General features: G+C 29.5%; 55 protein-coding genes (1 of these 55 only partly in view). 27 read left to right on the top strand and 28 right to left on the bottom strand.

The window, feature by feature from the left end; all coding sequences use genetic code 11:
* Positions 1-102 precede the first annotated feature (102 nt).
* The 6 genes from GFV01_RS08010 to rnr all read left to right on the top strand — a co-directional run bounded on the left by GFV01_RS08010 (position 103) and on the right by rnr (position 7,254).
* Entirely contained in the window at positions 103-1,770 is a 1,668-nt protein-coding gene (locus GFV01_RS08010; protein ID WP_160566271.1) for a hypothetical protein, read from the top strand.
* A 14-nt stretch (positions 1,771-1,784) separates the two neighbouring features.
* Entirely contained in the window at positions 1,785-2,813 is a 1,029-nt protein-coding gene (locus tag GFV01_RS08005) for a hypothetical protein (protein WP_160557728.1), read from the top strand.
* Positions 2,794-3,765, top strand: a complete 972-nt coding sequence (locus tag GFV01_RS08000; RefSeq protein WP_160566268.1) for a Gfo/Idh/MocA family protein — start codon at positions 2,794-2,796, stop codon at positions 3,763-3,765. Before GFV01_RS08005 ends, GFV01_RS08000 begins: the two co-directional genes overlap by 20 nt.
* Positions 3,766-3,939: 174 nt before the next feature.
* A complete protein-coding gene (locus tag GFV01_RS07995) occupies positions 3,940-4,278 on the top strand; it encodes a CidA/LrgA family protein (RefSeq protein WP_160557730.1) in 339 nt (112 codons plus the stop codon).
* On the top strand, positions 4,275-4,988 hold the full coding sequence (locus GFV01_RS07990; protein WP_160566265.1) for an LrgB family protein: 714 nt from the start codon (positions 4,275-4,277) through the stop codon (positions 4,986-4,988). The genes GFV01_RS07995 and GFV01_RS07990 overlap by 4 nt, the downstream gene beginning before the upstream one ends.
* A 112-nt stretch (positions 4,989-5,100) precedes the next feature.
* Positions 5,101-7,254: a ribonuclease R gene (rnr, locus tag GFV01_RS07985; protein ID WP_160566262.1), complete on the top strand. Its 2,154-nt coding sequence runs from the start codon at positions 5,101-5,103 to the stop codon at positions 7,252-7,254.
* A 52-nt stretch (positions 7,255-7,306) separates the two neighbouring features.
* On the opposite strand, the gene GFV01_RS10295 is transcribed toward rnr, so the two are convergent.
* The 11 genes from GFV01_RS10295 to GFV01_RS07930 all read right to left on the bottom strand — a co-directional run bounded on the left by GFV01_RS10295 (position 7,307) and on the right by GFV01_RS07930 (position 17,834).
* Complete coding sequence (locus GFV01_RS10295) at positions 7,307-8,362, bottom strand: bifunctional transcriptional activator/DNA repair protein Ada (protein ID WP_160566259.1); 1,056 nt, start codon at positions 8,360-8,362, stop codon at positions 7,307-7,309.
* A 216-nt stretch (positions 8,363-8,578) separates the two neighbouring features.
* Positions 8,579-9,352 (bottom strand): tryptophan synthase subunit alpha, encoded by a 774-nt coding sequence (gene trpA, locus GFV01_RS07975; protein WP_160566256.1) that lies wholly within the window; start codon positions 9,350-9,352, stop codon positions 8,579-8,581.
* Positions 9,345-9,974 carry a phosphoribosylanthranilate isomerase gene (locus GFV01_RS07970; protein ID WP_160566253.1) on the bottom strand — a complete coding sequence of 210 codons (630 nt, stop codon included), beginning with the start codon at positions 9,972-9,974 and terminating at the stop codon, positions 9,345-9,347. Before GFV01_RS07970 ends, trpA begins: the two co-directional genes overlap by 8 nt.
* A gap of 16 nt (positions 9,975-9,990) precedes the next feature.
* Positions 9,991-10,773, bottom strand: a complete 783-nt coding sequence (gene trpC, locus GFV01_RS07965) for an indole-3-glycerol phosphate synthase TrpC (protein ID WP_160566250.1) — start codon at positions 10,771-10,773, stop codon at positions 9,991-9,993.
* A gap of 9 nt (positions 10,774-10,782) precedes the next feature.
* A complete protein-coding gene (locus GFV01_RS07960) occupies positions 10,783-11,214 on the bottom strand; it encodes a hypothetical protein (protein WP_160566248.1) in 432 nt (143 codons plus the stop codon).
* A gap of 20 nt (positions 11,215-11,234) precedes the next feature.
* Complete coding sequence (trpD, locus tag GFV01_RS07955) at positions 11,235-12,233, bottom strand: anthranilate phosphoribosyltransferase (protein ID WP_160566245.1); 999 nt, start codon at positions 12,231-12,233, stop codon at positions 11,235-11,237.
* 6 nt (positions 12,234-12,239) lie between these two features.
* Positions 12,240-12,806, bottom strand: a complete 567-nt coding sequence (locus tag GFV01_RS07950; RefSeq protein WP_160566242.1) for an aminodeoxychorismate/anthranilate synthase component II — start codon at positions 12,804-12,806, stop codon at positions 12,240-12,242.
* Between the two features lie 7 nt (positions 12,807-12,813).
* Positions 12,814-13,365, bottom strand: coding sequence for a cysteine hydrolase family protein (locus tag GFV01_RS07945; protein WP_160566239.1), 552 nt, complete (start codon positions 13,363-13,365; stop codon positions 12,814-12,816).
* Between the two features lie 6 nt (positions 13,366-13,371).
* Positions 13,372-14,763, bottom strand: coding sequence for an anthranilate synthase component I family protein (locus GFV01_RS07940; protein ID WP_160566236.1), 1,392 nt, complete (start codon positions 14,761-14,763; stop codon positions 13,372-13,374).
* Between the two features lie 3 nt (positions 14,764-14,766).
* The gene (gene trpB / locus GFV01_RS07935; RefSeq protein WP_160566233.1) at positions 14,767-15,963 is read right to left on the bottom strand and encodes a tryptophan synthase subunit beta; all 1,197 of its coding nucleotides are present in this window, start codon (positions 15,961-15,963) and stop codon (positions 14,767-14,769) included.
* A 554-nt stretch (positions 15,964-16,517) separates the two neighbouring features.
* Positions 16,518-17,834, bottom strand: a complete 1,317-nt coding sequence (locus tag GFV01_RS07930; protein ID WP_160566230.1) for an OmpA family protein — start codon at positions 17,832-17,834, stop codon at positions 16,518-16,520.
* A 208-nt stretch (positions 17,835-18,042) separates the two neighbouring features.
* Between GFV01_RS07930 and GFV01_RS07925 the strand changes: the two genes are divergently transcribed.
* Positions 18,043-18,462, top strand: a complete 420-nt coding sequence (locus tag GFV01_RS07925) for a dCMP deaminase family protein (RefSeq protein ID WP_105296502.1) — start codon at positions 18,043-18,045, stop codon at positions 18,460-18,462.
* Here GFV01_RS07925 and hisE read toward each other — a convergent pair.
* Positions 18,459-19,028 (bottom strand): phosphoribosyl-ATP diphosphatase, encoded by a 570-nt coding sequence (hisE, locus tag GFV01_RS07920; RefSeq protein WP_160566227.1) that lies wholly within the window; start codon positions 19,026-19,028, stop codon positions 18,459-18,461. The genes GFV01_RS07925 and hisE overlap by 4 nt on opposite strands.
* Positions 19,029-19,162: 134 nt before the next feature.
* On the opposite strand from hisE, the gene GFV01_RS07915 reads away from it, so the two are divergent.
* Genes GFV01_RS07915 through GFV01_RS07905 form a run of 3 tightly spaced genes read left to right on the top strand, consistent with a single transcriptional unit; the run spans position 19,163 to position 21,178 of the window.
* On the top strand, positions 19,163-19,858 hold the full coding sequence (locus tag GFV01_RS07915) for a MotA/TolQ/ExbB proton channel family protein (protein ID WP_160542919.1): 696 nt from the start codon (positions 19,163-19,165) through the stop codon (positions 19,856-19,858).
* Between the two features lie 3 nt (positions 19,859-19,861).
* Positions 19,862-20,266 (top strand): biopolymer transporter ExbD, encoded by a 405-nt coding sequence (locus tag GFV01_RS07910; RefSeq protein ID WP_160566225.1) that lies wholly within the window; start codon positions 19,862-19,864, stop codon positions 20,264-20,266.
* A gap of 3 nt (positions 20,267-20,269) precedes the next feature.
* On the top strand, positions 20,270-21,178 hold the full coding sequence (locus GFV01_RS07905) for a ferric siderophore ABC transporter substrate-binding protein (protein ID WP_160566222.1): 909 nt from the start codon (positions 20,270-20,272) through the stop codon (positions 21,176-21,178).
* Positions 21,179-21,263: 85 nt separating this feature from the next.
* Here GFV01_RS07905 and sufB read toward each other — a convergent pair whose 3' ends face one another.
* The gene (sufB, locus tag GFV01_RS07900) at positions 21,264-22,718 is read right to left on the bottom strand and encodes a Fe-S cluster assembly protein SufB (RefSeq protein ID WP_160566219.1); all 1,455 of its coding nucleotides are present in this window, start codon (positions 22,716-22,718) and stop codon (positions 21,264-21,266) included.
* 385 nt (positions 22,719-23,103) lie between these two features.
* Between sufB and GFV01_RS07895 the strand changes: the two genes are divergently transcribed.
* Positions 23,104-23,532: a hypothetical protein gene (locus tag GFV01_RS07895; protein ID WP_160557746.1), complete on the top strand. Its 429-nt coding sequence runs from the start codon at positions 23,104-23,106 to the stop codon at positions 23,530-23,532.
* A gap of 76 nt (positions 23,533-23,608) precedes the next feature.
* Here the strand turns inward: GFV01_RS07895 and GFV01_RS07890 are convergent, their stop codons facing one another.
* Both GFV01_RS07890 and GFV01_RS07885 read right to left on the bottom strand, forming a co-directional pair.
* The gene (locus GFV01_RS07890) at positions 23,609-23,938 is read right to left on the bottom strand and encodes an iron-sulfur cluster assembly accessory protein (protein ID WP_105296495.1); all 330 of its coding nucleotides are present in this window, start codon (positions 23,936-23,938) and stop codon (positions 23,609-23,611) included.
* Between the two features lie 96 nt (positions 23,939-24,034).
* Positions 24,035-24,802 carry an alpha/beta fold hydrolase gene (locus tag GFV01_RS07885; protein ID WP_160557747.1) on the bottom strand — a complete coding sequence of 256 codons (768 nt, stop codon included), beginning with the start codon at positions 24,800-24,802 and terminating at the stop codon, positions 24,035-24,037.
* A 211-nt stretch (positions 24,803-25,013) separates the two neighbouring features.
* Here GFV01_RS07885 and GFV01_RS07880 point away from each other — a divergent pair, with 211 nt between their 5' ends.
* From GFV01_RS07880 to ribH, 5 genes are all read left to right on the top strand, one after another.
* Complete coding sequence (locus GFV01_RS07880) at positions 25,014-25,850, top strand: flagellar motor protein MotB (RefSeq protein ID WP_160566216.1); 837 nt, start codon at positions 25,014-25,016, stop codon at positions 25,848-25,850.
* 134 nt (positions 25,851-25,984) lie between these two features.
* The gene (locus tag GFV01_RS07875) at positions 25,985-26,374 is read left to right on the top strand and encodes a DUF3127 domain-containing protein (protein ID WP_105296492.1); all 390 of its coding nucleotides are present in this window, start codon (positions 25,985-25,987) and stop codon (positions 26,372-26,374) included.
* A 64-nt stretch (positions 26,375-26,438) separates the two neighbouring features.
* Positions 26,439-27,101 (top strand): leucyl/phenylalanyl-tRNA--protein transferase, encoded by a 663-nt coding sequence (gene aat / locus GFV01_RS07870; protein WP_160566213.1) that lies wholly within the window; start codon positions 26,439-26,441, stop codon positions 27,099-27,101.
* Positions 27,102-27,138: 37 nt separating this feature from the next.
* Complete coding sequence (locus GFV01_RS07865) at positions 27,139-27,846, top strand: tetratricopeptide repeat protein (protein ID WP_105296490.1); 708 nt, start codon at positions 27,139-27,141, stop codon at positions 27,844-27,846.
* Entirely contained in the window at positions 27,846-28,325 is a 480-nt protein-coding gene (gene ribH, locus GFV01_RS07860; RefSeq protein ID WP_160566210.1) for a 6,7-dimethyl-8-ribityllumazine synthase, read from the top strand. Before GFV01_RS07865 ends, ribH begins: the two co-directional genes overlap by 1 nt.
* Positions 28,326-28,333: 8 nt before the next feature.
* Here ribH and hemC read toward each other — a convergent pair whose 3' ends face one another.
* Both hemC and hemA read right to left on the bottom strand, forming a co-directional pair.
* On the bottom strand, positions 28,334-29,251 hold the full coding sequence (gene hemC / locus GFV01_RS07855) for a hydroxymethylbilane synthase (RefSeq protein WP_160566208.1): 918 nt from the start codon (positions 29,249-29,251) through the stop codon (positions 28,334-28,336).
* Between the two features lie 7 nt (positions 29,252-29,258).
* Positions 29,259-30,512 (bottom strand): glutamyl-tRNA reductase, encoded by a 1,254-nt coding sequence (gene hemA, locus GFV01_RS07850; RefSeq protein WP_160566205.1) that lies wholly within the window; start codon positions 30,510-30,512, stop codon positions 29,259-29,261.
* A gap of 171 nt (positions 30,513-30,683) precedes the next feature.
* On the opposite strand from hemA, the gene GFV01_RS07845 reads away from it, so the two are divergent.
* A complete protein-coding gene (locus GFV01_RS07845; RefSeq protein ID WP_160566202.1) occupies positions 30,684-31,553 on the top strand; it encodes an AraC family transcriptional regulator in 870 nt (289 codons plus the stop codon).
* A gap of 32 nt (positions 31,554-31,585) precedes the next feature.
* Here GFV01_RS07845 and GFV01_RS07840 read toward each other — a convergent pair whose 3' ends face one another.
* Positions 31,586-32,071 (bottom strand): GyrI-like domain-containing protein, encoded by a 486-nt coding sequence (locus GFV01_RS07840; RefSeq protein ID WP_160566199.1) that lies wholly within the window; start codon positions 32,069-32,071, stop codon positions 31,586-31,588.
* A gap of 201 nt (positions 32,072-32,272) precedes the next feature.
* Between GFV01_RS07840 and nth the strand changes: the two genes are divergently transcribed.
* Both nth and GFV01_RS07830 read left to right on the top strand, forming a co-directional pair.
* Entirely contained in the window at positions 32,273-32,896 is a 624-nt protein-coding gene (nth, locus tag GFV01_RS07835; protein WP_160566196.1) for an endonuclease III, read from the top strand.
* Between the two features lie 12 nt (positions 32,897-32,908).
* Positions 32,909-33,292, top strand: a complete 384-nt coding sequence (locus tag GFV01_RS07830) for a DUF423 domain-containing protein (protein WP_160542932.1) — start codon at positions 32,909-32,911, stop codon at positions 33,290-33,292.
* Here the strand turns inward: GFV01_RS07830 and GFV01_RS07825 are convergent.
* The 4 genes from GFV01_RS07825 to truA all read right to left on the bottom strand — a co-directional run bounded on the left by GFV01_RS07825 (position 33,266) and on the right by truA (position 37,884).
* Positions 33,266-34,348 carry a glycosyltransferase family 9 protein gene (locus GFV01_RS07825; RefSeq protein ID WP_160566193.1) on the bottom strand — a complete coding sequence of 361 codons (1,083 nt, stop codon included), beginning with the start codon at positions 34,346-34,348 and terminating at the stop codon, positions 33,266-33,268. The two genes, GFV01_RS07830 and GFV01_RS07825, sit on opposite strands and share 27 nt — an antisense overlap.
* 14 nt (positions 34,349-34,362) lie before the next feature.
* Entirely contained in the window at positions 34,363-35,181 is an 819-nt protein-coding gene (locus GFV01_RS07820) for a 2,3,4,5-tetrahydropyridine-2,6-dicarboxylate N-succinyltransferase (protein WP_160542934.1), read from the bottom strand.
* Positions 35,182-35,381: 200 nt separating this feature from the next.
* Positions 35,382-37,145, bottom strand: a complete 1,764-nt coding sequence (locus tag GFV01_RS07815; RefSeq protein WP_185150340.1) for an ABC transporter ATP-binding protein — start codon at positions 37,143-37,145, stop codon at positions 35,382-35,384.
* Positions 37,135-37,884: a tRNA pseudouridine(38-40) synthase TruA gene (gene truA / locus GFV01_RS07810; RefSeq protein ID WP_160566191.1), complete on the bottom strand. Its 750-nt coding sequence runs from the start codon at positions 37,882-37,884 to the stop codon at positions 37,135-37,137. The genes GFV01_RS07815 and truA overlap by 11 nt, the downstream gene beginning before the upstream one ends.
* Positions 37,885-37,911: 27 nt before the next feature.
* Here truA and GFV01_RS07805 point away from each other — a divergent pair, with 27 nt between their 5' ends.
* Complete coding sequence (locus tag GFV01_RS07805; RefSeq protein WP_160566188.1) at positions 37,912-38,406, top strand: metallophosphoesterase family protein; 495 nt, start codon at positions 37,912-37,914, stop codon at positions 38,404-38,406.
* 366 nt (positions 38,407-38,772) lie between these two features.
* Positions 38,773-41,316: a TonB-dependent receptor domain-containing protein gene (locus GFV01_RS07800; protein WP_160566185.1), complete on the top strand. Its 2,544-nt coding sequence runs from the start codon at positions 38,773-38,775 to the stop codon at positions 41,314-41,316.
* A gap of 82 nt (positions 41,317-41,398) precedes the next feature.
* Here GFV01_RS07800 and GFV01_RS07795 read toward each other — a convergent pair whose 3' ends face one another.
* On the bottom strand, positions 41,399-41,869 hold the full coding sequence (locus GFV01_RS07795) for a GNAT family N-acetyltransferase (protein WP_160566182.1): 471 nt from the start codon (positions 41,867-41,869) through the stop codon (positions 41,399-41,401).
* Positions 41,856-42,866, bottom strand: coding sequence for a class 1 fructose-bisphosphatase (gene fbp, locus GFV01_RS07790; protein ID WP_105296477.1), 1,011 nt, complete (start codon positions 42,864-42,866; stop codon positions 41,856-41,858). The genes GFV01_RS07795 and fbp overlap by 14 nt, the downstream gene beginning before the upstream one ends.
* Before the next feature lie 255 nt (positions 42,867-43,121).
* On the opposite strand from fbp, the gene GFV01_RS07785 reads away from it, so the two are divergent.
* The 3 genes from GFV01_RS07785 (at position 43,122) to pgk (ending at position 48,605) form a co-directional block, all read left to right on the top strand.
* Positions 43,122-44,369 carry an aspartate kinase gene (locus GFV01_RS07785; RefSeq protein ID WP_160566179.1) on the top strand — a complete coding sequence of 416 codons (1,248 nt, stop codon included), beginning with the start codon at positions 43,122-43,124 and terminating at the stop codon, positions 44,367-44,369.
* A 4-nt stretch (positions 44,370-44,373) separates the two neighbouring features.
* Entirely contained in the window at positions 44,374-46,200 is a 1,827-nt protein-coding gene (locus tag GFV01_RS07780) for a lysophospholipid acyltransferase family protein (protein ID WP_160542940.1), read from the top strand.
* A 1,211-nt stretch (positions 46,201-47,411) separates the two neighbouring features.
* Positions 47,412-48,605, top strand: coding sequence for a phosphoglycerate kinase (gene pgk, locus GFV01_RS07775; protein WP_160566176.1), 1,194 nt, complete (start codon positions 47,412-47,414; stop codon positions 48,603-48,605).
* 331 nt (positions 48,606-48,936) lie between these two features.
* On the opposite strand, the gene GFV01_RS07770 is transcribed toward pgk, so the two are convergent.
* From GFV01_RS07770 to GFV01_RS07755, 4 genes are all read right to left on the bottom strand, one after another.
* Entirely contained in the window at positions 48,937-49,749 is an 813-nt protein-coding gene (locus GFV01_RS07770) for a class I SAM-dependent methyltransferase (RefSeq protein ID WP_160566174.1), read from the bottom strand.
* Between the two features lie 91 nt (positions 49,750-49,840).
* Complete coding sequence (gene mnmG, locus GFV01_RS07765; protein WP_160566172.1) at positions 49,841-51,709, bottom strand: tRNA uridine-5-carboxymethylaminomethyl(34) synthesis enzyme MnmG; 1,869 nt, start codon at positions 51,707-51,709, stop codon at positions 49,841-49,843.
* A 47-nt stretch (positions 51,710-51,756) separates the two neighbouring features.
* Positions 51,757-52,173, bottom strand: coding sequence for an rRNA maturation RNase YbeY (gene ybeY / locus GFV01_RS07760; RefSeq protein WP_160566169.1), 417 nt, complete (start codon positions 52,171-52,173; stop codon positions 51,757-51,759).
* A 230-nt stretch (positions 52,174-52,403) separates the two neighbouring features.
* Positions 52,404-54,641, bottom strand: a complete 2,238-nt coding sequence (locus tag GFV01_RS07755; protein ID WP_160566166.1) for a patatin-like phospholipase family protein — start codon at positions 54,639-54,641, stop codon at positions 52,404-52,406.
* 257 nt (positions 54,642-54,898) lie between these two features.
* Between GFV01_RS07755 and GFV01_RS07750 the strand changes: the two genes are divergently transcribed.
* The 3 genes in view from GFV01_RS07750 to GFV01_RS07740 are tightly spaced (at most 12 nt apart) and all read left to right on the top strand, a layout consistent with a single transcriptional unit that may run on beyond the window.
* Positions 54,899-56,065, top strand: coding sequence for a glycosyltransferase (locus GFV01_RS07750; RefSeq protein WP_160566163.1), 1,167 nt, complete (start codon positions 54,899-54,901; stop codon positions 56,063-56,065).
* A gap of 12 nt (positions 56,066-56,077) precedes the next feature.
* The gene (locus GFV01_RS07745) at positions 56,078-57,013 is read left to right on the top strand and encodes a glycosyltransferase family A protein (RefSeq protein WP_160566160.1); all 936 of its coding nucleotides are present in this window, start codon (positions 56,078-56,080) and stop codon (positions 57,011-57,013) included.
* Positions 57,014-57,015: 2 nt separating this feature from the next.
* Positions 57,016-57,671, top strand: partial view of a glycosyltransferase gene (locus tag GFV01_RS07740; RefSeq protein ID WP_160566158.1) — the 5' portion only. 478 nt of this gene lie beyond the right edge of the window; only the first 656 of its 1,134 coding nucleotides appear in the window; the start codon lies at positions 57,016-57,018; the stop codon falls past the right edge of the window.

The raw sequence follows: 57,671 nt of genomic DNA, 5'->3' as shown, positions 1-57,671 counted from the left end.
TTATATTAAAAATATATTGATTGTCTTATAATTCAAGGCTAATAAATGTATAATTCTTTATTTTGAATAGAAGAAAATATTATCTTTGCTAAAATTTTAAGGATGACAATATATAAAGCCAGAGAATCGACAGATGTAATTGAAAGATTATATATTACCATGCGTCATCTTTTTAACCGAGGCGGTTTTAAACCAACTGGAACGTCTGGTCTTGAGCTCAGAAACTATCTTTTAAAATTAAATCCAGAAATATACGGATCAATAGCCGATCCGGATAAAGTGGAACTTAATGGGCTCAACTATGTATTAGATAGGCTTCCCCAAGGGATTGAAGAATGTTCATTTATATTTTTAACCTCCAATGAAGGATTAGACAAATCATCTTTTACTCCGATTTATCCTAAAAAAAGAAGGAGAACTTGTTATCGGGTGGATGAGCACCAAATGAATATTGAAGTATTATTAGGAAGATCTGAAATTTATGACATCCTTACTCACCTTACTTTTTTATACAACGAAGCTGATAAAATTAGAAAAAGAACCCATGATTTTAACGGAAAAGTAGGAAGAATTTGGATATCCGTTGAAAATGCAGCCTTGAGTTCAGAACCTTTAAAAAGAAAAGAAAGAGAGGTAATTTTAGCTCATATAGCCACCATGTTGGGCAGAAGCTTTGATGAAGTAATTACTGCTTATAAAAACTTTCAAGAACCAAATGATCCTGACCGTTTTATAAAGATTATTTACAATTTAGGAAGGGTAAGTAAAGAAGACGAATTAGGAATTCGAAGAAGAGAAATATTCTTCAGCTCCATTTTGAAGGAAAGAGTGGGTCATCATTTATTTGGTGAAAAATGGGCTGAAAACGTAAAAAAAACATTAGTTAAAAATAAATTAATTAATAAAAAACTTCATATAATTAGTTCAAACATGCACAGTGTTAAAAACATGTTGTATGCTTTTGATTCTTTAAATAAAAGTTTTCATGAGAATGAAGAACTAAAAGTATATGAAGATTTAAGTAAAAATCTAGATTTAGTTGAATCTGTAAAAAACTATGCCAAAAAAAATGGCATGATATATATAAAAGATACCAGCGGATCTAATATAGATGTTCAAATCTTTGATTTATCTAAGATAAGCTTTAAAAATACTCCTTTTAAAGATATAAAAAATTTAAATAAAGAGGATATCTTAATAGTATTTGATTATGCATTTGGAGAACAGGCTTTCGAAATAATGGATGAATTATTAAGGCCAATAAATAATGCTAAAGAAAACTTAAATCTAAATGTTGACTCAATATCCATTTTAGGTAAAGCAGGAATTTTGGTTGGAAATAAAGGAGATATCATGATACCGAATGCTCATATATTTGAGGGGACAGCAGATAACTATCCTTTTCATAACCAACTTTCTTTAAAAGATTTTGAAGGATATAATATTAATGCTTATAAAGGAGCTATGATTACTGTATTAGGCACTTCCTTGCAAAATAAAAATGTTTTAACTTATTTTATGCAAACATCTTGGAAGGCCATCGGATTAGAAATGGAAGGAGCTCACTATCAAAAAGCTATTCAAGTGGCATCTAAAATACGAAAACATATTGGCGAAAATGTAAAATTAAGATATGCCTATTATGCCTCAGATAATCCTTTAGAAACCGGAAGCACTTTAGCATCAGGAGGGTTAGGCCTAACCGGTGTAAAACCAACTTATTTAATTACAAAAAAAATACTTGAACAAATTTTAAACAATAAAAATTAATTCACACTTAATATATGGATAAACAAAATCAAAATTTAAATCAAGAGACCACCGTTTTAGATTTTTTAAATTATATAAAAAATATAATTAAAAAAATAATATCCTTTACGGGTGAAATATTTAAATATATTTTTAATACTATTTTAAGTTTTTTTGTCCTATTAAAAAGAAACATTATATTCATCGTCGTAACAGTTATTATTTTTGGAACAGTAGGATATTTTGATAAAGAAATATTACCAGCTTCTTATGATTATGAAATGATTGTAGAACCTAATTATAATAGTACGAATTCATTATATCAATTAATTAACTCATATAATGAACAAGCAGAAAGTAATGATGCTACTTTTTTTAAAGGTATTAAAAAAATTAATATATATCCTATAAAAACGTTTACTAATGATTTAGCTGTTTTTTATAGTACAGTAAAAAAATTAAGCAATAATTCTGAAAATGTTAATATAATTGATACTATTTTTACTAAAGAGTTAATTGAAAATTTTAGGAAGAATATTAATAATACAGATTATCCTTATCAAAAAATATATATAAATTCTTCAGTTGAACTTTCATCTAAGGAACTTAAAGATAAAATTTTGGTTCCAATTGAGAATGATCCATATTTCAAACAATGTAGAAATGCTAAAATCACATCTATAGATTATAAAATTGAACAATCTAAGAAAGAATTAAAACTAATTGATACCCTATTATTATCTATAGCTAAAAGAAATATTTCAAATATTCCTACCTCTTCTTCATTATCTTTTAGTGCGGAAAATAAAAATAATGTTGAAACAGATCTCTTAAATAAATCAACGGATTTTATAAAAAAATTAGCCGATTTAGAACTAGAACGAGTGAAGTTATCTCAAGTAATTACATTAATTTCTGAGCCACAAAAAGTAATAAATAAAACATTAATTACAGAAGGAAGAATCTCTTCTTATTCTTTATATGGATTATTATTTGCTATATCAATACTATTATTTATTCAGTTTGTAAAATATTTAAACAAATTTGAAAAAAGAAATTCTTAATACTGTAATAATTGGTCTTGGTAATATAGGAAAAATACACTTTGAAAATATATCACATAATGAAAATTTAAATATAGTTGCTTTGATAGATACGGATAATTTTGTTTTGGAAAATAAAAATATCCCTATTTTTCAAAGTATATCAGAATGCCATAGTATTTTCCCTGATATTGATTTGTATATAATTGCAACACCCAACGGTTATCATTATAAACAAACGAAAGAAATCCTGGCATTATCTAAAAATGTGTTGGTGGAAAAGCCCATTACATTTCATAAATTCCAAATTGAAGAATTAATTACTATTGCAAAGAATAATAATGTTCGATTATTTACCTCTTTGCAACTACGTTTTTCACCTATAATAAATCATGTCAAAAATTTAATTGAAAATGATTATTTAGGTGAAATTTTTCTTCTAAATATTGAATGTTTTTGGAACAGAAATGATCGCTATTATAAAAAAGATTCATGGCGCGGAACAAAACAGTTAGATGGAGGAATACTGTTTACGCAATTTTCCCATTTCATAGATATAATACATTATTTATTGGGAAAAATTGAATTAATAAACAATTTAACTTCCAATTATACGCATCAAAATGTAATTGAATTCCCTGATAGTGGAATTTTACAATTTAAATCGGGAAAGACCCTGGGAAGTATGTGTTACACCATCTCTACCTACGAAAAAAACTTTGAATCATCAATTACTATTATTGCAGAAAAAGGAACAATAAAAATTGGTGGCCAATATTTGGATCAACTAATACATTATAATGTAAAAGAGAGCTTGCTTGAAGGTATTAATTTGCCTCTGGAACCACTTCATAAATTGTTATATAAAGAAATAGTACACTCGCTAAAAAATTCAACCTCATCTCGTTTAGATGCTGAAAATTCAATTGAAACCATTGATTTTATAGATAAAGCGTCTAACTATTTAGCCTAAACAAATAGGCTTATTTATAAAATAATGATGGAATAATTATTTCCAATATATAAAATATTTAATTTTTATCAAAATACAAATCAAATAATAAATTTTTACTTAAAAATTATTTTTTCATTAAATATCCTATGAAAAATAATATTTGATTTGTATTTAATATAGTAATTTTGCTATATGAAATTAATTTCACAATTAGGAATTATATTACTGTTGTATTTTATTGGTGAATTACTAGTTTTCATCCTGCAAATTAAGATACCGGGAAGCATAATAGGCATGCTGTTATTACTTGTGTCTTTACAATTGAATATCATAAAAGTGGAAGATATAAAAGAAGTAGCTACTTTCTTTTTAAATAATATGCTGATTTTATTTATACCTTTAGGGGTTGGATTAGCTTCCCAATGGGACTTAATCTCTAAGGAATGGTTAGCAATTTTAATATCCATTATACTTAGTACCTTTATCGTGTTATTAACTGTAAGTTTACTTATTAGAAAGAAAAAAGAATGAAGGAATTTTTAGATACTCCTCTTTTTCATATAACGTTAACCTTACTGGTTTTTTGGTTATGTAATTTGTTGTTTACTAAATTTAAATATAAAATACTTCATCCGGGTATAACCTCTATAGTCTTATTGATTGTCTATTTAAAAGTGACACATACTTCGTATGAAGATTATAACAATAATACCTCTTTAATTTCTTTTTGGCTGGGACCATCCGTGGTAACTTTGGGTCTACCGCTTTATTTGTATATAAAACATTTAAAAGGCAGTTATATACGAGTTTTTATCGCTATGATAGCGGGAAGTCTTTCGGGAATCATTTCCGTGGTTGTTATAGCAAAAATTCTAGGTGCTTCAGACATTATAGCTTATTCATTATCTCCAAAATCCGTAACAACGCCTATTGCAATGGAGGTATCAAAAGGACTGGGAGGCATTCCGTCTCTTACTATTGCAATTGTTTTCATTACCGGATTTGTCGGTGCCCTTTTCGGATGGGGATTCCTAACTAAATTAGGAATTAAAGATCACAAAGCAATCGGAATAGCTGTGGGTTCTGCTTCTCATGCTATAGGTACAGCGGAAATTGTTAAAAACGGAGAAAAATTTGGCGCTTACGGAGCACTTGGAATGGCTTTAAATGGTGTATTAACTGCTATATTTGCTCCTATACTAACTCCGTATTTAATCCAACTATTAAATTCGATTGGATAAATATTCGTTGTGGTTAACTTTTTGTAACAATAAATAATTACTTATTAATATAAATTTATCTGATAAGTTTTTATGAAATAGGCGAATATTTAAATAAATTTTAAAATATATTATGACTAAGAAAAAGAGAATAATTTCTACTAAACATAAAGAGAAACTACGAAATTTAAAAAGAAATATACTTAACATCTTTATAAAAAACCCGAATAAACAATATAATTATAAACAAATATCCACAATATTGGATTACAAAAATCCCAGACAAAGGGAATTTGTAATACAAGGACTTTTAAGTTTGGTTTCTGAGAAACAACTAACAGAAATAAAAACCGGAAAATATCAAATCAATTCCATAAAAGAATCCGTTACCGGAAAAATTGATTTCAGTCAGAATGGAAATGCCTATTTAATTGTTGAAGGTCTTGAAAAAGATATTTTTATACCGAAAGGAAAAACAGGAAAAGCTTTACAAAATGACATGGTAAAAGTTATTGTCCATCAATTTAAAAACAGAAAACCGGAAGGAGAAGTTATTGAAATCCTGGAACGTTACAAAACAAAATTTGTTGCAAAATTTGAATATTCTCCGAACAAAAACTTTGGATTTGCAGTAGTTAATAAACCTTCTGTTCACACTGATTTTTTTATACCAAAAGATAAATTTAACGGTGCAAAAAACGGTCAACTGGTAGTGGTTCAACTCCTCGATTGGCAAGATAAAGAAGACAGTCCTACGGGATCTATTGTTGAAGTATTAGGAGATCCGGGAGAAAATGAAACCGAAATTCATGCTATTTTAAGTGAATATGGGTTACCTTATACATTTCCTTATGAAGTTGAAAAAGAAGCGGAAAAACTTGATATACGCATATCAGAGGATGAAATATCTAAAAGAAGAGATATGCGTACTGTCACTACATTTACCATTGACCCTGTTGATGCTAAGGATTTTGATGATGCACTTTCTATCGAAAAGTTAGACAACGGCAACTGGGAAATCGGAATTCATATTGCAGATGTTTCCCATTATGTAAAGCCGGGAACCCTATTAGATAAAGAAGCCTATTTAAGAGGAACTTCCGTGTATTTAGTCGATAGAGTCGTTCCAATGCTTCCTGAAGTTTTAAGCAATAATGTTTGTTCCTTACGTCCTAAAGAAGATAAATATACTTTTTCCGCCGTATTTGAATTGGATGAGAAAGCACAAGTAAAAAAACAGTGGTTTGGACGAACGGTTATCCATTCAGACAGAAGATTCACTTATGAAGAAGCCCAAGAGATTATCGAGGGAAAAAAGGGCGATTTTGAAGAAGAAATACATACCCTTAATAATTTGGCAAAACTACTTAGAGAGGATCGAATGAATAAAGGAGCAATCTCTTTTGACAAAATAGAGGTAAAATTTAATTTAGATGAAAATAAAAATCCCGTAGGAGTTTATTTTAAAATTGGAAAAGACAGCAATCATTTAATTGAAGAATTTATGCTTCTGGCCAATAAAAAAGTTTCCGAATATGTTAGTACCAATAAAAAAGGAAATCCAACCGATCGAACTTTTATTTATAGAATTCATGACGACCCGGATCCGATAAAATTACTCTCTCTTAAACAATTTGTAAATACTTTGGGATATGATATAAATATAACCAATAAAAATAAAACCTATCAATCCATCAATAAATTACTTGCCGACGTAAAAGGTAAAGGCGAAGAAAATATGATTGAAACGCTAACCATCCGTACTATGTCAAAAGCAAAATATTCAACCGAAAATGTCGGTCACTATGGTTTAGCTTTCGATTATTACAGTCATTTTACCTCTCCCATACGTCGATATCCTGATGTAATTGCGCATCGTCTCTTACAAGATTTTCTAGACAAAAAACCGTCTGCAAACAAAGAAATCATCGAGAATATGGCAAAACATTGCAGCAATATGGAAAAATTAGCCGCCGATGCTGAAAGAGACAGTATTAAATACATGCAGGTTAAATTTATGGAAAAACACTTAGGTGAATCTTTTGAGGGAGTAATCACCGGAGTAACCGAATATGGTATTTATGTAGAAATTAAAGAATTCGGAACCGAAGGAATGATCAAAACAAGAGATATACGGGATGATGAATATCGCTATGATGAAAAGACCTATTCTATTATTGGACAAAGAACCGGCAATCAATATCAGTTGGGAGATACTGTATTTATTAAAGTTATAAAAGCTAATCTTGAAAAGAAACAATTAGATTTTGAGCTTATTGAGAATTGATAAAAATAAATTAGTAACCAATTATGTTATATAGTCTGTTATATTGCTAATATCAAAACAATTTTAATTGTAACGAACCTTTTGCTTCTAACTCTAATAATTTTTTCTTTCTCCACAGTCCTCCTCCATAACCTGTTAAAGATCCATCCGAACCAATGACCCTATGACAAGGAACCAATATAGAAATCATATTCATACCATTAGCATTTGCAACCGCTCGAACAGAAGAGGGCTTACCGATACGTTTTGCTTGAATGGCATAAGTTGAAGTCTTTCCGTAAGGTATTTGAAGAAGGACCTTCCATACCTCTTTTTGAAAATCAGAACCAACCCAGTCTAAAGGAACTGTAAATTCTTTTAAAGTACCTTCAAAGTATGAGTCTAATTGTTGCTTTAATTGTTTAAATAAACTATTTTCACTTGGCACAATAGAAGTATTAAAACGCTTTGATATTAATTGTAGCTCTCTTTCTAACATTTTACGATCCGAAAATTCCAATAAACATATGCCTTTCTCTGAGGCACAAGCAATCATAGTACCTAAAGGAGTTGCCAAGCGGGTAAGATTAATTAATTGTTTTTCTTTACTCATTTTAGGTGTAATTCCTGTTATTTTTTTAAAAGTTTCATTAAATCCGCTCAACGATTCAAATCCTGAGTCATAGGCAATTTGTGTGATATTATTACCTTCTTTACATTTTTTAAATGCCTCATTTATTCTATACATTCTTTGATACATATGAAAAGTAATTCCATGATTTTTAAGAAACCACCTTCTAACTTTTATTGGCTCAATTCCAAAATTCCTTAAATCAAAGTCTTTTAATTTAATATTGGGGTTGTCTTCCAAATGTTGTAATAATTTATGAATATATTCCGGCGTTTCACCATTCCTTTCCATAGGATGACATATTTTACATGCTCTATATCCTTTACTTAAAGCTTCTTTAGTCGAAGAAAAAAATTCAACATTCTCAAATTTAGGTTTTCGTGCTGAACAGGTAGGACGACAAAATATACCGGTAGTTTTAACACCAACAATAAAAGTTCCTTCAAATGAACTATCCCTTTCTAATAAGGCTTTGTAAAATATTTTTTTTTGATCCATGGAAAAAGTATTTTTTAATCTACCCTCTTCCTCTGCAAATCCCTTTATTATAAGGATAAACAGAAATACACTTACTATTTAAAAAATTATTTTAAAATAATTTTTTTGTTAAAATTAGTTCAGGCGAAGATTGTACTGCAACCGAAAAATGAACATATATTTTTTCCATGAAAAGATAAAGGGTATTAACCAAAAACTTAAAAACTAAAAAACCCATCAAGTTTTTAAAGTGTTTTTTAATTCTTGAACCGCTTTTTCTATTGAATTATTATCTTTTAACAAGGTAATGAACTTACTTCCAATGATAGCGCCGTTAGCATAAGATTGTGCGACTTTTAAAGTAGCTTTATTAGAAATACCAAACCCTATTAAACGAGGATTACGCAATTTCATCGAATTAATTTTTTGAAAATATTCTACTTTTTTATCATCAAAACTTTTTTGCGCTCCCGTTGTTGAGGCAGATGAAACCATATATATAAATCCATCCGTATTTTCATCAATCAAGCGAATTCTTTCTTCTGATGTTTCGGGAGTTATAAGCATTATAACTTTTATATCATAAGTTTCAAAAATCGATTTATATTTTGTACTATAATCATTAAAAGGCAAATCAGGTATAATTGCTCCATCTACACCGACTTCTTTACATTTTTTACAAAAATTTTCAATTCCGTATTGCATAATAGGATTTAGATATCCCATTAATAGTAACGGCAATTCAACTTCTTTTCTCACTTCTTTAATTTGTTCGAAAAGCAATTTTAAATTCATCCCATTCTTCAAGGCCAACGTGCCGCTTTCCTGAATAGTCGGCCCATCTGCCATAGGGTCTGAAAAGGGTATACCCACTTCTATTAAATCTATGCCGTTTTTTTCAAGCTCTTTTATGATCTTACCAGTATCGGCAAGATTCGGATATCCGGCCGTAAAATAAATGGAAAGAATGTCTTTCTGTTTTTTATTAAATAATTGCTTTATTCTATTCATAGTTTATTTCTTCTATAAATTTTTTTATTAATTCAATATTTTTTCTTCCCGGTTCAAGTTCAAACTTACTGTTTAAGTCCAAACCATATAATTTCGGATGCTTTATTTCTTTAATTTTACCTACATCTTCCATTGAAATACCTCCACTTAAAAAAAAAGGAAGTTCACCTGTATAAAAATCCATCAACGACCAATCGAACTTTTTCCCTGAGCCACCATATTGCGTGCTTTTAGTATCAAACAGAAAGAAGTCACAAACTGAATTATATTCTTTTGTACTGTGCAAATCATTAGGGGATGATACATTAAAAGCCTTAATTATTTTTATATTAGGAAAACTTTTTATGAGATCTGAACAATATTTTGGATGTTCCAATCCATGAAGTTGGATAACATCCAACTTATATTTTTCAATCCTACTGAATAGCGATTCTATTTTTTCATTAACAAAGACCCCAACCTTCAAAATATCTTTAGTTTGTGAAAGAATGGTTTCGGGGAGTATCTTATCTATATAACGTAAGGATTTCGGGTAAAATATAAATCCCATATAATCTATAGGTATTAGAGAAAGATGCTCAATATTATCAGGATATTTCATCCCACAAACTTTAATTTTCATCTATTAATTGGTATGATTATGTAAGTTCTTCAATAAAATCTTGTAAAGCTTTACCGGGATTATTCGTTTTCATAAAATTTTCACCCATTAAAAATCCTTTATATCCGGCTAGCATTAAGTCTTTTACAGTTTGAGAAGAAGATATTCCACTTTCAGAAATTTTCAAAAACTCAGGGGGTATTTTATTAACCATGTCAAATGAAACTTGTACATCCGTAACGAAGGTTTTTAAATTACGGTTATTAATTCCTACTACATCTACCCATTCATTAATATAATCTAATTCCTTTTCATGATGCAATTCCAACAACACATCCAATCCAAGATTTTTAGCTTGTTTTGCCAATTCTTTAGTTTTTTCAACAGTTAAAGCAGCGGCTATCAACAATATTGCACTTGCACCGTAAGCCTTAGCTTCAAAAAGTTGATATTCATCAATCATAAAATCTTTACGAAGAAGGGGAGTTTGTGTAATGGCTTCTGCATTAATCAAATCCTGCAAATTACCTCCAAAAAAATCAGTATCGGTGAGAATGGATATAGCACTTGCTCCGTTTTCAGAATAAAGAGGTATAATTTGTTCTATTTTTGCATTTTTAAATATCCAATCTTTCGAGGGAGATCGACGTTTAAATTCTGCAATTATACCGGTTGAAGATCTTTGTATGGATTCTTTAAACGATTGTCTTTTCTTTACATTTTGTATTTTATTTTCCAGATCTTTAATTGAAATTTTCCTTTTTGATTTTTCAATTTCAATCCTTTTACAATCAATAATTTTATCTAAAATAGTAGGCATATTTTTCTTTTATGGTTCAATGAATGAGTTACTATCCTCATCAACTACTTTTTTTTCTACAAATTCATCATCTAAATCAACAGAATCTCCGTTTATTTGTCCTCTTCTAAACTGAACTTGTTGTTGATCAGGAAAATAATAAAAATAGGTATCAATTGTTTTACTAGTAAAATGAAGTTCATAATAATTACCTTTTTCCGTCCACCATTCCCCTTTATCTACAATCGCTCTTTCTTCAGTTCCTCCCAACAATTGAATTTTCAACAAAAGAAAAGTTCCGTCAATATTCCGTTGCTTAATCCAATAGTTACGTATTCCTCCTTCTCGAGTTCCTTTTTCTGTACCTTGCCAAAATCCAATTAAGTTTTGATCTCTTTCTTTTATTTGAGAATAGGATACTAGATTCCACAAGATAAATGTTATAAGTATTAATTTTTTCATCTTTTTTATTCTTATTAAACCTAATTATTCAGGCTTAAAAATTTTTGAAAAGTTTGTTTCGCTTTTCCGCTTTCCAAAGATTCTCTCGCTTGATTGATGCATTCTTCAATAGTTAATTTGGGATTTATATTGTGTATGGCAAATGCCGAATTAGCTATCACAGCATTTTTTTGGGCTTTGGTTGCTTGATTATTTAAAACGTTATCAAAAATTTTTGAAGCTTCTTCAGGTGTTTTTCCTCCATCCAACTCCGTTTGCGTACATCTTTCCAAACCGATATCTTCGGGAGAATAGATATGTTCCCCTAAATGGGTAACCACTTTAAAATTATCGGTTAAGGATATTTCATCATATCCGTCTAAACTATGTACGACCGTATAATTACAATCGGTATTTTGATAGATATAATAATATAAACGAGACATTTTAAGATTAAAGACTCCTAATACATTCCTTTTAGGCTTTATTGGATTTACTACAGGTCCCAGCATATTAAAGAATGTTCGAACTCCTAATGCTTTTCTTATGGGTGTTACCACCTTCATGGCATCATTGAATAAAGGAGCATGTAAAAAGGCCAGGTTGGATTGATCTAATGATCGTTCAAGTTTACTGATATCTGCAGTAAATTTAACTCCGTGTTGTTCCATCACATTGGAAGCTCCGCTAACAGAAGTTGCACCATAATTTCCATGCTTTGCAACTTTATATCCGGCACCGGCTACCACAAAACATGAAAGAGTAGAAATATTAAAGGTATTTTTATTATCCCCTCCCGTACCAACGATATCTATAGGATCATATGCGGCTAAAAATGAAACATCCGTACATAAATCCATAAGGGCATCCCTAAAACCGAAAAATTCATCGATGCTAATATTTCTCATAAGAAAAACGCTTATAAAAGCGGCAATCTGAGATTCATTATATTCTTTCGCGGCCATTTTAGTCAATACTTCTTTCGCTTCTTCTCGGTTTAAATATTGATGCTCAAAGAGTCTGTTTAATAGTTGTTTCATATCAACTTAATTTTCTAAAAAATTTTTTAAAATGTTTTTGCCCTTCGGGGTAAGTATGGATTCAGGATGAAACTGAACTCCGTGGACATCATAATGCTTATGTTTTATAGCCATAATTTGATTATCATGATCGACGGCCGTAATTTGAAGTTCATCCGGAAAATTTTGATTATCTACAATCCACGAATGGTATCTCCCAACTTCCATTTCTTCAGAAATACCTTTGAATATATAGTCTTCATCTATTATTCTTATTTTCGTTGCTACTCCATGATACACATCTTCCAAATTGGTCAATTTAGCACCAAAAGCTTCTCCTATAGCTTGTTCTCCTAGGCACACCCCTAGAATGGAATGAGTTGGAGCATATTGTTTGATTAATGAGAGCAATATTCCTGATTCGGAAGGTATTCCCGGGCCCGGTGATAATATTATTTTATCATAGTCTGCTACTTCCGATACCGTGATTTGATCGTTTCTAAATACATTTACTTCCGTATAATTCAATTCTTTGATTAAGTGAACCAAATTATAGGTAAATGAATCATAATTATCTAAAACCAATAGTTTCATTGTATATTTACTTAGAACATGAATTTAAGAATTGGTTAGCCGTTTGTACATCGGCATAGTAATAACTTAAGGCTGCTAAAAATGAATTTTGAACTTCTTTAGCTTGTATTTTTTCTCCCTTAATTTCAAGATCTCGGGTTGCACAAGCATCGCCTATTAAAGTACATGTATAGCCTAAGTCTTTTGCTGCTCTAGTAGTTGCATCCACACACATATGGGTCATCATTCCGCAAATTACAAGTTCATCAACTTTAAGTTTCTTTAAAGTATCTTGAAGATCTGTATTTATAAAGCTATTTGGAAAATTCTTGATGATGACTTTTTCTTCGTCTTTCGGCTTAACATGGGAATGTATTTCTACCCCTTGAGTATGAGGAAGGAAAAAAGTAGCATCCGACCGTGAAGATACATGTTGTATATGGACTACCGGCCATTGTTCTTTTCTGAACTTTTCTAAAATGTTTTTTGCTTGTTCACAAGCTTGTATAGAATTATTTAGAGGATTTTTTCCTCCTTCAAAATAGTCATTTTGAATATCGATAATTAGTAAAGCTTTCATATATAATTAATTTTTTAAAATTTCTGCCAGATCAATTGCTTTTTTAAGCGCTCCTAACTTGTTATTTACTTCTTTCAACTCTTCTTCGGGATTTGACTTGGATACAACGCCCGCCCCTGCTTGATAATACAATACATTATTTTTGCTTAAAAATGACCGGATGGTAATTGCTTGATTTAAATTTCCGTCTAAACCAATATAACCGATACATCCTCCATATATTCCCCGCATATGCTTTTCTATATCGTGCAGCAATTGCATGGCTCTAACTTTGGGTGCTCCGGATAAGGTTCCTGCAGGAAATGTATCTGCAAATACAGAAATACTGTTTTTATTTTCATCCACAATTCCACTCACACGGGAAACTAAATGTATCACATGTGAAAAATACTGTACTCGTTTAAAAAACTCTAATTGGACCTCATGGCAATTTCGGCTCAGATCATTTCTTGCTAAATCTACCAACATAACATGTTCAGCATTTTCTTTTTCATCTTGTAAGAGTTTTTCTGAAAGTTTTCTGTCTTTTTCATCATCTCCGGTTCTTTTATAAGTTCCGGCTATAGGATCAATATAAGCTCGTCCTTTATTTATTTTACAATGCGTTTCGGGGGATGATCCGAATATTCGAAAAGAACCAAAATCGAAATAAAAAAGATAGGGAGACGGATTAATGGATCGTAACGCTCGATATACTTTAAAATCATCGCCGGTAAATGCTTGTGAATAACACCGTGAAGGAACAATCTGAAAGACATCTCCTCTTTTACAGTGTGCAATCCCTTTTTTTACAGACTCTATATATTCTTCATCGGAGATAAAACTTTTTTCATCTCCTTTGATCTTAAAATTATAGGAAGCAAAATTATTATTTTGCAATAAGGCTTCTAGTTGATGAATATCTGATTTTTCCCCTTCGGGAATATTTTCAACTATGGTTAATTCATTCTTTAAATGATTAATAACTAATATAAATCGGTAAAAAATGTAAAATAATTCAGGAATATCCGCATTTTCATATTTTTTATTTTTAGGATCAACCGATTCAAAATATTGAATACTATCATAGGAAGTATATCCAAAAAAACCATTAATTTTAGCAGGATTCTCTCCTTCTAATTGAAAGCTTTTAATAAAATCATTCAATTCGTTGACTAAAGGTTTTTCTAAATTTTTGATTTTTGTTTGCCCGTTTATTTCCGTTGTAATTTCATAGTCTTTAACTTTAAATTTAGCTAAAGGATCCATCACAATAAAAGACGAGCTGTCTTCTCCACCATGAAAATCAGAACTTTCGAGTAAGGCAGATTCAGGAAAAGCATCCCTTATTTTTAAATATATTCCCACCGGAGTTTGTAAGTCTGCTAATAATTTCTTAGTTTTTACCTGTATTTTCATATCCTATTCGTTTCTTTTTTCCTGAACTTTTATGTATGTTTCCATATCTTTATCTCCTCTTCCCGATAGACAGATCACAATAATATCTTCCTTTTTAAATTTCTTTTTCTTCAATACTCCTAAGGCATGTGCCGACTCAATGGCGGGAATTATACCTTCTAATCTTGTTAATTCAAAGGCTGCATCTAGAGCTTCCTCATCTGTGATTGCCAGAACTTCCGAACGTTTGGTTTTAGACAAATGGGCATGAAGGGGACCTACTCCTGGATAATCCAATCCGGCCGATATAGAATACGGTTCTTCTATTTGTCCATCTTCTGATTGCATGAGTAATGTTTTGCTTCCGTGAATGATTCCTAATCTTCCTAAATGGATCGTCGCAGCAGATTCTCCGGAGTTTAATCCTTTTCCGGCTGCTTCAGCTAAGACAATTTTTACCGAAGGTTCATTTAAAAAATGATAGATGGTTCCGGCAGCATTGCTTCCTCCTCCTACACATGCTATCAAATAGTCGGGGGTTTCTCTTTGTTCTTTTTCTAACAGTTGTTTGCGAATTTCTTCACTGATGACTGATTGTAAACGAGCTACCATATCCGGATAAGGATGAGGCCCTACGGTGGAACCTATAATATAATACGTGTCTTTCGGATTTGAACACCAATCGCGAATTGCTTCATTAGTAGCATCTTTTAAGGTCATATTTCCACTCGTTACGGGTAGTACTTCTGCTCCTAACATTTGCATTTTTTCAACATTCAACTTTTGTCTTTCCACATCCACTTTTCCCATGTAAATTACGCATTTCATATTCATTAGTGCACAAACTGTAGCCGTGGCAACTCCATGTTGACCCGCTCCGGTTTCAGCTATGATTCGGGTCTTACCCATTCTTTGCGCCAATAATATTTGACCTATTGTATTGTTGATTTTGTGCGCTCCGGTATGATTTAAATCTTCTCTTTTTAAGTAGATTTTACATCCGTATTTGTGAGACAGTCTTTTTGCCAAATATAAAGGTGAGGGCCTTCCAACATAATCTCTTAGTAAATCGTGGAAATCTTTTTGAAATTTTGGGTCATTTAATACTTTTAAATAATTGTTTTTTAGAATTTCCACATTTTCATAAAGGATTTCAGGAATATAAGCTCCTCCAAATTCTCCATAGTAACCTTCTTGGTCTACACTATATGTATGCTTCATTTTTTTCATTTTACGTAATTAATCATTTTAAAAAACAAAAAAACCTACCGTGAACACGGTAGGTTTTCTTATTCTTTTACTATTTTATTTAAAATAATATACCTTACTGCCCACGGCTATTGAAGCTGAGAGCACCACCACCAAGATATATTATTTAAAAATATTGTTTTCACTTTACTTAATTATTTTAACAAAAATACTAATTATCTTTTAATAATACAAAATATTTCAACCGATTTTATGTTTTTCTTTAATTTATATTTAGATTATTATTTAATTATGAGCGTGATTAAATAGTGTGCTTTACTTTATATATTCTGTTTTTTGCTCTGCATTTAAATTGACTATTTAACTATGTGCTGAGCTTACAGATACTAGATATTATTCTTAAATTACAAGAACTAAATAAAAAGAAAAAACCCATTCATATATATAAAATAAAGAATGGGTTACGAATAGAATTCTTAAGGTTTTACTTTTATTTCTTAGATTTTTACTTATTTATCCTATTGCCACAGTTATATAATAGTTTTTTTAAATTAATTGTCTAAATTTTATTTTTCAAAACGTAAAGAAATTCTTCTGTCTTTAGCTCTTTCTTCATCGGAAGCGTTTGCATCAACTGTAGCAAATTTGGAACCATATCCTTCAGCACCATCAACTCGGTCTCCAAATCCATTTTTAATAAAAATTTCCTTTACAGTATTTGCTCTTTCTTGTGACAATTTTAAATTATCTTGGTCATTTCCTTTTTTATCGGTATAAGCTCCAATTTTAACTTTTGCATCAGGAAATTCTTTAAGTATAATTCCAATATTTTTTGCTTGTGTTTCCGATTCAGGCGTTAATTTTGTTCCGCTTCCAAATTCAAAATTGATGGCATCAAAATCAAACCATTTATTTTTTAAATCGTCGTTGGTGGCATTTTTATATTCATCGGATTGCAAAAAATTGACCATCTTGTCTTCAATTCCTCCGGGAAAAGCATTGATAACTGTTCCGCTTGGCAACGTAATCGGAAGTAATTCTTTTATTTTATGATCTGTTGGATTAGTACTATTAGCTGAAACTGTGTCTCTGTTATTTGCATTAGGCTCTACTTTTTGGATGGAATCATTTACCGGAGCTGTTGTACCTTTCCCTTTAGAACATCCATTTTTAGAAAATAACCAAATGATTAGAATACCCACAATTAACAACATTATTAACCATTTTAACCATCCTAAATTTGAATGATTATCCATTTTATCTTTATATTCATGATAAGTGTCTTCAACCTTATCTTTTATATTTTCCGCAGTTTCTTTAGTTTGAGATGAAACTTTATTGAAAAAAGAATCTCCTAATCCTGAAATTGAAGAAACTCCTAAAATACCGGCTAAACCAGAAGGTATTGATGATAAAAATCCATTTTTTTCTGAATTTATCTGTCCTAATAAGCCTTTGAAATTTCCTCCTGCTAATAATTTTTGCCCTAAAAATCCTGCTACTAATGGAGATATAACTCCCATTAGTTTGGTGGTACTTTCACTTTTTAAGCCGGATGAAGAAGATATCAGAGAAGAAAAGTTCCCTAATTTATCCCCAAAAAGATTATTTAAAAAGCCTGAACTTAATTTTTGTGTTTCAGCATCTGCTTGTCCGGAAAACAATCCTTTTACATTAGAAATGGAAGGAATATTTCCCGCTTGTTTCAATATATTTTCTAACTTATTATCATTACCTTTTTCTAGAACTGCACCGAATAAACTGGAAACGGCTGTTTTTATTGCTGATGTAACTTTTCCTGTATCTTCTCCCAATTCTGAAGATATATTAGAAACAGCTTCGGGTGTAATAATTTTCTTTAATGAATCTAATAGATTTTCCATAACAAAATTTTTCCGTGTTAAATGTATTATTATTTAATTATAACATATTTTATCTTTTGTTTATGACAATAATTATTCCAAATAATTTAAATTATTCATAAATACTTTTTTTATATATCTGTATTTCCCTTTTTAATAACTGTTAAAAAAATAAAAAAGTATCAATAAATTAGTTAAGCCTTTTAGTAAAAAAATGTATTTTTAGCTTATGAAAACAAAATATGATATTGCTTATTTACGCATGGCTCAAGAATGGGGTAAATTATCTTATTGTGAAAGAAAGAAGGTGGGTGCTTTAATTGTCAAAAACCGTATGATTATTTCTGACGGATATAATGGTACTCCTACAGGTTTTGAAAATATATGCGAAGACGAAACGGGAACTACTAAATGGTATGTTTTGCATGCTGAAGCTAATGCCATCCTTAAAGTGGCTGCATCTACACAATCCTGCATAGGAGCTACTCTTTATGTTACACTTTCTCCTTGTCGCGAATGCAGCAAATTGATTCATCAGGCAGGTATCAAGCGTTTGGTATATATCAATGAGTATTCTGATACGAGTGGCATTGATTTTTTAAGGGAGGCAGGAATCGAAATTGAACAGATTAAGGAGGAAGAACTTTAAATTTTTCTTCGTTGTAGCTTTAATTGCTTTAAAATATCGTCTAGTAAAAATCCTCTTTCCTGCAGCAATATCAGATAATAATAAAAAACATCTGCGGCTTCATCTTTAAATAATTTATCGTTTTCCTTAGCTGCTTCAATTACCAACTCTACTGCTTCTTCTCCAAATTTTTGCGCAATTTTGGATTTGCCTTTCTTTAAAACAGTAGTAATATGTGTATTTTGCTTTTCTCCTTTAATGCTTTTTCCTATTTTTTTTTCTAAAATACTTAAATAGGAATAGGAATTTCTATTTTCTTCCAAGAAATCCGTTGTTGGTAAATATTTATCTGAATCTTTGTTGGTTTTAACTTTGATTAATATCACAGTCTTATCTTTGTTCCATAAAAATTCTTCTGCTGTGTATAAATCATCAAAAAAATCACCAACAAAATAAATTTTTTTTTCTGCCTGAGTTTTTTTTAGCAACGCATAGGTGCATTGACCGGATGTTAAAACCTTACCTGTTTTATTATCCTGAATGACAGCTATAAATTCTTTTCCTTTACTAGTGTTAGTATCTCTCATTCATTTTAAGAATTAACAACGCGAAGATACCATTTTACTTCTAATCTTATATGATTATATTTAAGAAAAGACTAACAATAATTCCTACCTTTGCACAAATAATTTAAAAAACTTTTATACAAAAAAGGATTTATATGAATGATTCTTTAAAGACCGCAGAAAAAATACTTGCACAAAGTGGAGAAATTAATGAAAAACAATTTTCCCTTTTAGAAATGTTTACACATGGGGGGCCTATAGGTATATTTGTAATGATCTGCCTTTTCTTGCTTTTCATGCTTTCTCTTTATATTTTCTTTGAACGTTTTCTAACCTTAAAAAAGTTTTCCAATAAAAATTCTTCCATTCTTAATGATATTAAAGATCTTATTCATCAGGGTAATATCAACGCAGCCTTAGATTTATGCAAAAGAACTCATACCCCTGAAGGAAGAATGCTTTATAAAGGATTAATGAGAATTGGTAAACCTACTCGGGATATTAGTGATGCTATAGAGAACACAGCTCAGTTGGAAATCTTTGAATTGGAAAAAAATGTAGGTGTTTTAGGTACTATTTCAGGAGCCGCTCCCATGCTAGGTTTTTTGGGTACGGTAATCGGAATGATCATTGCTTTCTTTGCTACCAGCGCACAAGATCAAGCCAGCGCTCAAATGTTAGCCGGTGGTATTTATTCTGCCATGGCAAATACTGCTGCGGGATTAATTGTTGGTTTATTGGCATATTTATTCTATAACATTTTGGTTATTCGTATTGATAGAAGTGTACATGCATTACAGCTTACCGCTATTGATTTTCTGGATATATTAAACAAACCTGTTACTCATTAATTTATGAAATTACGAAGTAGAAATAGAGTTACTCCGGAATTCAGCATGGCATCCATAACAGATGTAATATTTTTATTGCTTACATTTTTTATGCTTACTGCATCTGCAAATCAGTCTGCTTTAAATATAAAATTGCCAACTGCCAAAGGTCAGGAAATGCCCGCTGAAAGAGTTTATATAGGGGTTTCTATGGATGGAAAATATTTTTTAAATAAAAAATTAATAGCTAAAAACGAAATCGAGCCCACCTTAAAAACGATATTTAACGCCAATCCATCTCCTACTTTTGTTATTGCAGCAGATGAGGAGGCTTTACACAAAGATGTTGTTTTTTTAATGGATATTGCCAATAGAAATAAATACAAAGTTTTAATTGCGACGAATCCGCATACTCAAGAGGAAAAATAAGCTATGAGTGATAGTTATAAAATTAAGTATTATGATAATAAAAAGGAGAAGTTAATTAGCGGTATTATTACTCTAATAATTTCAGCCGCCATATTATCATTTATTTTAACTTATAAAACCGTTTTTTTAACTATGACTCCCCCTGCTTATATTGATATAAACTTTGATATGGATGATATGGGTGCTAATTTTGGTACTGATGAAGTGGGTTTAGGGGATGAAGAGCCTATTGATCAAGATGTTTTATCGGGTGAAGGTGGAGAAGTACAATCAGTAACAAATCTTGAAGATAAATCTTCCCAAGATTCAAAACAAGAAGAAGAAAATAAACCTATTTTAGCCAATCAGAACGAAACCAAAGATATTGTTCCCGAACCTGTTAAAAAAACGGTAACTAAGAAAAAGGATAAAACCAAACCTGTAACCAAAATTAACTCAAAAACTATCCCAAATAAAACTAAATCCAAAACAGTAGCAGGTGTAGGAAATAAGAGTTCTACAGGAGGTAATCCCAAAGGAAATGCCGCTCTAGGAAATTTAATAAAAGGTAAAGGAACAGGGACATTTTCCACCGGTGAAGGGACCGGAGGAAGACCGGGTCAAAACCAAGGAGTAGAAACAGGAGGCAACGGAAGCGGTGGCGAGGGTATTGGAAACGGAAGAAAATTAGTCAGCTTCATTCCGGGTACTATGGGAAGAGGCGGAAAAGTTCCCGAACATAGTTGCAATGGTTCCGGAACTATTATTTTTTCCTATACACTTGATAAAAATGGAAACGTTATTTCAGTTAGTCGAAAATCAGGGATAAATAATACTTGTTTATTGAATACAGGCATTAAATGGATTAAACAATACGTAAAAGGTAATGCAGGTACTCGATCGGTAACCGGCACGTATAAAATCAATTTTTAAAAATAGTTGAAAAAATAACCAAATAAAAAAAACTTTCTATGGTATAGAAAGTTTTTTTACTGAACAATATATTTATCCAACGCTTTTATCCAACACTACCTTCTAACGAAATTTCCAGTAATTTTTTTGCTTCTACTGCAAATTCCATAGGAAGCTTATCAAGTACTTCTCTACTAAATCCATTAACAATTAATGCTATTGCAGTTTCAGTATCAATACCTCGCTGGTTGCAATAAAAAATCTGATCTTCACCTATTTTGGAGGTTGTGGCTTCATGTTCCATTTGGGCAGATTTATTTTTTATTTCAATATAGGGAAAGGTATGAGCTCCACAATTATTACCCATCAGCAAAGAATCACATTGAGAGAAATTTCTTGCATTATCTGCTTGAGGTAAAACTTTAACTAATCCTCGATAGCTGTTTTGTGATTTACCTGCAGAAATTCCTTTTGATATGATTGTTGATCGTGTATTTTTTCCAATATGGATCATTTTTGTTCCTGTATCTGCCTGTTGAAAATTATTAGTTACTGCTATTGAATAAAATTCTCCAATTGAATTATCTCCTTTTAAAATACAGGATGGATATTTCCATGTAACAGCAGAACCCGTTTCAACTTGTGTCCAAGAAATTTTAGCATTTTTTTCGCAAAGAGCTCTTTTGGTTACGAAGTTATAAATACCTCCTTTACCTTCCTTATCTCCCGGATACCAATTTTGTACGGTTGAATATTTTATTTCTGCTCCGTCTAAAGCGATTAATTCAACCACGGCTGCATGTAATTGATTTTCGTCTCTTTGAGGTGCTGTACATCCTTCCAAATAGGAAACATAGCTTCCTTCATCGGCTATTAGAAGTGTTCTTTCAAATTGACCGGTTCCGGATTGATTAATTCTAAAATAGGTAGAAAGTTCCATCGGACATTTCACTCCTTTTGGTATATAGCAAAACGAACCATCTGAAAAAACTGCCGAATTTAAAGCAGAATAAAAATTATCGCTTTTAGGCACGACTTTTCCTAAATATTTTCTAACTAAATCCGGATGATTTTGAATGGCTTCGCTTATAGAACAAAAAATAATTCCTTTTTCAGCCAATGTTTCTGTGAAGGTTGTTTTAACTGAAACACTATCTATTACCGCATCTACTGCTACTCCTGTTAATCTTTTTTGTTCTTCTAACGGAATGCCTAGTTTGTCAAAAGTATTCAATAATTCCGGGTCTACTTCTTCTAAACTCGTTAATTCTTTTTTCTGTTTAGGTGCCGCATAATATTTTATATTATTAAAATCAGGCTCTTTAAAAGTAACATTAGCCCAATGAGGAGCTTTCATTTCTTTCCATAATTTAAAAGAGTCTAATCTCCATTCCAACATCCATTCCGGTTCATTCTTTCTTTTGGAAATTTCATGAACTATATCTTCATTTAATCCGGTAGGGAAATCTTCATATTCCAAATCCGTGGTCCAACCATACTCATAATCTTTTTGTTCAAGGTCTAACCGTAATTCTTCTTCTGTATATTTTGCTCTGCTCATTTTATCAATTGATTTGATTAGAAGACAGCTCAGCTATCTTTATTAAACTTAGATTGGTTCTATGTGCAAAAATACTGAGTTTATCAAACATTATAAATACACATTGATAGATTTTTTAAATAATGGAATTTCAATTTTTGTTTTAGTAAATATTATTAATTGAATAAAGTTTAGTGTTATCTTTCTTTCATGAATTAAAATAATTAATATATATAGTTATAAATTTATTTTAAAATTATAAATTAGCTAAATTCTATATTAAATTAGATATTACAATATAAATATTTTTAATAAATACAACTACAAAACATAAAAAACTTATAAAATATCTTCATATAATTTTTAAATCATTTTTTTTATACATTAGCTTAAAATAAATTTTTATATGAAGAAAATAGTTTTACCCTTTATTATTTTTAATTTAATTACTTTACAATCTTGTAAAAACAATCAAAAAACCTCAATTACTCAAGAAGTTACTCAGCCAAACACTCCAGCATTGAATGAAGATTTAGAAATAAAAGTCCCAGAAGATAAAGCTAGGGAAATTTTAAATCAAGATATTCCAAAGTTTTCTGATGCTATTATTCAAAATTTTTTAATTGAATATAAATCTTATATAGATCAATATATTAATGCTGCTGATGTGAAAGATTTGAACAAACTCACAGAACTTACCAAGAAAAATCAAAAATTAATTATTACTAGAAAAATTATAACTGAAGAATTGTCTTCAAACCCTAAAGAATTAAATAAATTTAATGATTATGTAAGAAAGCTTGATAGTATGGCTGCTGAAGTAATGAATAAATAAGTGTAAGTAATTAATAGTTTTATAAAAAAACCCTTCTTTAAAAAAGAAGGGTTTTTTTATATACTATTTTATTCTTTTAAACAGCAAAACTTTCTCCGCACCCACAGGTTCTTTGAGCATTGGGATTGTTAAAAACAAAACCTTTTCCATTTAAACCTCCGGAATATTCTAAGGTGGTTCCTACTAAATAAAGAAAGGATTTTTTATCAACCAATATTTTAATTCCTTTATCTTCAAAGACTTTATCTTCAGGGTTTTGATTGTGATCGAAATTCAGCTTATATGACAATCCCGAACACCCCCCGCTTGCTACTCCTACTCTTACGAAATCTTTAGTACTGTCAAAACCACTTTCTTTCATTAATTCAATGATTTTCTTTTCTGCTTCTTGCGATACCTTTATCATACTATTAAACAAATATATAGGATTACACTAATACAAAATTACAAATAATAATTCTTACTCATTTTACACTACATATAAGTTATTGTAATAATGATATCAATTAAAATTTTGATTTAACCAGAATTCCATAATTTCTAAGCATTCTTCAGGCGCTTCTAATGCTCCCATATGTCCGGTAGAAATCTCAAATATAGAAAGATGTTCTGTACCTTCTAATTTATTTATTAGTTCGGAATTTTTAATTGCAGTATCATATTTACCTAAAATGAGTAAGATGGGTTTGTCTAAATTCCTTAAAACATCCGTCCTATCTTTACGTAACCTCATGCCTTTTAAAGCTGCTGATATCCCTGTTAAAGAAGCATGTTTAGCCCAAGAAATTGCTGTTTTTATTTCTGATTGCATAAGGGGCACATTTTCAGGAGCAAATAAATTAGGAATTGATAAACGGAAAAATTCTTTAGGATTTTTAACCACTACTTCGGCAGCTTTTAATCTTTGTTCCTTTTTTATTTCATCATCCGGTAATGTGGTAGAATAAAATAATCCCAATCCAGAAACTTTATACTTATATAAATCTGCAAAGGCTAATGCTACATATCCTCCCATCGAATGACCTATAATTATAACATCATCTATTTTCAAATGCTCCAAAACATTGTTTACTTTTTTGGCCATATCTTCCATTCTGTTGACTTCATTTGTTTTTTTAGAAGATCTTCCATGGCCCGGTAAATCAATGGTTATAACTCTGTATTTCTTGGATAAATTATTTTGAAAAAACCTCCACATTCTTGAATTTTCTAAGAAACCGTGTAAAAAAACTATAACTTTACCTTTTCCTTTATCTCTGTAGTATAGCATACTGTTATAAGCAATTAATTAATACAAAAGTACAATTTTTTACAAAGCGACTTAAGAATCCTTTGTTTTCAATTTTTATATCAGTTTTTATACCATTTTTAATTTTAATTTACTATTTTTACCATTAAAATTTATCTGAGTAGGATACTGACTTACTTTTAACTGATGGTTTAAACTGATTTTTAAATAAAATATATATAATATAAAAAATATGAAAATTATTAAATTAGCATTGCTATCTTCAGTTGGCTTTTTAGCAATGTCTTGTGTAAGTAGAAAAGAATTTGAACAGGCAAAAGCTAATTATGAATCTTGTCTTGAAAGAAATGTTGAAAAAGATCGTTCGATCACTTCTTTAAAAGAGAGAAACAAATCACTGGAAGAACAAATGAATTTGATACGTAAACAAAATGATGTATTACAACAAAATTTAGCCGACTGTATGGCTACCGGAAAAGCCGGAACTGTTAATATAGACAAATTAATTAGTCAAATTAATGAATCTAATGCGTATATTAAACGTTTGACAGAAGCTCGTGCAAAAAATGATTCTTTAAATCTTGCTTTATCTAATAAATTAAAACGTTCTTTAGATAATTTAAACGACAGCGATGTAGACGTTCAAGTTCAGAAAGGAGTGGTATTCATCTCATTATCAGATAAAATGCTTTATAAATCCGGTAGTTATGATGTGCTTCCAACTGCAGAAAATGTTTTGGAAAAGGTAGCTAAAATTATCAATGATTACAAAGATTATGATGTTCAAGTTCAGGGATATACTGACAATGATCAATTTAAAAATTCTGTTGCAGGTTGTATAAGAGATAACTGGGATTTGAGTGCCATGAGAGCAACGTCAGTTGTTAAAATGTTACAAACTAAATTCGGAGTGGATCCTGCCAGATTACTTGCCGGAGGTCACGGAGAATATCAACCAAAAGTTCCTAATACAAATCCTGAAAATAAAGCAGTTAACAGAAGAACTGAAATTGTAATTCTTCCTAAACTAGATCAATTTATGCAATTAATGGATCAAAAAGTAAAATAAATACTTTTCTTTGATTTACAATATACGAGGATCCCTTTTGGGATCCTTTTCTTTTTATTAAAAACTCGGTAATATCTTTTTTTTTCGCTGAAAATTATTTTTTAATTTTGTATTCTAAACTAAAAACAGTAGATATGGAAATAGCAGGAAGAATAAAATTAATATCTGATATTCAAACATTTGATAGCGGATTCAGAAAAAGAGAAGTAGTGTTAACTACGGAAGAACAATATCCTCAGCATATATTAATAGAGCTTTTAGGAGATCGGGTAGATATCATTAATTCTTTTAATGTAGGAGATGATGTGAGAGTATCAATTAATATTAGAGGCCGTGAATGGGTTAATCCACAAGGTGAAACTAAATATTTCAACAGCATAACCGGCTGGAGAATTGAAAAATTAATGCCTGTTTCTTCCGGAATGGGACAAGATAATCCTATGGTTCCTCCTTCCGCACATATATCTCCTGCACCGTCTGCTCCAAGTATGCAAGAAGAAGAGGATGATGATTTACCGTTTTAAATAAAATACTCATATATTTTAAAATTATTCAAGCACCTCTAAAAAAGGTGCTTTTTTTATACGTATGTACTGGTTAACACAAAAATTAGAATTTCCCGATATCTCTTTGGCTGATGAAAGCGGACTTCTTGCCATAGGTGGAGATTTAACACCGGAAAGATTACTTCTGGCATACAAATCGGGGATTTTTCCTTGGTATAATCCTAAGGAAATTATACAATGGTGGTCTCCGGATCCCAGATTTGTACTCTATCCAAAAAATTTAAAAACATCTAAATCAACTAAGAAATTACTGAATAAGGAGTATTTTGAATTTACGGAAAACCAATGTTTTCCGGAAGTAATTAAACAATGTGCTTCCATTAAAAGATCTGGTCAAGCAGGAACTTGGATTACCGAAGAAATGTTCCATGCTTATTGTAACTTGCATGAAAAGGGATTGGCAAAAAGTGTTGAGGTTTGGAAAAACCATGTTTTGGTGGGAGGATTTTACGGTATAGATTTACATACCGTATTTTGTGGAGAAAGTATGTTTTCAAAAATCAGTAATGCTTCAAAATGCGGATTTTCCTATTTTACCCAGAAATATTCTAATCAATATAAAATTATTGATTGTCAAATTTATTCTTCTTATCTGGAACAACTTGGAGCCGTTGAAATCTCACGGGAAAAATTCAAAACCTACTTAGAATGCGAGGCCATTAAAAATTTGGATTTCAATTTATAAATGCCTATTTTAGCGCACTAAAAACATATTCAGACACATGTCAAAACATAAAGGAAAGCACAATTACGCAACTAAAGAAATTTTAGATTCTTTAAATACTTCTGCCTTAGATGGTGAAAAATTCTTACAAAAGTATGCAAAACCGATAGGTATTTTTTTTGCTATTGTAATTATCGCAGTTTTAGGATATGTTATTTATGATAATTATGTAGTAACTCCAAAAAATATTGAGGCTTCCGATTTACTGGTAGACGCTCAAAATTTATATGATGAAGGAAAAACAGATCAGGCATTAGGTGGAAAATCCAGCGGAGTTTCCGGTTTTATTGACATCGCTGAAGAATATGGATCTACAAAAGCAGGAAAATTTGCGCATTTATATGCCGGAATAGCCGAATTTAAAAAAGGAAACTATCAAAATGCTTTGGACCATTTTAACCAATTTGATACTTCTGACAAAGATTTAAAAGCCGTTAAATATGGCGCTATTGCTGATACTTATGCCGAACTTAATAACACAGATGAAGCACTAAATTATATGACTAAAGCTGCTAATGAAAGTTCAAATGCAGCCACTGTTTATCAATTCAGTAAAAAAGCCGGTATATTGGCTATGTCTTTAAACCAAAACGAAAAAGCCTTAGAATTTTTTCAAAATATTAAAGATAAATTTCCGGATGTAGATGCTTCAGGTGAAGTAGACGCATATATCGAAAGACTTAAATACGCAACAGGAAAACAATAATGGCAACAACAAACTTATCTATCTATAATAAAGAAAATTTACCCAATGCCGGAGCCTATCGTTTCGCTATTGTTATTTCAGATTGGAATTCTGAAGTTACTTATAACTTACACCAAGGAGCTGTTGATACTTTACTTGATTTAGGTGCTAAAGAATCTGATATTGATTCTATATTCGTACCCGGATCTGTTGAATTGGTATTCGGTGCAACCAAACTATGTAACACTAAGCTTTATGATGCAGTTATTGTAATAGGATGCGTTATACGAGGCGAAACGGCTCATTTTGATTATGTATGTAAAACTGTTACGGATGGTGTTACGTATTTAAATACACACATGGATACACCGGTGGTATTTTGCGTACTTACGGATGATCATGTACAACAGTCTTTAGATCGTAGTGGTGGAAAATTAGGAAATAAAGGGGTAGAAGCCGGAGTAGTTGCAGTACGAATGGCAGAGTTAAAGAATAAGTAATTTTATTACTATTCTCTATAGGCTTTAATTTCGTTTATTATCTCTTCAGCGCCCATTTTTTTAGCTTTTAAGGCAAGTATTCTTCCTTTTTCATATGATTCTGAAATTGGAAAACTTTCATCTAGAAGTACTTTTTTAGTTCCGTCTAAAGAAACTATTCCAGCCTTAAAATATACGTGATTATTTTTAATTTTGGCTAAAGCTCCTATGGGCGCGGTACATCCTCCTTCAATGTTATTTAAAAAATCCCTTTCAATATCAATACAGATTTGAGTGTCCTTATGATTAATTTTTCTTACCAATTCTGTTAATTCTCTGTTTTTTTCCAAAGAGGTAATGCCAACTACACCTTGTGCCGGAGCCGGAATAATAAAATCCAATACTTCATAATCCAAAGGTAAACCCAGTCTCTTTATTCCTGCAAGTGAAAAAATAGTCCCATCAAAACCTTCTGCATCTAATTTTGATAATCTGGTTTGTACATTTCCGCGTATATTTCCAAATGTTACTTCTGGATATTTTGCTTTCCAAAAGGCTCTCCTTCTTAAACTGCCTGTTCCTAAATATAAATTTTCATAAGAACTTAGTTTGTCTATTTTATTCGGATTTCTAACTAATACATCTGCTTCATAATCCCTTTCTAGAACCGCTGATAAATGTATTCCTTCCGGTAATAAGGTGGGTACATCCTTGAGACTGTGCACAGCAACATCTATCTTATCATTTAAAAGTGCAATATCCAGATCTCTTGTGAAAACACCTATAATATCCATTTGATACAAAGGTTGTGTGAGATTTTTATCTCCATGTGAGGTAATGGGTACAATTACAGCTTGAAAACCTAATTCCTTAATTTTCTTTTGCACTTTTAACGCTTGCCACATTGCTAATGGGCTGTTTCGTGTTCCAATACGAATAGGGCTCATAAATATTTTATACTTTATATTCTTGCAGTTGAAACATTTCCGTAAATAAATTTATGGTGTCATCTGCTTTTTCTGGGTTAGTAATAAGATAGTTAGCTAGTCTGTTGGTAATTTTTTGTACTAAACGATTTGATAATTCTGTTTCTTCTTCAGAAACTACCATCTGATCTTTTTTTAGTGTTTTCAATTGATGTTCTTTAATTCTCTCTAAATCTGATTTGAAAGCGTGAATGATCGGCGCATATTTTCTATTTTCAGACCAAATTATAAATTCATTTATCATTTCGTCTATAATCCCTTCAGCTATAGGAATTTCTTTATTTCTTAGTTCCAGTGTTTCGTTGATTTTTTGGGACAAATCATCAACATTTATTAAAGTTATATGATTGTATTCTTTTACAGATAAACAAACATTGGAAGGGATGGATAAATCAATTAAAGTTATGGGTTGATTAGAGTGTAAATCTTTTTTTGTAATTATGGGTTTCGATGCCCTGGTTGCTACAATAACAATATCTGAATTAATAACCTGTTCTTGCATTTGCTCATAGTTTGCCACCTTTAGATTGAATGTTTGGGCTACTTCTTGCGCTTTAAAAAAGGTTCTGTTAAGTACTGTTATGTTAGGATTATTGATATGTTTTATTAAATTTTCACAAGTATTTTTACCAATTTTTCCTGTACCAATCAAGGTAATTTTTTTCTCTGATAGTTGAGTGAAATGAGTTAAAATATAATGCACTGCTGCATAAGACATAGAAGTAGCTCCTGTACTTATTGAAGTTGTATATTTAATTTTTTTTGAGGTTTGAATGCCTGTGTTTAGTAATTTTTCTAAAAAAGCATTAGTGCAATTATGTTTTTTAAATCTTTTAAACCATGTTTTTATTTGAGATATGACTTCAAAATCACCTATAATTTGACTTTCTAAACCGGCTGAAACTCTTAAAAAATGTTTAATGGCTTCTTCTCTTCTATAAACGGTTATATACTTTCTAAATTCAGCAGAATCTACTTTTATTTGCTTGCAAAATATATCAATTACATAATCCGGGTTTTCTGTTTGAAAATATAATTCTGTACGGTTACATGTGGATAGTATGAAAATATGAGTATCCGACAGGGAGTTAATTTTGTTGGAAAACTCTTCCACAAATTCAGGAAAAAAACTAAACTTTCCTCTAATTTCTGTATCTGCCTTTACAAAGCTCAAACTTATTGCATAAAAGTTTTTAATATTATTAGGCTGAAGCTTTTTCATATATTTTGTTGAAGCAAATTTATGAGTCCATGTATGGAGAAAATACCTATATTTATAAAAAAATACCTCTAAAAGTAAATTTTTACAATTTTAGAACTAATCTAAATAGTTAATTAACATGATAAATATCATGATTTTGTGGTTGTAAATTGATAGATAAAGAATTTGGTAATGGATTTAATAAATACCTTTAAAAGTAGAATTAGAGAAAACAAAATTGGATCGGATATTTATATGGCTCAGATAGATAATTATACTATTCTGACTGATACTATTTCCAAACCAGTTGGCAAACGGTTTGTGCAATTTTATCTTTGTACTAAAGGAAGAGCCTCTTTTCATTTTAAAAATGAATCTTTACGTGTTATGAATGAAGGGAATTCCTTACTTCTTTTTCATCCTGAAATAGATATTCCTATTAATATCAGTTTATCGAAAAAATCAAAGCTGGTCATTTTCGTAATAGCTATTCAAAAACTGGAAGATATTTTTTCCAAACATAAAGATAAACTTCCTTTACTCATTCAAAACAATTACACTAAATTTTATCATGAAAAGCCTTTAAGCATCCAAGAAAAGTTAATTATTTCACAACTTGAAGATTTTACCTTAGATCAAGAATTTGAAAATCATTATTTGACATTGAAATTACATGAATTCTTACTTTATTATTTTTCTTCAAATTCCTCTACTTCTTCATACCATTTACCTATAAAAGATGAAAAATTCATTCGTAAGATTTATGAAATTAAAGAGGTCTTAATGGAAAATATAGCTTCTCCACCTACTTTAAAAGAACTTTCTGAAACTACTAATTTAAGTGAGTATAAAATTAAAGAAGGTTTTAAAAAAATATACGGAAAATCTATTTCTCATTTTATACTGGATACAAAATTAGAAATCGGTAAAGAAAAATTAAACTTGAAAGTTAAACAGGTGCAGGAAATCGCTTATGATTTAGGATATGAAAATCCCAGTCATTTTATAGAGGCTTTTAAGAAAAAATATGGAATTACGCCCAAGCAATGGATGATGAAATAATAATATTTTCATAATTGATACATCCGTTTATTTTAAATTTTTTTTGTCTTTATTGGGATATAAATATCTTCTTCCGAATCGGGATCATTATTTTTATACTTTTTTCCTAATACCTCAAAATGAGGTCGGGTATTATCAACATTATACTCTGAATGAGGAAGCCACTTTGTGAATATATATCTAAAAATAGTATCGTCTTCACTAAAACCTTTATAATGAAAAATTGCATATAGCCCTCCTGAAAGAATTAAACTTTCCATATCTTTTGGAATATTCTCAATCTGTGATACTTCAACAACAGCCCATTTTTTGAATTTAATTGTAGGATTAAAATCAAATGAAACGGGATATAGTTGCATGGAAATTAATTCATCAGTATGAATATTTTTTATTTCTTTTTTTCTTAGGATAAAATCTTTCCATAATTCATTGGTTAAATTATTAGACAAAGACATATACTTACAAATGCCTATTAATTTTTTTTCTGCTATTTCTTTAATATTCGGTATAACATCCATATAGTAAAGATAAAATATTTTAATATAAGTACGAAAATTTAATTCTATCATAACTAATTTAATCCAAATACATAATAAATTACAATATACTTATAAGACTTATTTTTATTTGCATTTTCAAAACAAATAGAAATTTTATTTCTCTATAACATCAACCTAATTTAAAATTTAGTATTTTTAGATTATAATTTATATGCTTTAATGAAACAAAAGGAAAAAGTAGAGTACATAATAACGGAGTTAAACAAGCTCTATCCAAACCCTATTGCTCCGTTAGTCTATCAAGATGTATTTACTTTATTAATTTCCGTATTACTTTCTGCTCAAACAACGGATAAGAAGGTTAATGAAGTTACACCTGCTCTCTACAAAGTTGCTCCCAATGCTTTTAAAATGGCTGAATTGCCTGAGTGGGAAATCAAAGAATATATAAAAGAAATAGGCTTATCGAACACTAAATCCAAAAATATCCATAAACTTTCTACTATTTTGGTAGAAAAATATAACGGTGAAGTTCCGGAAAGTTTTGAGGAATTAGAAGCCTTACCCGGCGTGGGTCATAAAACGGCTTCCGTTGTCATGAGCCAAGGTTTTGGACACCCGGCATTTCCTGTTGATACACACATTCACAGACTTATGAAATTATGGAAATTAACCAACGGAAAAAATGTTGAACAAACAGAAAAAGATGCTAAACGATTATTTCCTAAAGAATTATGGAATATCTTACACATTCAAATTATTTTTTACGGTCGGGAATACTCACCGGCTAGAGGCTGGAATCTAGAAAAAGATTATATAACCAAATATTTATTAGAAAATTAGTTAATTAAAATTATGAAAAATATTGTTCTTGTAGCAGGGGCTTTTTATGGGTTAATTTCCATTATTTTAGGAGCATTCGGTGCTCATGCTTTTAAAAAAATGCTTTCAGCTGAAAAATTAGTAAGCTTTGAAACAGGTGTTAAATATCAAATGTATCATGCATTGGCTCTTTTAATTATTGGATTTTCTCTATCGTTTAGCTCGGGTTTGGAAAAATGGGCCGGATGGGGAATGATTATAGGTACATTTCTATTTTCTTTCAGTATTTATCTATTAGCTTTTTCTGATTATTGGAATATCAATTTACGTTTTTTAGGCCCTGTAACTCCTATTGGTGGAACATTTATGATCATAGGGTGGGCTTGTTTATTATTTTATTTTATTAAAAGTAATTAAATGCTCTTTTAAGAACGTTCTAACTTTTACTATTACAAATTCATACGACAACATTAAGTAAAATTTAGACGAATCATTTTTTAATTCATTTTGATAAAAGTCTTCGTATAGCCTGGGAGAAAAGTCGTGTAAATGAACACTTTGGTGTAAGTTAGTATTTTCATAACAGGCAATATCTTTTCTACTGATATAAGGAGGATAAATGGTGAAAGTAGGTTTTTGCAGAGCTTTTGCCGTAATTACAAATCTACTGCTATTTCCAATAAATAAAGTGCAATTTTGCATAAAAGCGGCATACTCACGTATCGTTTTTCCTACCGGCTGAACAAATACTTTGGTATTGGAATTTAGTAAAGATAGCAGCTCGTTTACTTGTTTATATTGCGAAGGCAAATAGGTAAATAATAAATCGGCTCTATAATTTGCCCATATAAAATCTATAAGTTTTGCCATATTACCCATCGTCCAAGTATTATGTATGTTTGAACCCAAAACACCCAACATAATTACCGGACGTTTAAAATGTATGCCCGCATTTATCATTTTTTCTTTAGCGTCCTCAATTTCATCTTCAGCTAGATATATTTTAGCTAATGGATCGATAGGTATAGAGTTATCTTTTAGAAATTCTTGTAAGATTACTAAACGATCTTCCAATAAGGTACACGTTTGAGTAATTGGTTCTTCTACTTTAGAGACGGTTTTATCATAAAATTTATCCAATAAAGGATTGGAAAAACTGTATTTTTTCTTTGCTTTTGAAAATAAGGTTAGCAAGATACTGTTAAAATTCTGCGACATATCAATAAGTATGTCGTATTTTTCACTTCTTACTAACTGGATATATTTATATACGAAAAGTACGGAACGTATATGCTCCGTATCTATAGCTATTATACGGTCAATATTAGGATTTCTCTGTATAACTCCAATATATTTTTTATAACAAAGAAAATCTATCTTAATATCCGGATAGATTTTCTTTAGATTATTAGGAATTACACTGGAGAGTAATACTTCTCCAACATTGTTATATTGTATTAATAGCGCTTTCACTATATGATTAATATCTAAACAGATACGTTATGCTCTCTAAGAGCATCATTTAACGATGTTTTCTTGTCTGTACTTTCTTTTCTAGTTCCTATAATTAAGGCACAATTTACGTTATATTCTCCTGCAGGGAATTTTTTAGTTATAGACCCGGGAATTACTACTGAACGTGGAGGCACATATCCTCTATATTCTTTAGGTTCGCTTCCTGAAACATCAATTATTTTAGTAGAAGAAGTTAAGGTAACGTTTGCTCCTAAAACCGCTTCATCATCAACATGTACACCCTCTACAACAATACAACGTGAACCAATAAAGCAATTATTTCCAATAATAACCGGTGCCGCTTGTAAAGGTTCTAAAACACCGCCAATACCAACACCTCCGCTTAAATGTACATTTTTACCAATTTGTGCACAACTTCCTACGGTTGCCCAAGTATCTACCATAGTACCTTCATCTACATAAGCACCTATATTAACATAAGAAGGCATTAAGATCGCACCGCTGGAAATATATGCTCCTTTTCTTGCAACTGCATGAGGTACTACACGAACTCCTTTTTCTGCATATCCTGTTTTTAAAGGAATTTTATCATGATACTCAAAAATACCTACTTCATAGGTTTCCATTTTTTGTATAGGGAAATATAATACTACCGCTTTTTTAACCCACTCATTTACTTGCCATTTTCCATCTTCTAACGGCTGTGCTACTCTTAGTTTTCCTGAATCTAACAATTCTATTACTTCTCGAATTGCTTTTTGATATTCTTTATCCGATAATAATGCACGGTCATTCCAAACTTTTTCAATAGTTTGTTGTAAATCTTTCATATTTTTTGTTTATACAACAAATTTAACAATTTTTATAATTGTTTTTTACGTTTATTTACATGTATACACACATATTTTAGAAATATACTAAAAGTAAAATTTATTATTAGATAAATTTTTATTCATTTTTAATAAAATAAACAGTAATGTATAAATATAATTAGCCGGTAAATATTAAAAATTTATAATGGATATTGATTTTAAGTTTGGGAAAATTGGGCTTCGTAAAGTTTTCTATAGTACCCTTTTCGTTGTAACAAAGAATTATGGTTTCCCATTTCAACTATTTTTCCATGATCTAATACGATAATTTTGTCCGCATTCTGTATGGTAGCTAAACGATGAGCAATAATAATGGAAGTTCGATTTTTAGTAATCTTATCGGTAGCTTTTTGTATTAATTCCTCTGATTTAGTGTCTATAGAAGAAGTTGCTTCATCTAACACCAGAATAGAAGGGTTATATAAATAAGCCCGTAAAAAGGAAATCAATTGTCGTTGACCTAAAGAGATGGAAGCTCCCCGTTCACTTACTTCATAGCCGTAACCATTGGGAAGGCTCATTATAAAATCATCTATTTGAATTTCTTTTGCAGCTTTCCGTACTTCTTCTAAGGTTATATCTTTATTTCCAAAAGTGATATTTTCTAAAATGGTATCATTAAACAAAAATACATCTTGTAATACTACAGCGATGTGCGACCGTAAATTGTATAATTCATACGATTTTATATCCGTTCCGTCTATATATATATGCCCTCCCGAAATTTCATAAAAACGGCTTAATAAATTTATAATAGTTGATTTTCCTGCTCCGGTAGCTCCAACAATTGCTACTTTTTCTCCACTGGAAACCGTAAATGATAGATCTTTAAGAACACTTTCTCCTTTTACGTATGAAAATGACACATGGTCAAAAATGATATCTCCTTTAATGTTGTCTTTTTTTACAGTTCCTTTATTTGATATTTCATGATTGGAATCCAATACGGTAAAAACTCGTTCCGCTCCAACAATACCTCTTTGAATGGTATTAAAACGATCTGCTATTTGCCTCATGGGCCTCACCAGCATGTTCACATAGGAAGTAGTAAAAGCTATAACTACACCCGGTGATATATTGTGTGCCGTTAATGCATTATAACCTGCATACCATATCATGACACCAATGGCAATACCGGTAATAATATCGACAGCAGGAAAAAAAAGTGAAAAATAGAAAACTGTTTTAAGATAGGCTTTTTCTAATTTTTGATTAATTTGAAAAAACTTTTTATATTCTTTTTTCTGTTGATTAAATACTTGAACGATGGTCATTCCTGACAGCCTCTCTTGAACAAAGCTGTTTTGATTAGCTGTTTGATTTCTTTCTTCTGAAAAAGCTTTTTTTATGGCTTTTTGAAATATTCGGGTTATAATAGTCATTATCGGGAAGATGAACAATGCTATGGTTGCTAATTCCCAATTAATCCAATACATAGTTACTACCACAAAAATTATACGAAGAATATCTCCTAAAACCATTAAAATTCCATCGGTATAAATAGTTGAAATAGTTTCGATATCGGATACAGAACGAGTGACTAACACTCCTAAAGGCGTTTTATCGAAAAAAGAAGATTTAAAATAAATGAGCTTTTTGTATAATTTTATACGTACGCTACGAATCACATTTTGAGCAACAAAGTTAGAAGCATAAACTAAAAAAAATTGTAAAACAACTTCAGTCAACATTAATAAAAAAATAAGCAAAAGGGAATGATATAAATTTGAAAAATTTTTATTTTTAATAATATCAACATCTATTGCATGACTTATTACAACCGGACGGAAAGAGGAAACATATGCTAACGCCAATGCTATAAAAATTGTAGAATAAAACCATACAGGATATTTACTTCCCAATTCCATTAATCGAGAAAGTGCTTGACCTGCTTTTACGTTTTTTTCTTTTTTATGTTTCATAATATATGTCCTGAGGATAGTTAACTTTCACTAAAGTAAGACCTTTAGCAGGTGCTGAAGTGGAAGCAAATTTACGGTCTTTTTTTTCAATTATGTTTCTAAATTCCTTTTCATCAATTTTTCCTCTGCCAACATCCATGAGAGTTCCTGCAATTGCTCTAACCATATTTCTCAAAAATCTATTGGCAGCAATGGTAAAGACTAATTCATCTTCATATTGTTGCCATTCTGCTTGGTAAATATAGCAATCATTCGTTTTATTATCCGAATGTAGTTTTGAAAAACTGGTAAAATCTTTATATTCAAATAATACTTTTGCAGCTTTGTTCATTTTATCTACATCAAACTGATAGAAAAGAAATTGAGCATGGAATTGCTGTTTAAAAGGATTTTTCAGGGTAGAAATTCTATACTTATAAATTCTTTCCGTTGCATCAAAACGTGCATGTGCGGAGTCTTTAACTCGGAATATTGCTTTTATGGAAATATCCGAAGGCAATAAAGAATTTAATTTTCTAACCAATTGATCCGGCAATTCTTCTTCCCAATCAAAATGAGCATACATTTCAGCTGCATGAACTCCCGTATCGGTTCTTCCTGCACCAATTGTTTTTATCTCTTTTCTAAGTAATCGACTTAATGCCGATTCTAATTTTTCTTGTACTGATATATGTTTTGGCTGTCTCTGATACCCATAATACTGAGTACCATCGTATGAAAATTGAATGAAATAACGCAATTTTATTGTAAATTTACTACAAAAATAGTGAGAAAAATATTATTGCTTTCCGATACCCATTCTTATATTGATGATCGTATATTGGAATATGCTTCCCAAGCAGACGAGGTTTGGCATGCAGGTGATATTGGTGATATAAAGGTTTCCGAAACTTTAAAAAAAACGGTTCCGGTATTTAAAGCGGTCTATGGAAATATTGATGGAACAGAAATTCGTAAAGAATTCACTCTTAATCTACGTTTTTTTTGTGAAAAAGTGGATGTATGGATGACCCATATTGGCGGTTATCCGGGTAAATATGCACCAATCATACGCGAAGAAATAAAATTGAATCCTCCTAAACTTTTTATTTGCGGCCATTCACATATTTTAAAAGTTATGAATGATAAAAAACTTCATTTACTTCATATGAATCCGGGTGCTATAGGAATCTATGGATTTCATAAGGTAAGGACTATGTTAAGATTTGAAATAAATCAGGAAACTATACAGAATTTAGAAGTTATTGAATTTACTAGATAATTTGTTTTTATGTTTTCCTTTAAGTACTAATTTATCGACTTAGCGTCCCTTTTAAACAGTAAAATTCAAAAAAATTTTAAAATTTAATCTTTAGCAATTCTAATAATACTCGCCTGGATATTTCTTCAATTTAATTTATTTTTTTCCTAAATAATTATTAAATTTATAAATATTAACTAATATTAATATTATTATTTAAATCATAATATATTAATGATACTCTATATACTGATTTAAAATAACGAATTTTGTTGTTACATTTAGGCAAATTTTTTGATTATGATTAAATATTTTACAGTATTTAACGTAACATAATTAATATCAAATGATACTAATGTTTAAAAATTATTCTGCCAAATTCAGTTTATGATAAGATCTGTTATTCGTTTATCTTTAATGATGCTCCCTTTATTAGGTGTTGCTCAATCAAAAGTTGTAGTAGCTTTTAAAGTTATAGATAAAGAAAAAAATTCCTGTGTTGATGTTAACGTAAAGAAAAACTTTACATTCCAATATGAAAATAGTTCCGGTTATAAAGACCTAAAAAGTTTAGTTTCTACAAAGTGTTTTAATAGTTATGCAATAACTAAAATTTCTGGTAATTTTCGAATTTATATTTCAGTACCTGAATATGAATCACAATATCTTGATTTCACTATTACCAAACAAAGTAAAGATACCCTATATTTAGGTGAGGTATATCTAACACGTACGTATCCCGAAATTAGTGAAGAAATTCAGAAACCTTCCCAATCTGCTGAAAAAGAAATTGAGGGGGTAACAGTGACCGGGGCACGTAAGAAATTTATTAAATTAGAAGCTAATAAGACAACTTATACGATAAAGGATAATGATTTACTTTCCGGCGGAAGTGCACAAGAAACTTTAACAAAACTTCCTGGGGTAATCAAGGGATATGGTGGAAATCTTACCGTAAATGGTAAGTCCATGACTATTTATATTGATGATATCCCGACAGGTCTATCGGGTGGTGACTTAGAAAATTTATTACAAAGTTTACCATCAAATGCTATTGAAAAAATTGAAATTATATCTAACCCGGGAGCTTCTTACGATGCTAAAACAGGTGGTGGTATAATAAATATTATTACTAATGGTCGTGCATTGCGAGGAATAAACGGGTCTGCTTCTTTAAATTACCAATTTAACAAGAACAACCGCGTATCTCCTTCCATTAGTTTAAATAGTCGTTTAAAAAGTGTATCCTTACAATTAAATAGTGGTTATAATTATAGGGAAAACGATAAAACTACCTATTATAAAAGGGAATTTACTTCTTTCACTCCTTCCATTATTTTTGATCAAAAGAATATTGAAAATAAATATAATCGTTTTTATTATTTCAGACCTTCTTCAAATATTCGCCTTAACAAAAACAGTAATTTATTGATCAATTATAATTTAAGTTATACTGATAACAGTAATCATTATACGGGTGAATCTTTGAGCTCTAATGATATTGAACCAATTAATCTTTTAAATAATTCAAAATATTCGGAAGATAACACCAATCATGAATTAACCACAAAGTATAAGGTTAAATTAGATACATTAGGAAACTTGTTTGATATAACGGCATCTTATAAACACTTTAACAAAAATTCAACAAATAACAGTATTCAGAATAATGAGGGTTTTTATAAATATTCTGTAAACGATATTGATTATAAATCCGATTATTTTCAAGTGAATCCTAATTTTGAATTTTCTTTTAATAAGGTAGGAATAAAAATGAATACCGGTGGAAAGTATTCTCATACTAAATATACCAGTAACGGAAAATATAATCTTTTAAATACTTCTTCTTCTATACTGGAAAATCCGGATTATAATTCATTCAGGGATTTTATATATGATGAAAATCAATATGCTTTATATGGAGAGCTAAGCAAAAAATTTGAAAAGTTGGATTTGACTGCAGGGGTTCGTTATGAAAATTTAGAATTTAAAAATAAAGTAAAAACTACGGATCAAAGTATTAAATATACGTTTGAAAAGTTTTTCCCATCTTTTAGTTTACTATATAAATTTAATCCTACGCTGGATTTTAATGCTACCTACAGAAAGAGTATGATGCCTCCTTCCTATTCTAATATGGATCCGAATTTAACCAACTATTTTGACGAATTCAATACTTCGGAAGGAAACTTACATCTTAAACCGGATTATTACGATAACTATGAAGTTTCTTTAAGTGCATGGAGATATTTGAAAATCTCTTTCAACTATACGTATTCTAAAAATATAAATATGCTGTATTACGAGACTGAAGACAATTCATTAACCGTAAATCAAACTACTCGTACATTTCACGGCATGAAAAACTATAACGTATGGGTTGGTATTCCTATTCCATTTAAATTGGTTACCATGGGTAAAAAATTCTTTGACGAACCTATGAATATGGATAAAATGAATTTCATTTACCTTTATGGAATGTATAATTACTACAAAGTAAATGATTATCCATATTTAGATAAAGTAAAACCTATGTGGTTTTATGTAATATATGCTCAATTAATCCTACCAAAAGATTTTAAATTAACCACTTTCTTTTTATCTAGTACAGATAAGGGATATTTTGAAATTTACAAATCCTATAAACCTTTTCGTTATTCTAATATAGAACTTTCAAGATCCTTTAGTAACAAAACTATTAAGGCTTCTTTAGGTATTCAAAATATATTGGGTCCTACTAAGTTTAATTCTGATATTAATAACTTTAATTTAAGAACCAATTATTACAGTAGAGACAGCGATCAATTGTTCTATATTAAACTATCTTACAGTTTTGATAAAAACCGTAATATTAAAAAGGAAAATACAATTATTGAAGAGGATACTAATTCAAATTCTAACAAATTGTTACCTTCCGGTCCGTTAAAATAAATACTCAATTTTATATAAATCAATAAAGGCTGATAATTTAAATATTATCAGCCTTTAATTTTTACTTTTTTTTATATGAATATTAGTTTTCTTTCTTTACCATCTCAATATGCTCAATATGATCTTCAAAATAAATTTCTCCTTCAGTTTCAAATCCAAATTTTTTATAAAATGGAACTGCATAATATTGGGCACCGATTCTTATCGGTTGTTTACCATGAAGTGTAAATAATGACTCTATGGATTTTTCCATTAAAATTTTTCCTAAACCGGTAGAACGATATTCCTTACAAACTATAATTCTTCCAATGGAAGCTTCATTAAAGGAAACTTTTTCAGGAAAAATCCTGGAATAAGCAACTAATTGTTCCCCTTTATACAGTAATAAATGATGCGCTTTATAATCTTTATAATCCAAATCCTGGTATGAACATTTTTGCTCGACTATAAATACTTCATTTCTTAATCGTAATAAGTTATACAATTCGTCTAAAGTAAGTTGATCAAATTTTTTTAAAACATAATCATAAGGATGAGTGCTACTCTTGAGCATCTTTCATAAATTTTTCTACTTTTTCAACCATTTTTTTTGATCCACAAACAAATGGTGTTCTTTCATGCAATTCAACAGGATTTAAATCCAATATTCGTGTAAAACCATCACTGGCACTTCCTCCTGCTTGTTCCGCAAGGAATGCCATAGGATTACATTCATATAACAATCGTAATTTGCCTTTAGGGGCTTGTGAATAGGAAGGATATAGGTAAATGCCTCCTTTCAACATATTTCTATGAAAATCGGAAACTAAAGATCCAATATAACGGGAAGTATACGGTCTATTTTCTTTTTCTTCTTGACAGTATTTTATATAATTCTTAATTCCTTGAGGAAATTTAAGATAATTTCCTTCATTTACGGAATATATTTTCCCATCTTCAGGTATTTTAATATTAGGATGTGAAAGATAAAACACTCCCAAAGCCGGATCTAAAGTAAAACCATTTACACCGTTACCTGTTGTATATACTAACATTGTTGATGAACCGTACACTATATATCCGGCTGCTACCTGTTTATTTCCCGGTTGTAAAAAATCTTCCAATGTTACCGGTCCATCTTCCGATATTCTTCTATAAATAGAAAAAATAGTTCCTACATTAACATTTACATCGATATTGGAAGATCCGTCTAATGGATCAATTAATACCACATATTTACTGTTATGTGAATTATCTTTAGAATTTATACTGATGAAGTCTTCATTTTCTTCGGAAGCAATTCCACAAACGACCTCTCTATTTTTTAAGGCACCAATAAATACATCATTGGCAAACACATCTAATTTTTGTTGCTCTTCACCTTGTATATTCTGATTTCCAATTGCTCCAATAATATCAACGAGCCCAGCTTTATTAACTTGCTGATTAACAACTTTACTGGCTAATCTTATTGCTCCTAAAAGGCGTGACAACTCTCCTGAAGAATATTTAAAATCTGCCTGTTTATCAATTATAAATTCGCCTAAAGTCTGTGAGCTCTTCGATTTCATATTTTATATATTTAGTTTTTTGAATGTTCCAAATATATTGATTTTTGGTTGTACTTTATAAGTAATATGCAGATTTGTCATATATTTGCTGAAGGTCTTTTAATATTTAAAATACTTATTGTACTGTTTATCATTATAATATAAATTTTAAGTCTATTAATACGTGAATTCCCGATGTGTAAAAATTCTTTTTTCACAAGATTTATTTATGGGAAAATGTGTTTTTTATATATTGAAAATATATAACTATCATTTATGAAAGTTTATAAATTTGGAGGTGTTTCAGTACAAAATGAAAAAAATGTACGTGCTATTTTAAAAGTTTTAAACCAAACCGGATACAAATCAACCATTATTGTTGTCTCGGCCATGGGTAAAACGACTAACGCATTAGAAGATGTTATTCAAGCATACTTTCAAAATAATGATACTTATAAACTATTAATTGACAGAATAGAGGAGGAGCATTTAGAAATAGTTAAAAAATTATTTTCTAATTATACGGAAGTTTATAACGAAATTAAGAATATTTTTAAAAATTTGCGATCTTTACTAACTAACAATACATCCGATAATTTTAATTTCTTATACGATCAAACGGTTAGTTTTGGTGAAATTATTTCATCCAGAATTTTAAGCTCTTTTTTAAATTATTCAGGAATTACCAATACTTGGATTGATAGTAGAAATTATCTAAAAACTGATGATAATTATAGAGAAGGGACTATAGATTGGGAACGTACGCAAAAACAATTTGAAAATTTTGATACTTCTCAAACATATGTTACTCAAGGTTTTTTAGCTTCGAATTCCAGCAATTTTACTGTAACTCTGGGAAGGGAAGGTTCAGATTATTCTGCTGCCATAATTGCCTATTGTTTACATGCTGAAGGTGTTACCATTTGGAAAGATGTTCCGGGAATTATGACCGGAGATCCTGACTACTATGAAAATGCTCAATTATTAAAATCTCTTTCCTATGAAGAAGCTATGGATATGTCATTTTTTGGAGCATCCATCCTTCATCCGAAAACCATTTTTCCTTTGTATAAAGGTGAGATTCCATTGAACATTCGTTCTTTTTTAGAACTTGAAAATCATGGCACTTATATTACGAAAGGAGTTAAGGGAGATCCCAGCGTCTCTTGTTTCATACGAAAATTAAATGTACATTTGCTTACTATTTCTTCCATTTATTTTACTTATAATCTGGAAGATACTCTTTGTATACTCTTCAAACAACTTACTGAACTGAATATTAAAACTAACATGATCAAGGTTTCTGCTTGTTCAGTTTCACTGGTTATTGAAGACAAATTTAATTCAATTAACATTTTACTGAATATACTCGCAAATTCTTTTAATGTAACATTAGAAGAAAATGTGCGTCTATTTACGATAACGAATAGTTCACAAAAAATACGAAATAATTTTAAAAAAGGAAAAACAGTTTTATTAGAACAATTGGTAAAACAAACTTACCAAGCAATTGTAAAAGAATAACAATATGAGTTTAGTCACCTTAGAGGATATACAAAATACTTTAAACCTAAAGAAATTTGGTTTTATTGGAAAGGGTATAGCATGGACCCTTATGAATGTTTCAAAACTTGGTCATATAAATAAATTCTGTACTGAAAATAAAGATTTACCTACCAATGAATTTCTTACTGCAGTTTTAAAACATTTAAAAATTAACTACGAAATTCATGAAGAAGATTTAAAAAGAATTCCTGAAAAAGGACCTTTTATAATCGTTTCCAATCACCCTCTAGGAGGATTAGATGGCATAATTTTAATGAAAATTGTTTCAGAAATTCGTCCGGATTTTAAAATAATGACTAATTTTTTATTGCAAAAAATTGAACCTTTAAAAAAAGTTATTATTCCTGTTAATCCTTTTGAAACCAGAAAAGATACTTTTGACAGTAAAAAAGGTTTTATTGAAACCTTGCGTGTCTTGAAAGATAATCATTGTGTTATCATTTTCCCGGCCGGTGAAGTTTCTCATTATTACCCGGATACCAAAGAATATCAAGACAGAGAATGGGTAGAAAGTGCCTTAAAACTTTTGAAAAAAGCTAAAGTACCCGTAATTCCTGTATATTTTCATGCGAGAAACAGTAAGTTGTTTTATAAAATGTCTAATATTCATCCGGATTTACAGACTGCGATGCTGCCTAGAGAATTGGTTAGAAAAAGAAAAGCGCCTATTAAAATACGAATCGGTAAACCTATTTCAGTTAAACAACAAGATGAATATACGGATATCAAGTCTTACGGTAATTTTTTAAGGAATAAGGTATATATGCTTAAATCATTCTATACTACGGTTAAGAATCCATTTAAAAATATAAAGTTCCTTTCAGTATCAGCAATGACTAAGTCTGCTAATTCCAACGAAGTTAAGCCTATTATTAAAGAGACACCTCATGAATTAATCTTAAAAGAAGTTGAGCTTTTAAAAGAAATTGATTGTGAACTATTTTCCAATTCTCAATATGAAGTCTATTTAGCTAAGCCTGAAAAAATTCCTAATATCTTACGGGAAATTGGCCGATTAAGAGAAATTTGTTTTCGCGAAGTGGGAGAGGGAACCAATGAACCTTTTGATCTGGATGAATTTGACCAAATTTATCATCACTTATTTTTATGGGATAAAGAAAATAAACTTATCGCCGGTGCTTATCGAATGGGAATGGGAAAAGAGATTTATGAAAAATACGGAATTAAAGGTTTTTATACTGCTTCTCTTTTCGAATATGATTCGGAAGTACATCCTTTCTTTAAAAAAATCATTGAAATGGGTAGGGCATTTATTTCCAGTGAATATCAAAAAAAACCTATGCCCTTATTACTTTTATGGAGAGGGATTGTACATGTTTGCTTAAGAAATCCGCATTATAAATACCTGGTGGGAGGTGTAAGTATAAGCAATCAATTTTCCAACTTTTCAAAATCGATAATGGTTGAATTTATGCGTTCTCATTATTTTGATTCTTATGTTGCTCAATATGTACATTCAAAAAATGAATTTAAAGTTCATCTGAAATCCAATGAAAAAGATTTATTCTTTGATGCTGCGGATAATGATCTTAATAAATTTGACAAGTTAATAGATGAACTTGAACCCGATTTAAGACTTCCCGTATTGATCAAAAAATATTTAAAACAAAACGCCCGTGTTATTGCTTTTAACGTCGATCCTAAGTTTAATGATGCCATTGACGGATTGATGTATATTAGAATAAGTGATATTCCGGATAGTACTATTAATCCGGTATTAGAGGAGTTAGATTCTATGGACAAAAAAAACCAAAAGGAAGAAAAATAAACAATTGTTAACAAGTTTATAACTATTCAATTGAAACAAGATTACTAATTGCTTTTATTAAAGTACTCTATACTTAGATTTTCAACACCTTACTAATGTTGAACTTTTTATAAAAATTTAATCTACTATTTTAAAAAGGTAAATAGCTATTATTTACCTTTTTTTATTTCTATACTTGGATCATTTCACTTTCTTCCATCCTTTACTAATATTGAGCCTGTCTACAAGCTTATTTAAAGGCTTTTTCTATGTTTTCTTTTTTAATAATTATCCCTCCATAAGATAACTGTTCATAAATTAAAAAAACACCATAAATCAAACTTAAAATTAAAAATATTTATATCGTATTATCATAAAATGTTAATTGATTGTATGTATAACTAAGCATTAATAATGTAAAAATTTATTTTTAATGATTATTTTGATTTAATTTAAATAAATAAATATAATTAATGTTAGAGCTGTTTATAGTTTATAATTTTAAAATATAATTTTTTAACTACAGAAATGTTTTAAACTTCTAAACTATACTTATAAATTTTAACCTAATATAATATATTAACTATCAATATTTTACAAAATAATTCATATATAAGTAATTAATTATGAATTAATTAATAAATATGTTAATAACTTAATTTATTTCAAAAATTCCTTCAATTATATAATTGACTGTAAATCAATAAAATTATATAATTATTATTAAAAATTATTTTTATTAACTCATAAATTTTCAATAAGTTAAAACAATATTAACAATTTAAATAAATTATTGTTAACATTTTTAAACAAAAAATTTTGCTTCAAGAGTTACAATTTCCATTTATAAAGATTTAAGATTTTTCCAAATATTTATAAAACTTTTTAAAAATGAATTTTACCTTCCTTTTGATAAGTTTAATAACAGTTACTTTTTAAACAGTCACTTTATTAATAACTTCTAAAAATTGTTGATAAGTGATTTAGTTTATTGATTTATACTTATTTATTTTCAATAAATTTTGTTAATATCATATTTAGAAATTTTAATAACTCACTATTTCAAAGTTATTAACATATTAACAGGTCTATTATTACTATTACTTTAAATTTTATTTAATTAATTAAAAAAAGATATATAAATAATGATTAATTGTGGAAAAAATTCAGGTTTCAAAATTTCTCTTTTCGTTTTTATGAAGGTATATTTGTAAGAAAAATAAGTAAAAATTATGAAAACAGTTAATGATTTCAATTTCAATGGAAAAAAAGCATTAATTAGAGTTGATTTTAATGTTCCTCAAGATGAAAATCTTAAGGTTACTGATAATACAAGAATTGTTTCTGCTAAGCCAACTATAGATAAAATATTGAAAGATGGAGGTTCTGTAATATTAATGACGCATTTAGGCAGGCCTAAAGGTCAGGTTACAGATAAATATTCTTTAAAACATATTGTTGATGAGGTATCAAAAGTTTTAGGTGTTCCTGTTAAGTTCGTTGATGAATGTGTAGGGCCTAAAGCCGAAAAAGCTGCAGCAGAATTAAAACCCGGTGAAGTTTTATTGTTAGAAAATTTACGTTTTCACAATGAAGAGGAGAAAGGAGATGAAGGATTTGCTAAAGAATTAGCTAAGTTAGGTGATATTTATGTAAACGATGCATTCGGTACTGCACATCGCGCTCATGCATCTACTGCTATTATTGCTAAATTCTTCCCTTCTAACAAATGTTTTGGTCTTTTGATGGCCAAAGAGCTTGATGCTATTCAAAAAGTTCTTAAAACAGGCGAAAAACCTGTAACAGCTATATTAGGAGGTTCTAAAGTTTCTTCTAAAATTACTATTATAGAAAACATCCTTCCGGTGGTTGATAACTTAATAATCGGAGGAGGAATGACCTATACTTTTATTAAAGCTCAAGGAGGTAAGATCGGAAACTCTATTTGTGAAGATGATAAACAAGAATTGGCATTAGATATACTTAAAAAAGCAAAAGAAAAAGGTGTAAAAGTATATCTTCCGGAAGATTCTGTTATAGGTGATGATTTTTCAAATGATGCAAATAGAAAAGTAGTCGATACTAATAATATTCCTGACGGATGGGAAGGTTTAGATGTTGGACCTAAAACTATTAAAACATTTTCTGATGTTATTTTAGCTTCTAAAACCATATTATGGAACGGACCTTTAGGAGTATTTGAAATGCCAAATTTTGCCGTTGGTACGAAAGCTATTGGAGATGCTATTGGTGAAGCCACTAAGAATGGAGCTTTCTCCTTAGTAGGAGGAGGTGACAGTGTAGCATTTGTTAAACAAAATAATTATACTGACAAAGTTAGTTACGTTTCTACCGGGGGAGGAGCAATGCTTGAATCATTAGAAGGTAGAGAATTACCCGGAGTAGCAGCTATTTTAAACGATTAGTATTAAAATCTAGCATTATACAATACATATTAAGAAGCTTGATATTTCAAGCTTCTTTTTTTATATGTTAGTAACTATTCAAAGTAACTTTATTTTTATTATTGCTCTAATAAATTTTAATATATAATATCTTTTTTAATATATTTTTTTTGTATAAATAAATTTATATCTTTACTAATATAAAATATAATATATAGTTATTTATATCATAAATACTATTTTATATATTTATTTAATTAATATTTAAAATTTTAAATATCTATTATTAAAAATTATTTTCTTTTAAACTTAGCATACTTGTTAATTTAATAATACGAATTTTGTGAAAATTTTATTTTTTCAAAACATAAATAACAGATGAATAATTACCATCATTCATTCCTTTTAAATTTGATAAAGCAGCAATGAATGGAAATCTAAAAATTCCTAAAGGATTATTCATATAATTTTCACTGATTAAAGAAATATAGAAACTATCAAAGGGTAGGGGATACGTATGAATTACTTCAAACTTATGATTATTAAAAAAATCGATAGCTCCTTTTTTAGAATAATGAAATATATGTCGAGGTACATCCCAGGCAGCCCAAAATTCTCTATAAAATTTGGCATCAAAAGATTTGTAATTTGGAACTGCTATTATTATATATCCATCATTTTTTAATTTTAATCTTAATTTTGACAGGATTTCTTCCGGATTAGGGATGTGTTCTAATACATGCCAAAGTGTAATGATATCTAAAGAATTATTTTCAACAGAATCTAAAGAAGTAGTTATATGATTTTCACCAATTTTAGATTTAGCTGTTTCAGTTGCTTTTATATTTGGTTCAAAACCTAGTATTGAAAAATTTTTATCTTTTATGAATTTTAAGAACGTTCCATCTCCACAACCATAGTCTAATAATGTTCCGGACGTTTTATATTTATTAATAATCTTTAATTTATATTTTTCATTCAGTTTTTGAATTAATAAATATATTTTTGATTTTAAAGACTGATCTTTCGAATGGGATAAATATTTTTCACTTTCATAATATTTTGAAAGATCCTCAGGTATTTGGGTAGTTTTTAAAATATCGGTATATTCAGATTTTTGAATTTCAAAAATTTTATTAGATAAGAAGTGATCTTTAATTTTCATTTTCAATTTTGTATATATATAATATCATATAGTAAAATATTTAGGATTATAAATAAATGTTCCACGTGGAACATTTATTTATAACTTTATATTATCTACCCATGTAAATTAATAAAACATTTATATCGGATGGAGATACGCCACTTATTCTACTGGCTTGACCTATAGTCTCAGGTTTGAATTTCATTAATTTTTGTTTAGCTTCAGTAGAAATACTATTTAATTTTGAATAGTCAAAATTTGAAGGGATTTTTATATTTTCTAATCTATTTAATTTTTCAACATTTTCAAGTTCTTTGTCAATGTAGCCTTTATATTTAATTTTAATTTCTACTTGTTCAAGTACCTCATCCGAAAAATGATTTGGTTTGATATAATCATTTATAGAGGATATGTTTTCTAAGTCTTTTAAGTATATATTAGGTCTAATCAAAATACTGTCAACTTTTACAGTTTGAGAAATAGGTGTTGAATTTTTTTGTAGTAAAATTGGATTAGTTTCTTCTTTGGTTATGGAGGTTGATTTTATAAAATCTATACAATTGTTCGTTTGCTTGATTTTCTTATCTAAATTTTGCATTCTTTGAGATGATGCTAATCCAAGTGTATAACTTAATGGCGTTAATCGTTCATCGGCATTATCCTGTCTTAAACTCATTCTATATTCTGCACGTGAGGTAAACATTCGATAAGGTTCTTCGGTTCCTTTGGTAATAAGATCATCAATTAATACCCCAATATACGCTTCATTTCTCTTAAGAACCAACGGCTCTTTATTTTGAATTTTAAGTGATGCATTAATACCGGCCATCAATCCTTGAGCTGCTGCTTCTTCATAACCAGTTGTACCATTAATTTGTCCTGCAAAATATAAATGATTAATATTTTTTGTTTCTAATGTATTTTTTAATTGAGTAGGAGGGAAGTAGTCATATTCAATAGCGTAACCCGGTCTGAAAAATTTAGCTTTTTCAAATCCCGGGATTAGTTGTAAAGCTTTAATTTGAATATCATCCGGTAAAGATGTACTAAATCCGTTGATGTAAAATTCAACAGTTTGCCAGCCTTCCGGTTCAGCAAATATTTGATGTCTTTCTCTATCTGCAAATCTGTTAATTTTGTCTTCAATCGAAGGACAATATCTTGGACCTGTACTTTTAATTGTTCCATTAAATAAAGGAGATCTTTCAAATCCTTCACGTAAAACTTCATGAACTTTTACATTAGTATAGGTAATATAACAACTTCTTTGTTTGTCGAGTTTAGGTGTATTAGTATAGGAAAATTTTTGTGGATTACTATCTCCTTTTTGTTCTTCCATTTTTGAGAAATCTATGCTTCTACCATCTACCCTGGGAGGTGTTCCTGTTTTCATTCTACCGGCCTCAAATCCTAATTTAACTAGATTTTCAGTGATTCCAAATGCTGCTTTTTCACCCATTCTACCTCCGCCGAACTGTTTGTTTCCAATATGGATTAAACCATTTAGAAATGTTCCATTAGTTAATATTACAGCTTTTGAATAAATAACAGCTCCCATATAGGTTTTAACACCAATAATTTGATCATTTTCTGTTAATAACTCAACAACCATGTCTTGAAAGAAATCAAGATTTGGGATGCTTTCTAATTGTAATCGCCATTCTTCCGAAAATCTCATTCGATCGGATTGTGCTCTTGGACTCCACATGGCTGGTCCTTTAGATAAATTAAGCATCTTAAATTGAATCATAGTTTTATCAGTAACGATACCTGATAAACCGCCCAAAGCATCGATTTCTCTAACTATTTGTCCTTTTGCAATACCTCCCATAGCCGGATTGCAAGACATTTGACCAATAGTCTGAAGATTCATGGTAATTAGTAGTGTTTTTGAACCTAAATTGGCAGCAGCAGCGGCAGCTTCTGAACCTGCATGTCCACCACCTACAACAATAACATCGTATTTTTCTAATATCATTTTAACAGATGTTTCACGTGAAACAAAATTTTTTTTATAATTAATTTTTAATAATTTTTATATAAGTCTATATAAGTGTTTTCCTTTTTTCTCATAAGTTCAATATCCTTTTCCAATTTATCTTTGTACCCGATGATATGCAGAACTCCATGAACTAAAACACGATTTAATTCATGATCAAAATTTTCATTATTAATTACTGCATTTTCTTTAACTCTGTCTGTGGAAATGAATATATCACCCGAAATTAATTGGTTTTCTTTATAATCAAACGTAATTATATCCGTGTAATAATCATGATTTAAATATTGAATATTAATTTCTAATAATTGTTCATCAGAGCAAAAAATATAATTTATATCTCCTACACGGCAGGCTTCTTGTTCTATAACTTCTTTTAACCACTTTTTTCTTTTTAATTTATTTTTTAAAATAAAATCATTATTTGAAAAATAATTTATCATTTTTTGTTAATTTCTACTTAGCTAAATTAATATTTAAATTCTGAAATTTTAATATAATAAAATTCTTCATACGATTTACTAATACTATTAAATTTTATAATAACTTTTACATTTAATACCAAGTAAACTTTCTGTATAAATTAAGAGAAAATGTTTATAATGTATAAAAATTTTTAAAATAAAGTAATTTTACATAAATAGGATTGAAAAAATGATAGGTAGCTATTTTGTTAAAACCAATATCCTAAACCAACACTAAATACACCTTTGTTTTGATTGGTAGAAAATGTGTATAATAAGTTAATAGGTCCAAAAGGACTGTCATATCCATATCCAACTCCATAACTAAAATATTTGTATTTAAAATATCTTATATCGTTAAATTCATCTTCAACATTAGCCATGTCTGCATAAATTTTCACATAATGATTTTTTAAGATTTTATAGTTTAAAGAAGAATATAATGAGAATAGTTGATCCCCGGATTTATAGGCAAATGGCAATCCTAAAAATTTACTGAAATTTAAGAAATCTTGTTCAAAATAACCACCGTTAAAATATTTGTATTGTAAAGAAGGCGTATTAAAAGATACTCCTAAAAAATGTTGATTTTCTAAAGCCAATCGATGTCCGAAGGGGATTGAATAACTTAATTGAGTTTTAATTGTGGAAAATTTTTCAAAATTAGGAGCATTAGAATAAAATATATATTTAGCAGAGGCATCTAGTTTAAAACCTTTAAAAGGAAAGTTAGAGTTATCTCTCGTATCGGCCTTTATATAAAAATAAGGATTATAAAAAAAACTCTCGTCTTTATTAAAATTTTTGTGATCTACTTCGTTAATTCGATCATAGGAAAAGGGTGAGATGCGCATATAACTATATTCTATACCGGTACCAACGGCATATTTTTCGTTTAAGGTAGACTGTAGATAAAGTTGTTGATTAAAGTATCGAATACGATTAAACGAATATTCACTTCTTTTTAAATCTGAATAATTAAAATTAAAAGAATTAAAAGTTGTATTAGATCCAATACTTGGTAATATTCCATTATCAATATAATAATTTATATTAGTTCTGAAATTATTTCCAAAAATTACATCAATGGATAAATTGGAATTATTTAATATAAGTTTATTTAAAGTAACATTAGCTAAAAGAGAAGTTTTATACACATCATCGTAGTGGATTCCAAATTTTATGGAATTATTATCTTTTTTATCTAGATATAAGTTAACTTGTTGATTTTCATCAAAATTTTCGGAAGAAAGCTCATAAAAAACCCGATTATAATTTCCCGTAGAATATAAAGCAGAAATTCCTTTATCTAATTTGGTAATAGATGTATTTTGAGGTAATTTCAAACCTAATTTTCTTTTTATATAAACAGAATCTTTAGAAGAATTACCAATAATGGAAAGTTTAGTAATAAATAAATTTCTTTCTGAAGGTAGTTCCTGTATTCTCGGTCTATTGATAGTATCAAAACCTTGTAATTTTGCAATTTTTAATAGCTCAGGAAACGCCTTTTCTCCGGCTAGTTTTCCTTTATACAAAATGGAATCCTTTTTATCAAAATCGGTTACCTCATAATTCTTTACATCAGGTCGAATTAATAAATCTACATAACTTCGTTCAAAATCCGTTTTAATATTGATACGATAGCTTATAATTTGACTGATAATATTTAATATTGATTTAATTTCATTCGCTTTTTGTAAACCATTACCTAAATCAACTCCAATTATGATATCCATGCCTTTATCTCGTAACGCTCGGGAAGGAAAATTATTAACAATTCCACCGTCAATTAAAGTTTTATCATCAATTTTAACCGGTTCTATAAGAGAAGGATAAGCACCACTGGCCAAAACACTGAGAGGAAGAAAACCTTTTTCCATTTGCTCTTCGTCACCGGTTTCTAAATTAGTTGCTATGCATAAGAAAGGTATCGGTAGTTTAGAATAATCATGAATATCATGAACATTGTACAATAAATTAGTTAAAAGCATTAAAGGTCCTTGTCCCTTACTTAAAGCTGATGGAAAAACTATTTTAAAATTGGAAATAGGTAAAGTTAAAATATATTTTTCTCTGTAAGATTTATCAAAAAAAGGAATAAAATTTCGATTTCTGTCCTGTAAAAAAAGTTCGTTAAAATCAATGCTTTTAATGATATTTCTCATTTCTTTAGGAGAATATCCTGCAGCATATAATGATCCTACTATGGCACCCATACTGGTTCCGCTTATATAATCAATTTTAATTCCTGCTTTTTCAATAGCCTCGATAACTTCTACATGAGCGAACCCTTTAGCACCTCCGCCACTAAGAACTAAACCTACTTTGGGTCTACGATTTAAAGAATCCTGAATTGATATAAAAGTTGAATCTCTATTTATACCGTAAAATAAATTTCCTATTAGTAAAATAAAAAATAGTAAGTATTTTTTACAAAATTTCATAATAGCAAATATATTAAAAACATGTAATTTATATAAGTAATAATAAAATAGAAAGAATTGGTAAGTTTTTTTTAGATTTACTTAAAAATATACTTAGTATTACATTTATTTTTAAAATCTATTTTAAAAGGAAAGATGGTACTATTCATAAAAATGAATTTAAAATTTATAACTATTAATTGAGATATAGCGATTAAAATAAATAATTAAAAAATATTAAAAATAGATTTAACTATATATATATTTTACTTATATAAATGGAAGAAATAAAGAAAATTAAAATTCTTTTTAGAATCCGATCCATGGAAACCGGAGGTGTTCAAAAAGTCTTACTAAATATTTTAAATCATTTAGATAAGAATATTTTTGATGTTACTTTATTGTTGAATCTATATCAAGGAGAACTAATTAAAGAAATACCGGAATCCATTAAAGTTCAATATATAGGAAAAGGAAGAGAATTTATGAATTCAAATTCTTTTATAAAAAAATTTCAATTAATCACTAGGGCTGCAAAATTAAAATTGTATTCAAAATTTCCTCGATTATTATATAAAAACCTAAAACTTTATAATCAAGATGTTGAAATAGCTTTTTTCCATTATAATTACGATGATGTTTTAAACAGTCCAAATCTAAAATCCAAAAAAATAGGTTGGATGCATGGTGATATAAAAAATATTACCATAAATGGAAATAAAGAGAAATTTGTAGCGAAATTTTTGAGATTTAATACCATGGTTTATGTTTCACAACAAACTATGGAAAGTGCAAAAAGTTTTAATGATCAGATAGCTGCAAATGCTAAGATTATTTATAATCCAATAGAGGTTGATGATATCATAGCTAAATCCAAGCTGAAACCAACTATAAAAATCAGTTCACACAAAAATGATTCAATACAATCATTTATATCAGTTGGAAGAATAAAACCGGGCAAAGGTTATCAACTTTTAATTGAAGCCCATAAAAAGCTTATTGATGATGGATTATATCATAAAATATATCTCGTTGGAGAGGGAGAATATAAAGAAGAATTACTAAAAAAAGTAAAAGAATATCGTATAGAGGAAACATTTATATTTTTGGGAGAATATAGTAATCCCTACCCGTTGATTAAAGAAGCAGATTATTTTATTCTTCCTTCCTTTTCAGAAGCGTATCCTTTAGTTATTGCGGAAAGCCTTATATTGGAAAAGCCGATTATAACTACCGATGTTGGAGGAATTAGAGAAATGATGGTAGACCAAGAAAACGGTATATTCATTCCAAGTAAGAATGAACAAGCCCTATATGAAGCAATAAAAACCTTGTTGTCTGACCCAAAAAAAGTGCAATTCTTTATCGAAAATAATAAAAAATGTAAAGAAATTTTCTCACCAGTTACTATATATAAAGAGATAGAAAAGCTGTTAACAAAGTAAAAAAATCAATGAATGGAAAAAAATTCCGTAATAACAGTAATAACACCCACTTATAATAGGGCTCATACGCTCGATAGAGTCTATGAATCACTAAAAAAACAATCATTCAAACAATTTATGTGGATAATTATGGATGATGGTTCTACGGATTCGACCAGTCAGTTGGTACAAAAATATATAGATGAAAACAGTATTCCTATTGAATATTATAAAGGAAAAAATCGTCATAAATTTATTACCGTATTTGAAGGAATTAAGAAGGTAAAAACGCCTTATTTTGTAATTATTGATTCAGATGATAGTTGGCCTGAAAATTCATTTGAAATATTATATAAAGAAGTTTGCAGTATTGAAAACCAAGATCAATATATTGGAGTAATTGGACATTCAGCAGATACGGAAGGAAATTTAGTAGGAAGTTTTTTCCCCGAAAACGGATTTATAGGTTCTATTTTAGAAATGCGGTATAAATACAAAGTAAAGGGAGATAAAAATGGTATTTTTATAACAAAGAGTTATCAAAGAGAATTGGATAAATTTGATTATTTAATTTATGAAAATAAAGGCTATATTCCTCAAAGTGTTTTCTTTAGCATTTACGATGCAAAAGGGTTAAAAACAAAATTCATTAATAAGATAATTCGTACTTATCATAAAGACGATAGCGATTCAGAATCGGTTTCCAATACTCGTTGGAAGGGTAAAAATATTTTCGGATTAAGAGAGGGATATAAAGCCATGCTAAACAATTATAGCTATCAGTTACTTTCATATCCTAAAACTTTGCTTAGAAATTTAATAGGATTTCAATTTTATTCCTTTTTAAATAAAAGATCAGTAACTTCAAATCTGTCAACTTTAAAAAATCCATTAATTAAATCAATTAGTATATTTACACTACCAATTAGTTATATTTATTACTTAATAAAAAAAGCGGATAAAAGTTAATTATGAAAAGATTATTATTTATAACATATTCGCTAGGTAAAAAGGGAGGCGTTCAATCTGTTTTAACTAATTTAATGAATGAATTGTGTAGTAGATTTGATATAACTGTCTTATGTCTTGACGGTAATGAAAAATTTATTTTTCATTTAGATCCAAAGATTAAATCAGTAGTTTTAAATTCTTTCGGAAATATTAAATCGTTTCGAGCAATGGTATTTATGGACAAATACTTTTCTTGGCTTCCAAAAAAAGAAAACTTTAAAAATTACATTTATCAATATGGCGTTTACTGTTTACTTAAAAAATGGTTGAAAAACAATCAACAGAATTATGATACTATAATAACATGCAGATATACCCTTTCGAGCATGCTGTCAACCATGAAAGGTATAAATAATAAAACACTAGCTTGGGAACATATAAATTATAAAATAGGCGGTTTTTTTTGGTTTACAATCATGCGTCCTTATTATAAAAATTTAAAAGGCATAGTTTATATAAATAAGGAATCAAAAGAACATTATAAAAAAATAAATCCTAATAGTATATTGATAACTAATATTATAGGAGAACCGTATGAAAGTATGCCTTATGTTAGTTTAGAGAAAAAAGACAATTCAATTTTATTTGTAGGCAGATTACATCCTGAAAAAAATAT

It is taken from the genome of Apibacter sp. B2912 (assembly GCF_009827835.1).
Taxonomy (GTDB): Bacteria; Bacteroidota; Bacteroidia; order Flavobacteriales; family Weeksellaceae; genus Apibacter.
This window is presented reverse-complemented; position numbering and strand designations above follow the sequence as displayed.

Excerpts from the sequence above, each read along its gene's own strand:
- GFV01_RS08010 (WP_160566271.1), top strand. The coding sequence starts at position 103 with ATGACAATATATAAAGCCAGAGAATCGACAGATGTAATTGAAAGATTA.
- GFV01_RS08005 (WP_160557728.1), top strand. The coding sequence starts at position 1,785 with ATGGATAAACAAAATCAAAATTTAAATCAAGAGACCACCGTTTTAGAT.
- GFV01_RS07995 (WP_160557730.1), top strand. The coding sequence starts at position 3,940 with ATGAAATTAATTTCACAATTAGGAATTATATTACTGTTGTATTTTATT.
- GFV01_RS07990 (WP_160566265.1), top strand. The coding sequence starts at position 4,275 with ATGAAGGAATTTTTAGATACTCCTCTTTTTCATATAACGTTAACCTTA.
- rnr (WP_160566262.1), top strand. The coding sequence starts at position 5,101 with ATGACTAAGAAAAAGAGAATAATTTCTACTAAACATAAAGAGAAACTA.
- GFV01_RS10295 (WP_160566259.1), bottom strand. The coding sequence starts at position 8,362 with ATGGATCAAAAAAAAATATTTTACAAAGCCTTATTAGAAAGGGATAGT.
- trpA (WP_160566256.1), bottom strand. The coding sequence starts at position 9,352 with ATGAATAGAATAAAGCAATTATTTAATAAAAAACAGAAAGACATTCTT.
- GFV01_RS07970 (WP_160566253.1), bottom strand. The coding sequence starts at position 9,974 with ATGAAAATTAAAGTTTGTGGGATGAAATATCCTGATAATATTGAGCAT.
- trpC (WP_160566250.1), bottom strand. The coding sequence starts at position 10,773 with ATGCCTACTATTTTAGATAAAATTATTGATTGTAAAAGGATTGAAATT.
- GFV01_RS07960 (WP_160566248.1), bottom strand. The coding sequence starts at position 11,214 with ATGAAAAAATTAATACTTATAACATTTATCTTGTGGAATCTAGTATCC.
- trpD (WP_160566245.1), bottom strand. The coding sequence starts at position 12,233 with ATGAAACAACTATTAAACAGACTCTTTGAGCATCAATATTTAAACCGA.
- GFV01_RS07950 (WP_160566242.1), bottom strand. The coding sequence starts at position 12,806 with ATGAAACTATTGGTTTTAGATAATTATGATTCATTTACCTATAATTTG.
- GFV01_RS07945 (WP_160566239.1), bottom strand. The coding sequence starts at position 13,365 with ATGAAAGCTTTACTAATTATCGATATTCAAAATGACTATTTTGAAGGA.
- GFV01_RS07940 (WP_160566236.1), bottom strand. The coding sequence starts at position 14,763 with ATGAAAATACAGGTAAAAACTAAGAAATTATTAGCAGACTTACAAACT.
- trpB (WP_160566233.1), bottom strand. The coding sequence starts at position 15,963 with ATGAAGCATACATATAGTGTAGACCAAGAAGGTTACTATGGAGAATTT.
- GFV01_RS07930 (WP_160566230.1), bottom strand. The coding sequence starts at position 17,834 with ATGGAAAATCTATTAGATTCATTAAAGAAAATTATTACACCCGAAGCT.
- GFV01_RS07925 (WP_105296502.1), top strand. The coding sequence starts at position 18,043 with ATGAAAACAAAATATGATATTGCTTATTTACGCATGGCTCAAGAATGG.
- hisE (WP_160566227.1), bottom strand. The coding sequence starts at position 19,028 with ATGAGAGATACTAACACTAGTAAAGGAAAAGAATTTATAGCTGTCATT.
- GFV01_RS07915 (WP_160542919.1), top strand. The coding sequence starts at position 19,163 with ATGAATGATTCTTTAAAGACCGCAGAAAAAATACTTGCACAAAGTGGA.
- GFV01_RS07910 (WP_160566225.1), top strand. The coding sequence starts at position 19,862 with ATGAAATTACGAAGTAGAAATAGAGTTACTCCGGAATTCAGCATGGCA.
- GFV01_RS07905 (WP_160566222.1), top strand. The coding sequence starts at position 20,270 with ATGAGTGATAGTTATAAAATTAAGTATTATGATAATAAAAAGGAGAAG.
- sufB (WP_160566219.1), bottom strand. The coding sequence starts at position 22,718 with ATGAGCAGAGCAAAATATACAGAAGAAGAATTACGGTTAGACCTTGAA.
- GFV01_RS07895 (WP_160557746.1), top strand. The coding sequence starts at position 23,104 with ATGAAGAAAATAGTTTTACCCTTTATTATTTTTAATTTAATTACTTTA.
- GFV01_RS07890 (WP_105296495.1), bottom strand. The coding sequence starts at position 23,938 with ATGATAAAGGTATCGCAAGAAGCAGAAAAGAAAATCATTGAATTAATG.
- GFV01_RS07885 (WP_160557747.1), bottom strand. The coding sequence starts at position 24,802 with ATGCTATACTACAGAGATAAAGGAAAAGGTAAAGTTATAGTTTTTTTA.
- GFV01_RS07880 (WP_160566216.1), top strand. The coding sequence starts at position 25,014 with ATGAAAATTATTAAATTAGCATTGCTATCTTCAGTTGGCTTTTTAGCA.
- GFV01_RS07875 (WP_105296492.1), top strand. The coding sequence starts at position 25,985 with ATGGAAATAGCAGGAAGAATAAAATTAATATCTGATATTCAAACATTT.
- aat (WP_160566213.1), top strand. The coding sequence starts at position 26,439 with ATGTACTGGTTAACACAAAAATTAGAATTTCCCGATATCTCTTTGGCT.
- GFV01_RS07865 (WP_105296490.1), top strand. The coding sequence starts at position 27,139 with ATGTCAAAACATAAAGGAAAGCACAATTACGCAACTAAAGAAATTTTA.
- ribH (WP_160566210.1), top strand. The coding sequence starts at position 27,846 with ATGGCAACAACAAACTTATCTATCTATAATAAAGAAAATTTACCCAAT.
- hemC (WP_160566208.1), bottom strand. The coding sequence starts at position 29,251 with ATGAGCCCTATTCGTATTGGAACACGAAACAGCCCATTAGCAATGTGG.
- hemA (WP_160566205.1), bottom strand. The coding sequence starts at position 30,512 with ATGAAAAAGCTTCAGCCTAATAATATTAAAAACTTTTATGCAATAAGT.
- GFV01_RS07845 (WP_160566202.1), top strand. The coding sequence starts at position 30,684 with ATGGATTTAATAAATACCTTTAAAAGTAGAATTAGAGAAAACAAAATT.
- GFV01_RS07840 (WP_160566199.1), bottom strand. The coding sequence starts at position 32,071 with ATGGATGTTATACCGAATATTAAAGAAATAGCAGAAAAAAAATTAATA.
- nth (WP_160566196.1), top strand. The coding sequence starts at position 32,273 with ATGAAACAAAAGGAAAAAGTAGAGTACATAATAACGGAGTTAAACAAG.
- GFV01_RS07830 (WP_160542932.1), top strand. The coding sequence starts at position 32,909 with ATGAAAAATATTGTTCTTGTAGCAGGGGCTTTTTATGGGTTAATTTCC.
- GFV01_RS07820 (WP_160542934.1), bottom strand. The coding sequence starts at position 35,181 with ATGAAAGATTTACAACAAACTATTGAAAAAGTTTGGAATGACCGTGCA.
- GFV01_RS07815 (WP_185150340.1), bottom strand. The coding sequence starts at position 37,145 with ATGAAACATAAAAAAGAAAAAAACGTAAAAGCAGGTCAAGCACTTTCT.
- GFV01_RS07800 (WP_160566185.1), top strand. The coding sequence starts at position 38,773 with ATGATAAGATCTGTTATTCGTTTATCTTTAATGATGCTCCCTTTATTA.
- GFV01_RS07795 (WP_160566182.1), bottom strand. The coding sequence starts at position 41,869 with ATGCTCAAGAGTAGCACTCATCCTTATGATTATGTTTTAAAAAAATTT.
- fbp (WP_105296477.1), bottom strand. The coding sequence starts at position 42,866 with ATGAAATCGAAGAGCTCACAGACTTTAGGCGAATTTATAATTGATAAA.
- GFV01_RS07785 (WP_160566179.1), top strand. The coding sequence starts at position 43,122 with ATGAAAGTTTATAAATTTGGAGGTGTTTCAGTACAAAATGAAAAAAAT.
- GFV01_RS07780 (WP_160542940.1), top strand. The coding sequence starts at position 44,374 with ATGAGTTTAGTCACCTTAGAGGATATACAAAATACTTTAAACCTAAAG.
- pgk (WP_160566176.1), top strand. The coding sequence starts at position 47,412 with ATGAAAACAGTTAATGATTTCAATTTCAATGGAAAAAAAGCATTAATT.
- GFV01_RS07770 (WP_160566174.1), bottom strand. The coding sequence starts at position 49,749 with ATGAAAATTAAAGATCACTTCTTATCTAATAAAATTTTTGAAATTCAA.
- mnmG (WP_160566172.1), bottom strand. The coding sequence starts at position 51,709 with ATGATATTAGAAAAATACGATGTTATTGTTGTAGGTGGTGGACATGCA.
- ybeY (WP_160566169.1), bottom strand. The coding sequence starts at position 52,173 with ATGATAAATTATTTTTCAAATAATGATTTTATTTTAAAAAATAAATTA.
- GFV01_RS07755 (WP_160566166.1), bottom strand. The coding sequence starts at position 54,641 with ATGAAATTTTGTAAAAAATACTTACTATTTTTTATTTTACTAATAGGA.
- GFV01_RS07750 (WP_160566163.1), top strand. The coding sequence starts at position 54,899 with ATGGAAGAAATAAAGAAAATTAAAATTCTTTTTAGAATCCGATCCATG.
- GFV01_RS07745 (WP_160566160.1), top strand. The coding sequence starts at position 56,078 with ATGGAAAAAAATTCCGTAATAACAGTAATAACACCCACTTATAATAGG.